The sequence below is a fragment of the Pseudomonas leptonychotis genome (genome assembly GCF_004920405.1).
GTDB classification, from domain to species: Bacteria; Pseudomonadota; Gammaproteobacteria; order Pseudomonadales; family Pseudomonadaceae; genus Aquipseudomonas; species Aquipseudomonas leptonychotis.
In genome coordinates, this window is the sequence record NZ_RFLV01000002.1 from 459,743 (window position 1) to 517,413 (window position 57,671).

The 57,671-nt window shown below is 57.8% G+C and carries 46 protein-coding genes (1 of these 46 cut by a window edge); 17 read left to right on the forward strand and 29 right to left on the reverse strand.

All coding sequences use genetic code 11. From position 1 onward, the window contains the following. Positions 1-116: 116 nt before the first annotated feature. A complete protein-coding gene (locus D8779_RS12720; protein ID WP_136664851.1) occupies positions 117-1,682 on the forward strand; it encodes a methyl-accepting chemotaxis protein in 1,566 nt (521 codons plus the stop codon). Between the two features lie 44 nt (positions 1,683-1,726). Here the strand turns inward: D8779_RS12720 and D8779_RS12725 are convergent, their stop codons facing one another. Further along, positions 1,727-4,006: a fatty acid cis/trans isomerase gene (locus tag D8779_RS12725; RefSeq protein WP_136664852.1), complete on the reverse strand. Its 2,280-nt coding sequence runs from the start codon at positions 4,004-4,006 to the stop codon at positions 1,727-1,729. Positions 4,007-4,169: 163 nt separating this feature from the next. On the opposite strand from D8779_RS12725, the gene metH reads away from it, so the two are divergent. Both metH and D8779_RS12735 read left to right on the forward strand, forming a co-directional pair. Beyond that, a complete protein-coding gene (metH, locus tag D8779_RS12730) occupies positions 4,170-7,880 on the forward strand; it encodes a methionine synthase (RefSeq protein WP_136664853.1) in 3,711 nt (1,236 codons plus the stop codon). Between the two features lie 123 nt (positions 7,881-8,003). Further along, positions 8,004-9,329, forward strand: a complete 1,326-nt coding sequence (locus tag D8779_RS12735; protein ID WP_136664854.1) for a leucine-rich repeat-containing protein kinase family protein — start codon at positions 8,004-8,006, stop codon at positions 9,327-9,329. Between the two features lie 69 nt (positions 9,330-9,398). Here D8779_RS12735 and D8779_RS20820 read toward each other — a convergent pair whose 3' ends face one another. From D8779_RS20820 to cysK, 5 genes are all read right to left on the reverse strand, one after another. Next, positions 9,399-18,062 carry a calcium-binding protein gene (locus D8779_RS20820; protein ID WP_136664855.1) on the reverse strand — a complete coding sequence of 2,888 codons (8,664 nt, stop codon included), beginning with the start codon at positions 18,060-18,062 and terminating at the stop codon, positions 9,399-9,401. Next, complete coding sequence (locus tag D8779_RS12745) at positions 18,059-18,373, reverse strand: hypothetical protein (RefSeq protein WP_136664856.1); 315 nt, start codon at positions 18,371-18,373, stop codon at positions 18,059-18,061. Before D8779_RS12745 ends, D8779_RS20820 begins: the two co-directional genes overlap by 4 nt. A gap of 398 nt (positions 18,374-18,771) precedes the next feature. Beyond that, entirely contained in the window at positions 18,772-20,187 is a 1,416-nt protein-coding gene (locus D8779_RS12750) for an HlyD family type I secretion periplasmic adaptor subunit (RefSeq protein WP_136664857.1), read from the reverse strand. Next, on the reverse strand, positions 20,184-22,334 hold the full coding sequence (locus tag D8779_RS12755) for a type I secretion system permease/ATPase (RefSeq protein ID WP_136664858.1): 2,151 nt from the start codon (positions 22,332-22,334) through the stop codon (positions 20,184-20,186). The genes D8779_RS12750 and D8779_RS12755 overlap by 4 nt, the downstream gene beginning before the upstream one ends. Before the next feature lie 298 nt (positions 22,335-22,632). Beyond that, on the reverse strand, positions 22,633-23,607 hold the full coding sequence (gene cysK / locus D8779_RS12760) for a cysteine synthase A (RefSeq protein WP_136664859.1): 975 nt from the start codon (positions 23,605-23,607) through the stop codon (positions 22,633-22,635). Positions 23,608-23,730: 123 nt separating this feature from the next. Between cysK and D8779_RS12765 the strand changes: the two genes are divergently transcribed. The 4 genes from D8779_RS12765 (at position 23,731) to D8779_RS12780 (ending at position 27,628) form a co-directional block, all read left to right on the forward strand. Then, on the forward strand, positions 23,731-24,795 hold the full coding sequence (locus tag D8779_RS12765; protein WP_136664860.1) for a DUF748 domain-containing protein: 1,065 nt from the start codon (positions 23,731-23,733) through the stop codon (positions 24,793-24,795). Between the two features lie 138 nt (positions 24,796-24,933). Further along, on the forward strand, positions 24,934-25,779 hold the full coding sequence (locus D8779_RS12770) for an AAA family ATPase (protein WP_136664861.1): 846 nt from the start codon (positions 24,934-24,936) through the stop codon (positions 25,777-25,779). A 67-nt stretch (positions 25,780-25,846) separates the two neighbouring features. Beyond that, a complete protein-coding gene (locus D8779_RS12775; protein WP_136664862.1) occupies positions 25,847-26,317 on the forward strand; it encodes a hypothetical protein in 471 nt (156 codons plus the stop codon). 132 nt (positions 26,318-26,449) lie between these two features. Then, the gene (locus tag D8779_RS12780) at positions 26,450-27,628 is read left to right on the forward strand and encodes a vWA domain-containing protein (RefSeq protein WP_136664863.1); all 1,179 of its coding nucleotides are present in this window, start codon (positions 26,450-26,452) and stop codon (positions 27,626-27,628) included. Positions 27,629-27,685: 57 nt separating this feature from the next. Here the strand turns inward: D8779_RS12780 and D8779_RS12785 are convergent, their stop codons facing one another. The 5 genes from D8779_RS12785 to D8779_RS12805 all read right to left on the reverse strand — a co-directional run bounded on the left by D8779_RS12785 (position 27,686) and on the right by D8779_RS12805 (position 31,137). After that, positions 27,686-28,705, reverse strand: a complete 1,020-nt coding sequence (locus D8779_RS12785) for a DUF2167 domain-containing protein (protein ID WP_136664864.1) — start codon at positions 28,703-28,705, stop codon at positions 27,686-27,688. A gap of 103 nt (positions 28,706-28,808) precedes the next feature. After that, positions 28,809-29,333 (reverse strand): DUF2937 family protein, encoded by a 525-nt coding sequence (locus D8779_RS12790; RefSeq protein ID WP_136664865.1) that lies wholly within the window; start codon positions 29,331-29,333, stop codon positions 28,809-28,811. Positions 29,334-29,364: 31 nt separating this feature from the next. Further along, the gene (locus tag D8779_RS12795; RefSeq protein ID WP_136664866.1) at positions 29,365-30,141 is read right to left on the reverse strand and encodes a class II glutamine amidotransferase; all 777 of its coding nucleotides are present in this window, start codon (positions 30,139-30,141) and stop codon (positions 29,365-29,367) included. Then, positions 30,134-30,577, reverse strand: coding sequence for an HIT family protein (locus D8779_RS12800; protein WP_136664867.1), 444 nt, complete (start codon positions 30,575-30,577; stop codon positions 30,134-30,136). Before D8779_RS12800 ends, D8779_RS12795 begins: the two co-directional genes overlap by 8 nt. An 86-nt stretch (positions 30,578-30,663) precedes the next feature. After that, complete coding sequence (locus tag D8779_RS12805) at positions 30,664-31,137, reverse strand: MFS transporter (RefSeq protein WP_136664868.1); 474 nt, start codon at positions 31,135-31,137, stop codon at positions 30,664-30,666. A 297-nt stretch (positions 31,138-31,434) separates the two neighbouring features. Between D8779_RS12805 and D8779_RS12810 the strand changes: the two genes are divergently transcribed. The 3 genes from D8779_RS12810 to D8779_RS12820 all read left to right on the forward strand — a co-directional run bounded on the left by D8779_RS12810 (position 31,435) and on the right by D8779_RS12820 (position 35,883). After that, a complete protein-coding gene (locus tag D8779_RS12810; protein ID WP_136664869.1) occupies positions 31,435-33,465 on the forward strand; it encodes a S9 family peptidase in 2,031 nt (676 codons plus the stop codon). A 218-nt stretch (positions 33,466-33,683) separates the two neighbouring features. After that, positions 33,684-35,309, forward strand: a complete 1,626-nt coding sequence (locus tag D8779_RS12815) for a methyl-accepting chemotaxis protein (protein ID WP_136664870.1) — start codon at positions 33,684-33,686, stop codon at positions 35,307-35,309. 100 nt (positions 35,310-35,409) lie between these two features. Then, positions 35,410-35,883 (forward strand): cyclic nucleotide-binding domain-containing protein, encoded by a 474-nt coding sequence (locus D8779_RS12820; RefSeq protein ID WP_136664871.1) that lies wholly within the window; start codon positions 35,410-35,412, stop codon positions 35,881-35,883. Between the two features lie 11 nt (positions 35,884-35,894). On the opposite strand, the gene D8779_RS12825 is transcribed toward D8779_RS12820, so the two are convergent. After that, positions 35,895-36,194: a hypothetical protein gene (locus D8779_RS12825; RefSeq protein WP_136664872.1), complete on the reverse strand. Its 300-nt coding sequence runs from the start codon at positions 36,192-36,194 to the stop codon at positions 35,895-35,897. 125 nt (positions 36,195-36,319) lie between these two features. Here D8779_RS12825 and D8779_RS12830 point away from each other — a divergent pair, with 125 nt between their 5' ends. Both D8779_RS12830 and D8779_RS12835 read left to right on the forward strand, forming a co-directional pair. Further along, positions 36,320-36,694 (forward strand): YajD family HNH nuclease, encoded by a 375-nt coding sequence (locus tag D8779_RS12830; RefSeq protein WP_136664873.1) that lies wholly within the window; start codon positions 36,320-36,322, stop codon positions 36,692-36,694. A gap of 75 nt (positions 36,695-36,769) precedes the next feature. Beyond that, on the forward strand, positions 36,770-37,240 hold the full coding sequence (locus D8779_RS12835) for an RNA methyltransferase (RefSeq protein ID WP_136664874.1): 471 nt from the start codon (positions 36,770-36,772) through the stop codon (positions 37,238-37,240). Between the two features lie 15 nt (positions 37,241-37,255). Here the strand turns inward: D8779_RS12835 and D8779_RS12840 are convergent, their stop codons facing one another. From D8779_RS12840 to rnd, 5 genes are all read right to left on the reverse strand, one after another. Continuing rightward, positions 37,256-38,485 (reverse strand): hypothetical protein, encoded by a 1,230-nt coding sequence (locus tag D8779_RS12840; protein WP_205895818.1) that lies wholly within the window; start codon positions 38,483-38,485, stop codon positions 37,256-37,258. Between the two features lie 64 nt (positions 38,486-38,549). Then, entirely contained in the window at positions 38,550-38,999 is a 450-nt protein-coding gene (locus D8779_RS12845; protein ID WP_136664875.1) for a YcgN family cysteine cluster protein, read from the reverse strand. Between the two features lie 91 nt (positions 39,000-39,090). Next, complete coding sequence (locus D8779_RS12850) at positions 39,091-40,023, reverse strand: D-2-hydroxyacid dehydrogenase (protein ID WP_136665159.1); 933 nt, start codon at positions 40,021-40,023, stop codon at positions 39,091-39,093. Between the two features lie 29 nt (positions 40,024-40,052). After that, on the reverse strand, positions 40,053-40,346 hold the full coding sequence (locus D8779_RS12855; RefSeq protein ID WP_136664876.1) for a YcgL domain-containing protein: 294 nt from the start codon (positions 40,344-40,346) through the stop codon (positions 40,053-40,055). Beyond that, on the reverse strand, positions 40,343-41,476 hold the full coding sequence (gene rnd / locus D8779_RS12860) for a ribonuclease D (RefSeq protein ID WP_136664877.1): 1,134 nt from the start codon (positions 41,474-41,476) through the stop codon (positions 40,343-40,345). Before rnd ends, D8779_RS12855 begins: the two co-directional genes overlap by 4 nt. Before the next feature lie 136 nt (positions 41,477-41,612). Here rnd and D8779_RS12865 point away from each other — a divergent pair, with 136 nt between their 5' ends. Continuing rightward, positions 41,613-42,674, forward strand: coding sequence for an SMP-30/gluconolactonase/LRE family protein (locus D8779_RS12865; RefSeq protein WP_136664878.1), 1,062 nt, complete (start codon positions 41,613-41,615; stop codon positions 42,672-42,674). A gap of 69 nt (positions 42,675-42,743) precedes the next feature. Here the strand turns inward: D8779_RS12865 and D8779_RS12870 are convergent, their stop codons facing one another. Beyond that, positions 42,744-43,427 carry a spermidine synthase gene (locus D8779_RS12870; protein WP_136664879.1) on the reverse strand — a complete coding sequence of 228 codons (684 nt, stop codon included), beginning with the start codon at positions 43,425-43,427 and terminating at the stop codon, positions 42,744-42,746. Positions 43,428-43,592: 165 nt separating this feature from the next. Between D8779_RS12870 and D8779_RS12875 the strand changes: the two genes are divergently transcribed. The 4 genes from D8779_RS12875 to D8779_RS12890 all read left to right on the forward strand — a co-directional run bounded on the left by D8779_RS12875 (position 43,593) and on the right by D8779_RS12890 (position 47,326). Next, complete coding sequence (locus tag D8779_RS12875) at positions 43,593-44,447, forward strand: sulfurtransferase (protein WP_136664880.1); 855 nt, start codon at positions 43,593-43,595, stop codon at positions 44,445-44,447. 236 nt (positions 44,448-44,683) lie between these two features. Then, a complete protein-coding gene (locus tag D8779_RS12880; protein ID WP_136664881.1) occupies positions 44,684-45,163 on the forward strand; it encodes a hypothetical protein in 480 nt (159 codons plus the stop codon). A 162-nt stretch (positions 45,164-45,325) separates the two neighbouring features. Continuing rightward, the gene (locus D8779_RS12885) at positions 45,326-46,570 is read left to right on the forward strand and encodes an OmpP1/FadL family transporter (RefSeq protein ID WP_136664882.1); all 1,245 of its coding nucleotides are present in this window, start codon (positions 45,326-45,328) and stop codon (positions 46,568-46,570) included. A 138-nt stretch (positions 46,571-46,708) separates the two neighbouring features. Next, a complete protein-coding gene (locus D8779_RS12890) occupies positions 46,709-47,326 on the forward strand; it encodes a response regulator transcription factor (RefSeq protein WP_136664883.1) in 618 nt (205 codons plus the stop codon). Here D8779_RS12890 and D8779_RS12895 read toward each other — a convergent pair. From D8779_RS12895 to D8779_RS12940, 11 genes are all read right to left on the reverse strand, one after another. After that, positions 47,295-49,073 carry a hybrid sensor histidine kinase/response regulator gene (locus tag D8779_RS12895; protein WP_136664884.1) on the reverse strand — a complete coding sequence of 593 codons (1,779 nt, stop codon included), beginning with the start codon at positions 49,071-49,073 and terminating at the stop codon, positions 47,295-47,297. The two genes, D8779_RS12890 and D8779_RS12895, sit on opposite strands and share 32 nt — an antisense overlap. Before the next feature lie 15 nt (positions 49,074-49,088). Further along, the gene (locus D8779_RS12900; RefSeq protein ID WP_136664885.1) at positions 49,089-50,159 is read right to left on the reverse strand and encodes a lipase secretion chaperone; all 1,071 of its coding nucleotides are present in this window, start codon (positions 50,157-50,159) and stop codon (positions 49,089-49,091) included. Between the two features lie 48 nt (positions 50,160-50,207). Continuing rightward, on the reverse strand, positions 50,208-51,137 hold the full coding sequence (locus D8779_RS12905) for an esterase/lipase family protein (protein ID WP_136664886.1): 930 nt from the start codon (positions 51,135-51,137) through the stop codon (positions 50,208-50,210). A 159-nt stretch (positions 51,138-51,296) separates the two neighbouring features. Next, positions 51,297-51,848 (reverse strand): glutathione peroxidase, encoded by a 552-nt coding sequence (locus tag D8779_RS12910; protein ID WP_420875602.1) that lies wholly within the window; start codon positions 51,846-51,848, stop codon positions 51,297-51,299. 40 nt (positions 51,849-51,888) lie between these two features. Then, the gene (locus tag D8779_RS20930; protein ID WP_276605884.1) at positions 51,889-52,014 is read right to left on the reverse strand and encodes a hypothetical protein; all 126 of its coding nucleotides are present in this window, start codon (positions 52,012-52,014) and stop codon (positions 51,889-51,891) included. After that, on the reverse strand, positions 52,011-53,216 hold the full coding sequence (locus tag D8779_RS12915; RefSeq protein WP_136664888.1) for an MFS transporter: 1,206 nt from the start codon (positions 53,214-53,216) through the stop codon (positions 52,011-52,013). Before D8779_RS12915 ends, D8779_RS20930 begins: the two co-directional genes overlap by 4 nt. 235 nt (positions 53,217-53,451) lie before the next feature. Next, entirely contained in the window at positions 53,452-54,177 is a 726-nt protein-coding gene (locus D8779_RS12920) for an adenosylcobinamide-GDP ribazoletransferase (RefSeq protein ID WP_136664889.1), read from the reverse strand. Beyond that, complete coding sequence (gene cobC, locus D8779_RS12925; RefSeq protein WP_136664890.1) at positions 54,174-54,749, reverse strand: alpha-ribazole phosphatase family protein; 576 nt, start codon at positions 54,747-54,749, stop codon at positions 54,174-54,176. Before cobC ends, D8779_RS12920 begins: the two co-directional genes overlap by 4 nt. Continuing rightward, positions 54,746-55,801: a nicotinate-nucleotide--dimethylbenzimidazole phosphoribosyltransferase gene (cobT, locus tag D8779_RS12930; RefSeq protein WP_136664891.1), complete on the reverse strand. Its 1,056-nt coding sequence runs from the start codon at positions 55,799-55,801 to the stop codon at positions 54,746-54,748. The genes cobC and cobT overlap by 4 nt, the downstream gene beginning before the upstream one ends. Next, positions 55,798-56,319, reverse strand: a complete 522-nt coding sequence (cobU, locus tag D8779_RS12935) for a bifunctional adenosylcobinamide kinase/adenosylcobinamide-phosphate guanylyltransferase (protein ID WP_136664892.1) — start codon at positions 56,317-56,319, stop codon at positions 55,798-55,800. The genes cobT and cobU overlap by 4 nt, the downstream gene beginning before the upstream one ends. 104 nt (positions 56,320-56,423) lie before the next feature. Next, on the reverse strand, positions 56,424-57,671 hold the 3' portion of the coding sequence (locus D8779_RS12940) for a cobyric acid synthase (RefSeq protein WP_136664893.1). 204 nt of this gene lie beyond the right edge of the window; the window shows 1,248 of its 1,452 coding nt (coding positions 205-1,452); its start codon lies off the right edge, out of view; it ends in the stop codon at positions 56,424-56,426.

Sequence of the window (57,671 nt, forward strand, 5' to 3'; positions counted from 1 at the left end):
GAGGGCCTCTCGATCAACCCGGACATAATGCCGCAGCTGATACCTGCGGCATTATTTATTCAACTTCTGACGGCAATGGCCGATCATGTGGCATCGATTAAAGGATTACTTCAGCCATGCGCAATAACCAGCCGATTACCCAACGCGAACGCAGCTTTCCTGGACAACAACGACTGATCTCCACCACCGACACCAAAGGTCAAATCACCTACTGCAACGACGCTTTTGTTGAGATCAGCGGGTTTACTCGCGATGAGCTGATTCGTGCGCCACACAACCTGGTGCGCCATCCGGATGTACCGGCGGCGGTGTTCCAACATATGTGGAACACGCTGAAGAAAGGCCGGCCATGGATGGGGATTGTTAAAAACCGCTGCAAAAGCGGTGACCACTACTGGGTCAACGCCTACGTCACCCCAGTGACGGAAAACAATCAGGTGATTGGCTACGAGTCCGTGCGGGTCAAACCCAGCGCCGAACAAGTACGCCGTGCCGAGGCGCTTTACCAGCGCATCAACAGCGGTAAAGCGGCCGTGCCGAGCAGCGATCACTGGTTGCCGATCCTGCAAAATTGGCTGCCGTTTATTCTGATCAGCCAAATTGGCTTTCTGCTTGGCGCCTGGCTCGACTCCAGCTGGGGCTTTGCCTTGGCCGCCGGTTTGTCTGTACCGCTTGGCCTGCTCGGCCTGAACTGGCAACAACGTGGCCTAAAACGCTTGCTGCGCCTGGCTGACCAAACCACCTCAGACCCGCTAATTGCACAGATGTACACCGACAGCCGCGGCGCTCAGGGCCGCCTGGAAATGTCCATTCTCAGCCAAGAAGCGCGTCTGAAAACCTGCCTAACCCGCCTGCAAGACACCGCTGAGCAACTCACCCAGCAAGCCAAACAGGCCAATACCCTGGCGCACAACAGCTCAGCCGGGCTTGAGCGCCAACGCAGCGAAACCGACCAGGTGGCCACCGCCATCAACGAAATGGCGGCCACCACCCTGGAAGTGGCGAGCAATGTGGCGCGTACCGCCATCGCCACCCAAGACGCCAACCGCCTGACCAGCGCCGGCCGCACGATTGCCAGTGAAACCCGCCTGGCCATCCAACGCCTGTCGCAATCGGTGGGTGATACCGGTGAAACAGTGACGCGCCTGGCCCACGACAGCAATGAGATTGGTGGCGTGGTCGATGTGATCAAAGGCATTGCCGACCAGACCAACCTGCTGGCACTCAACGCCGCCATCGAAGCCGCACGGGCAGGTGAAATGGGCCGTGGTTTTGCTGTCGTGGCTGATGAGGTGCGCTCATTGGCGCAGCGTACAGCCGAATCCACCGGGCAGATCCACCAACTGATTGCCAAGCTGCAGCGCACTGCCGAAGAGGCGGTCATGACCATGGAGATCGGCCGCAAACAGGCCGATGAAGGGGTTGAGCGTGTGCAGCAGGCGGACGACGCCCTGGCCGGTATCAGCGATGCGGTGGCCAATATCACCGACATGGCCAACCAGATCGCCGCCGCCGCCGAAGAGCAGAGTGCTGTGGCCGATGAGGTCAACCGCAGCATCACCACCATCGCCCAACTGGCCGACCAGACCGCCGGCGAAGCACACAACACCGCCTTACTCAGCGAGGCGCTAACGGCCACTGCTAATGGTCAGTACGCGCTGGTAGAACGCTTCAATCGCTAAACCTGCACCCGCGCACTGCTAGCAGTGCGCGGCTTGCTGCGCCCCTAGAGATTTTCGTAGCGGTTCATGTCCAGCACACCAGCCTCAAGCGGCTCGGTTTGCTGGATATACGCCGACATATCATGGAAATAACGCCAGAACTCGGGATGGGTGCGGCGAATGCCCCAACGCTCAACCAGTTGCGCGAACGCCGGCGCATCACGCGCCTGCTCCATGGCGGCAACAAACTCCGCAACCTGCTCAACCTGAACATTGAAGATAAAGTTGGGGTAACTGCTCAGCACGCCTGGGTAAATCGTCAAGGTATCCAGCGCCGGCTGATAGCGCCGCTCTTCGCCGAGTATAAAAGCCACATTGGTGTGCGCACGGTTGCGCAACAGGCTGTACACCTCGCGCTTGCCATCAGACGCTTCCACCCGCAGCAGCGTGGCCTCCGGTAATTGCTCGATCACCTTAAGCCCGCCTGCGGGTTTGCCCGTCAGACGGCTCAAGGATTGCTCCGCGCGCTGCAATTGAACATCCACCTCTGGGCGATAGCAGTGCGCGCCGCTGCAGCGGTTGATCGGGTCAGGTCGCGCATTGAGGCTGCCGTAGCGCGTCAGCAGGGCCTCAACAAAACTGCGCTTGGGATCTGCTGTGGGCAACTGCAAAGCCGTTGGCGTTTCTACATCGATGCCCTGATAGCTCATCCACATCTTCAGTTTGCCGCCACTTTGATACCAGTCATCCAAGTACCCCTGGCGCGATCCTGCCGGCATCAAGCGCAGGAAATTGACCTCTGCACCGTTGCGGATCAAGTCAAAATACAGCCGTGTTTGCGCCTGGTGAGACACGTTACCGAACACATCGAAGTTCACCACCAGCTGATAGTAAGAGCGCTCCAGCAGCGGGAAATCCAACCACCAGAGGGTTTGTGGCACCTCACCAATCAGGCCTTTACGCACCGACGCGCTGTCATGCTGACGAAACACCGACAGCAGCGCGTTGTCGTTACCGGCCCAGATATGCGACCAGCTCGGCGCGGGCGCCTCGGCATAACGTTGCATCCGCAACGCTTCGTACTCATTGCGTTTATCGCGGTAGGTGCGCCAGATACCGACCAAGTCACCAATGCTGTCGAGCTGTCCGGGCATGGCCAACAGCGCTTTCGCCTTGTCGCGGTATTCCGGATCAGTGACATAGAGGTCGTGTTTCGGGTCTTGGAACACCGCCCAGAAATTATCGCGAATCACATCCGTAGCAATCTGCCCACGGCACACCGGCCCACGAATAAAGGTGCGCACAAAGTATTCGCCGTCATCGAGCATAAATTGATAGCGCGCCTGCGCAGGAATCGCGGCAAAGGTTTCAAACGGATTGGCGCGGCGCAACAAGCCATAGCCCGGCACCTCATCGGTCTGCCAGTCTGTGGCGAAGAACAACTGTTTTATTCGTTCCAGCTTCGCCGCACTCAGCCCGTAGGTGATATGGGTCTTGTACACAATTACGCCCTGCACCGGCAGCAAGCGATAGTAAAACTCAGTGCCCGGGTCATCATTGGGCTGGCGCGTGGCGATGATATCTACCGGTTTACCGCTCGGCGTGCGCGAACGCACCATTTGAAAGAAATGCCCCGGTTCACCGCCGGTAAAATGCAGGTGAGCAAGAAACAGATGCTCATACAACCAGCGCGAAACCAGCGCCTCGCGGGCACCGGGGGCGTTCATAAAGGCCTCCCAGGTGGCAATCTGCTGGGTTTCCGCCGCACTGGCCTGCAACGCTTGCTGATCGACTGGCGCGCCCTGTTTCAGCCAGGTTTGCAGGGTTTGATAATCCTCCTCGTTCAGTCCGGTCACGGCGAACGGCATGCCGACCTGAGGGTTTTTACGGGCAAACTCGGCGAATTCCTGCGGCAACGGGCATTGGTTGGCCCGGCTAATACCGATAGCCAATTGCGCGGGTAATTTGCTGTTGGCGGCAAAAGGCTGCTGATGCCCCAGCTCTAGCATGCGCCCCAGCAAGGCTGCTTGACTGCCTTGCTGATCCAATACCGAGGTAAAGCCCTTGCGCTGCCACGCCGCCGCACCATGGGCATCAACAAACAGGCGCGTGGTGGCCTGTGCTTCGGTACGCCCGCCGTTGTACACCGTAGCTTTACTCGCCCCACGCTGCGCGCCCTCAGCGCTGCCTAGATTGAGCTGGCAGGCGGCGTCGTAGCAGGCATGGCAGGCCACACAGTGCTGGGTAAAAATGGGTTGGATATCACGGCTATAGGAAAGCGTTTCTGCAGCTTGCAATGAACCGATGAACAAAAAACACACGCCAAGCAATAAGCGGCAGAACATAGAGCCTTCCTTCAAATAGCTTAAGCGCCGATTTTAGCCGTCGCCGGCCAATCAAGGCGAGCGAACTTACATGAGCCAGATTCATGTTAATTCGCACCCCACTGCAAAAGCGCACAGCTTTGCTATCATCGCGCCTTTGTTTCCGCGCCTCAGGTAGTTCTCCATGTCCGATCGTAACGTCCGCCTCCAAGCTCTGCAGAAAGCGCTTTCTGAACGCATCCTGGTCCTCGACGGCGGTATGGGCACCATGATCCAGAGCTATAAACTGGAGGAAGAAGATTACCGCGGCGCGCGTTTCGCCGATTGGCCAAGCGACGTTAAGGGCAACAACGACCTGCTGATCCTCAGCCGCCCGGACGTGATCGGCGCCATCGAAAAGGCCTACCTGGATGCCGGCGCGGACATTCTGGAAACCAACACCTTCAACGCCACCCAGGTGTCTCAGGCCGATTACGGCATGCAGAGCCTGGCCTATGAGCTGAACGTCGTAGGCGCGCGCCTGGCCCGTAACGTGGCGGATGCCAAGACCCTGGAAACCCCGAACAAGCCACGCTTTGTCGCCGGCGTGCTGGGCCCAACCAGCCGTACCTGCTCTATCTCCCCGGACGTCAACGACCCCGGCTACCGCAACGTCACCTTCGACGAGCTGGTAGAAAACTACGTCGAGGCCACACGCGGCCTGATCGAGGGCGGCGCCGACCTGATCCTGATCGAAACCATTTTCGACACGCTTAACGCCAAGGCGGCGATCTTCGCTGTGCAGCAGGTGTTTGAAGACGACAATGTCGAACTGCCAATCATGATCTCCGGCACCATCACCGACGCCTCCGGCCGTACCCTCTCAGGGCAAACCACCGAAGCCTTCTGGAACTCGGTCAACCACGCCAAGCCGATCTCCGTGGGGCTGAACTGCGCCCTCGGTGCCAAAGACCTGCGCCCATACCTGGAGGAGCTGTCGGCCAAGGCCGGCACCCACGTCTCCGCGCACCCCAATGCCGGTTTGCCAAATGCCTTCGGTGAATACGATGAAACCCCGGCTGAAATGGCGGTGGTGGTGGAAGAGTTCGCCGCCTCGGGCTTTTTGAACATCATCGGCGGCTGCTGCGGCACTACGCCAGCCCACATCCAGGCGATTGCGGACGCGGTGAGTAAATATCCGCCGCGCGTCATCCCGGAAATCCCCAAGGCTTGCCGCCTGTCCGGCCTTGAGCCGTTCACCATCGACCGCAGCTCGCTGTTTATCAACGTCGGCGAGCGCACCAACATCACCGGTTCGGCGCGTTTCGCCCGGCTGATCCGCGAGGAGAACTACACCGAAGCCCTTGAAGTCGCCCTGCAGCAGGTGGAAGCCGGCGCTCAGGTAATCGACATCAACATGGACGAGGGCATGCTCGACTCCAAGGCGGCGATGGTCAAATTCCTCAACCTGATCGCAGGCGAACCGGACATCTCCCGCGTGCCAATCATGATCGACTCCTCCAAGTGGGAAGTGATCGAGGCCGGCCTCAAGTGCATCCAAGGCAAAGGCATCGTCAACTCGATTTCGATGAAGGAAGGCGTCGAGCAGTTCAAGTACCACGCCAAGCTGTGCAAGCGCTACGGCGCCGCCGTGGTAGTCATGGCCTTCGACGAAGCCGGCCAAGCCGACACCGCCGCGCGCAAACGCGAAATCTGCCAGCGCAGCTACGACATTTTGGTCAATGAAGTGGGCTTCCCGCCGGAAGACATCATCTTCGACCCAAACATCTTCGCCATCGCCACCGGCATCGAGGAGCACAACAACTACGCGGTCGACTTTATCGAGGCCTGCGCCTTTATCCGCGACCACCTGCCCTTTGCCCTGACCTCGGGCGGCGTGTCCAACGTGTCGTTCTCGTTCCGTGGCAACAACCCGGTTCGCGAAGCGATCCATTCGGTGTTCCTCTACCACGCGATCCAGAACGGCCTGACCATGGGCATCGTCAACGCCGGCCAGCTGGAAATTTACGACGAGATCCCCAAAGAACTGCGTGAGAAGGTCGAGGACGTTGTACTCAACCGCACTGCCGAAGGTACCGATGCACTGCTGGCGATTGCCGACAACTACAAGGGCGACGGCAGCGTCAAAGAAGTCGAAACCGAAGAGTGGCGTACCTGGAGCGTGGTTGACCGTCTCAAACATGCGCTCGTCAAGGGCATCACCAGCCACATTATCGAAGACACTGAAGAATGCCGTCAGCAGTGCGCACGCCCCATCGAGGTCATCGAAGGCCCGCTGATGAGCGGCATGAACGTGGTCGGCGACCTGTTCGGTGCGGGCAAAATGTTCCTGCCCCAGGTGGTGAAATCGGCGCGGGTAATGAAGCAGGCGGTCGGTCACTTGATCCCCTTTATCGAGCTGGAAAAAGGCGACAAACCAGAAGCCAAAGGCAAGATCCTGATGGCTACGGTGAAAGGCGATGTGCACGACATCGGTAAGAACATCGTCGGCGTGGTGCTCGGTTGTAATGGCTACGACATCGTCGATCTGGGCGTGATGGTACCTGCGGAGAAGATTCTGCAAACGGCGATTGCGGAAAAATGCGACATCATCGGTTTGTCCGGCCTGATCACCCCTTCGCTGGATGAAATGGTCCACGTTGCCCGTGAGATGCAGCGCCAGGGCTTTACCCTGCCCCTGATGATTGGCGGCGCAACCACCTCCAAAGCCCACACAGCCGTGAAAATCGAACCCAAGTACCAGAACGACGCGGTGATCTACGTCACCGACGCCTCGCGTGCGGTGGGCGTGGCCACTCAACTGCTGTCGAAAGAATTGAAAGCCGACTTCGTCGAGCGTACTCGCCTGGACTACATCGAAGTACGCGAACGTACCGCCAACCGTAGCGCCCGCACCGAACGCCTGAGCTACGCCAAATCGGTCGCCAATAAACCTAAGTTCGATTGGTCGACGTATCAGCCAACCGTGCCGAGTTTTACTGGCGTGAAAGTGCTGGACAACATCGACCTGAATGTTCTGGCCGAGTACATCGACTGGACACCGTTCTTTATCTCCTGGGACCTGGCCGGCAAGTTCCCGCGCATCCTCAGCGACGAAGTGGTCGGCGAAGCGGCCACCGCGCTGTATGCCGACGCCCAGGAGATGCTGAAGAAACTGATCGACGAGAAGCTGATCAGCGCCCGCGCCGTGCTCGGCTTCTGGCCTGCCAATCAGGTGCAGGACGATGACCTGCAGGTATACGGCAGCGATGGTCAACCGCTGGCCACTCTGCATCACCTGCGCCAGCAAACCATCAAGCCGGACGGTAAAGCGAACTTCTCCCTCGCTGATTTTGTTGCACCCAAGGACAGTGGCATCACCGATTACGTTGGTGGTTTTATCACCACCGCCGGCATCGGCGCCGAGGAAGTGGCCAAGGCTTACCAGGACGCCGGCGACGATTACAACTCGATCATGGTCAAAGCCCTGGCCGATCGCCTGGCCGAAGCCTGCGCCGAATGGCTGCACAAAGAGGTGCGCACCACGCATTGGGGCTACGAGCCAGACGAGCAGCTAAGCAACGACGAGCTAATCAAAGAAGCCTACAAAGGCATCCGCCCTGCTCCCGGCTATCCGGCCTGCCCGGATCACACTGAAAAAGGCACGCTGTTCAATCTGCTCGACCCGGCCGCCACCTATAACCAGGCCGGTTGCAGTGGTGTGTTCCTCACCGAGCACTACGCCATGTTCCCCGCGGCCTCGGTCAGCGGCTGGTACTTCGCCCACCCACAGGCGCAGTACTTCGCCGTCGGCAAAATCGACAAAGACCAGGTGGAAAGCTACACGGCGCGCAAACAGCAGGACCTCAACGTCAGCGAACGTTGGTTGGCGCCTAATCTGGGGTATGACAACTAAACACGCTGTTGCGGATAAACACACGGCAGCGGACTTTCTACTCAGCCCGCTGCCGCTGTAGTTACGCCCTTTCTCAGTCAAACACCGCTGGGCATCGCTCCAGTGCGCGAGCCCACTCTTCTTATGCACAGCCTTGAACAACTTCGCAGCGGTGAACTGGCCGGTATTACTCGGCTAGACCTTTGTTGCGACCTGTCCGACTTCCCAGAAGAGATTTTCGCTCTGGCCGACAGCCTCGAAGTCCTCAACCTTTCGGGCAACCGCCTCAGCGCACTCCCCGCCGACTTAGCGCGCCTGCATAAACTGCGTATTCTGTTTTGCTCAGACAACCTGTTCGCCTCAGTACCTGAGGTATTGGGCGAGTGTCCGCAGCTAGAAATGATCGGATTCAAGAGCAACCGCATTCAACACCTGCCTGCTGCGGCACTACCACCCAAGTTGCGCTGGCTGATCCTGACCGACAATCGACTGCAGCAGCTACCGGCTGAGTTAGGTGACTGTGCGCACTTACAAAAGCTGATGCTGGCAGGCAACCAGGTCCGCGCGCTACCCGCGAGCCTGGCCAACCTGCATCGCTTGGAGCTACTGCGCATCGCGGCTAACCACCTAGAGCATCTACCGGAATGGCTCACGGGATTACCGTCCTTGTGCTGGCTGGCCTTTGCCGGCAATCCATTCAGCGACGCCAGCGAAGCTGAAATTCTTCGGCAACACCCACTGCCGACCATCGCGCACGACACCCTTAAGCTGGGTGAAATACTTGGTCAGGGCGCCTCGGGGATTATCCACAGTGCGACCTGGCAGCAGCCAAACCAGCCGGCGCAGGCCATGGCGGTCAAACTGTTCAAAGGTGACATAACCAGCGACGGACTTGCCCACAGCGAGATGGCCGCCTGTATAGCAGCCGGTGAACATAACAACCTAATCAGCGTTGCCGGCCCACTGGAACCACTGCAGGACGGCCCGCCCGGCCTGTTACTGGAGCGTATTGCGCCAAGTTTCCAACCACTGGCCGGGCCGCCCTCACTCACCAGCTGCACGCGCGACTGTTACGCCGAGCAGCGTCGTTTCAGCGTGGCAGAAGCCTTACGCATTTTGCGCGACACAGCGGCGGCCGTCGTTCACCTGCATCAACGCGGCATCCTTCATGGCGATCTATATGCCCATAACTTGCTGGTCGACCCAGCCGGGCAAACGCTATTAGGCGATTTCGGCGCTGCTTCGTTTTTCCAACCCCAGAGCAGCAGCGGGATCGCCCTGCAACAGCTCGAGGCCCGTGCCTTTGCCTGCTTGCTAGAGGAGTTGTTAGTGCGTTGCAACAAAGAGGACCAGCCCCTTCAGCAAGCCCGCTTGTGGCATCTGCATGCACGATGCAGCCACCCGCAACCTGCCGAACGTCCGTTGTTCGCCGAGATTCAAGAGTGCCTGCAAGACTGCAACGCGGCCTGACCACACCAGTATCTAACTCCACAAACAAACAGCCCGCCATTAAGGCGGGCTGTTTATTAGCGCGTTGTACTACTGCCAGTTTGCTGCGATGACCGCATTGAGTTGGTCACGCTGCACCTGACTCAGGTTGATTTCCCCACCAGCTGGCGCGCCGAAGGCGGCCATGGCACTGACGAGATTGTCGACCTGGTTGGCGTACAAAGTCGAGCCGCCTGCCTGGACGGCATCCAGACGCTGGGCGGAGTTTGCATACCAATCCTGCACGGTAACGCTGTCTTCCGAGCCCCGGACGTCAATCACCAGGCTGTCACCTTGGCGAGACAACCAGAGGTTGTCACGGGTGATACCTTCGATGCTCAGGATGTCGTTATCAGCCGGAGTATTGGACAAGTTGTTGATGCTGTCCTGACCATCACCCGCAGCGAAGTAGTAGGTATCACTACCGTCGCCACCGAGCAGGTAGTCATTACCCTTGCCGCCGCGCAGCTTGTCGTTACCCGCACCACCGTCAATCAGGTCAGCATCGGACGAACCAATGATGTTCTGATCGCCGGCCTGCCCTGCCAGAATGGTTCCAAAGGAACGCTCATCCGGCACGCCCTGATAGTTCGGCGAGCCTGCGGCATCCGGATTTGTAAGACCGAACGCACCGAACAACTGAGCAGATGTCAGTTGGTCACCGGAAGCAAAGCTGATCACATCAACGACGTGGTCACCGCCCAAGAACCAGTTCTTCAGGGTGACCTGATCGCTGCCACCGCTAACTTTTAGTACCAGATCGTTACCGCTCTTCATCAAACCACTAGAGACTTGATTGAAGGCGATGCCGTCAAAGCGCAGCGTGTCGAAACCGCCACCGATGTTATCGATAACGTCCTGACCGCCACCTGCAGCGAACACATAGATGTCGTCGCCACGGCCGCCAACTAGAGTGTCATTACCGGCACCACCGTTGAGGGTATCGTTGCCATTGCCACCCTCAAGACGATCATTACCGGCAGCACCAGAAAGCTGATCATTGCCATTGAAGCCTTGCAGCAAATCACGCTGAGCAGTGCCATTCAGTGCAGCATCATTACCACTGGTACCCTGCACAGCGCTGTCAAAAGCTGCAGCAGGTGCTGTAGGTACAGCCAGCCCAAATGCGCCAAAGATCTGCGATGCAGTCAACTGCCCGCCCGTTTCGAAGCTGATGGTTTCAACCAGGTTATCGCCACCCAGGAAGAAGTCTTTCAGGGTCACTTGGTTGGCCGTGCTGCCATTCACCTTAAGGACTAGATCATTACCCGACTTGCCCAAGCCAGAAGCCACTTGGTTATAGGTAATGCCATTGGCGAAGCGCAGAGTGTCGATTCCACCCGACTCCTCAAGCACATCCTGGCCGGCTGTGTAGACATAGGTGTCGTCACCAACGCCACCCAGCAACCGGTCATTACCTGCGCCGCCATTGAGGGTGTCCTTACCGGCACCACCAATAAGCACCTCATGGGCTGCGGTCCCGGTGAGAACATCATCACCGCCAACACCCGCAACTGGAGGCTGGTCACCGCCACCTGGATTGGTACCGCCATCACCCGGTTCTTCACCATCACCATGATTGCCGCCATCGCCGGGCTCACCGGTGCCGCCATCAGGTAGCGCAGTCAGCAGACCGGCAATCTGAGCAGTAGTGATATAGCTGCCACCATCGGGCTGAACGTAATCGATCGCAAAATCGCCGCCTAGGAAGTGATTAGTCACTTTTACCTGCTGCGCAAGATCACCATCCACCAGAATCAGCAGATCATCACCTTCGCGATGGAAGCTCAACCGAGTGCGCGCGATACCGATAAAGAAGGCACCGTCGAAGCCACCACCCGTGTTGTCGATTACATCGACCCCACCATTGGCGTGGTACTGATACTTGTCGTCGCCAGCACCGCCTAGCATTAGGTCATCACCATCCTCACCATTGAGTTGGTCATTGCCGTTGCCGCCAATCAGGATGTCATCACCCGATCCGCTCTGCGAGCCGTTGCCGCCGGACAGGTAATCATTGCCGTCACCGCCTTCAATCTGGTCGTTACCGCCCATACCGAACAGGGTGTCGTTACCAGCCAAGCCGCGCACCAAATCGCGTTCTTGGCCACCGGCCAGTTGCTCGCCTGCAGCGGTACCCTCTACGAGGGTATCGAAGCCACCAGGCACGTTGCCAGCTGCAACGATCTGGGCGATACGTGTGGCGTTGATCAGGGAACCGCCATCGGGTTGCACATAGCTGATGGCCTTGTCGCCACCCAAGAAATGGCCCAGCACGCGCACAGATTGTTCTGCATCGCCGTCCACTAGAATCAACAGGTCATCGCCATCGCGGGTAAAGGTCAGACGCTCTTCATCAATACCACCGCTGAAGAACACGCCATCATTGCCGCCACCAGTGTTGTCGATGGTATCGGTGCCATCGCCCAGTTTGTAGACGTATTTGTCGTCGCCAGTGCCGCCGAATAGCTGGTCGTTGCCAACACCACCCATCAACTGGTCGTTTCCAGCGCCACCATAGACAGTGTCGTTACCCTCTTCGCCATCCAGGTAGTCGTTACCGCCCTCACCATGAATTTCATCATCGCCAGCGCGACCCCAGGCCTTATCGTCACCAGCGCCTAGGCGCATGGTGTCATTGAGGTCGCGGTAACCGATAAAGCTGTCTACAGAGTCGGTACCGTGCCAGATCACTTGCCCTTCGACATCCGCCTGACTCAACTCGCTGCCATCGGCAAACACGAAGTGCTCAAGCTTGAAGTGATCATTGGGCTCTTTGAACCAGTTCTGCACAGTGATCGAGTCAGTGCCATTGGCATGCTCAATAATCATGTCCAGACCACGACGGTGGAAGCTCAAATCGCTGGCGGCAATACCCTCACCGAAGCTCAGGGTATCCGCAGTCGGCTCAACGTTGCTGAAAGCTTCGCCTGCACGACGCTCGATCAGCAGGTCATTGCCATCGCCCAAGTTGAAGATGTAGGTGTCTTCACCGAACGAGCCGTAGATAGTGTCGTTGCCAGTACCACCCTCGATGGTATTGCTGCCCTGGTTCCAGGCATTGCTGTATGCCTCGATAAGATCGTCGCCAGCACCGCCCTGCAGGGTGTCGAAACCCTCGCCTTTGAGGGTGTCGACACCCTCGCCGCCAATCAGCAGGCCGCTGCCTTCCAGGTAATCGTTACCAGCGCCACCGTCGAGCACACCACCACCGTAAAGATGGTCATCGCCTGCATCACCGTAGAGATGGTCGTTACCACCACCGCCATTTAAGGTGTCGTTTCCGTCACCACCATGCAGTTGGTCATCGCCCCACTCACCGTTTAGCTGATCATCGCCAGCGTCGCCGTAAAGCGTATCGTCGCCATCGCCACCATTTAGGGTGTCGTTGCCGTCACCAGCGTGGATCTCATCACTGCCTTCCTGACCATGAACGATGTCGTCCCCACCACCAGCGTGAATAACATCGTCGTCAGGGTGACCAAAAATCTCATCCGCGGTATCAGTGCCTGCCAACGCCATTTGCTTGATCTGATCAATATCCCAAGACGTACCATCGGCGAAGAGCATTGCCTCGATTGGGGTTTTGCCGTGTGCGCCTGCCTGATAGGAGAACTGATCCTTGATCCGGATTTGGTCACCAGTGGCAGTGCGGCTAATCACCAAGTCAAACTCATCACGGCGCAAGACGACATCTGCAGGAACAGCATCAGTAAATTGCAGGCTGTCGTTACCGCTTTCGTCCTGAATCAGATCAATACCGCTACCAGCAGCGAATTGGTAAAGATCATCATCCTGACCGCCTTGTAATTGGTCATTACCGGCGCCGCCAATCAAGGTGTCATTGCCCAGGCCACCCTGAAGCAAATCATCACCAGTGCCACCATCAAGCAGGTCATCGCCAGCGAAGCCCTCTATGTGGTCAGCACCATCGCCAGCCGAGATCGTGTTATCCAGATCGTTCGCCTGAATATGATCGTCGTCTGTCGAGCCAACCAGCGTTCGAGCATTGAGTTCTTCAGGACTAAGCACTTCCAAATTGCCTAGCGCGTCCTTCAGAGTCAGCCCACGGCGAGGAGTGCTGCCGTCAAAGAAACCTTCGATCTTCAACGTATCCTGACTGTTCTCTAGGAACGAAACGATCAGATTGTCACCACTACGGCGCAGCAACAGTTGCTCAAGGTTGTAACCTTCAATCTGGATGGTAGCTTCAGCCGGCAAGCTACTTACCCGGTCGTGATCACTGCCCTGGCGCAAGACGTACGTATCAGTCTCTCCACCCCAATAGCGATCATTACCAGCACCACCATCCAGCAAGTTTTCACCACGGCCACCAGACAGGAAATCCTCGCCACTGCCTCCCAGCAATGTATCTTTCCCATCGTCGCCATACAGAGTGTCGTTGCCGTCACCACCAGATAAGTGATCATCCCCAGCATTGCCGTGGATCAGATCATTACCTGCCAGCCCCTGAAGTACGTCGTCTGTGGCATAGCCATACAGGTTATCAACCCCATCAGTACCGACTTGTACGAGCTGTTTGATCGCCTCGACATTCCAGGAAGTCCCATCGGCGAAAACAATTCGATCAACCTGATAACCGTCCGTAGCGTCACTTTCAAAAAAGTGCTCAACAGTCAGTGTGTCTTCACTACCTTGAATGCTCAGGGTGAGCTTGTTCTGCAGACGAGTCAGGCGAACATCGGCAGGTAGAACGTCAGCGGCAAGCTGGATAACGTCCTCGGAGCCAGGAGAACGATCAAAATTATTGACCACATCCTGCCCGTAACCGCGACCAAAGACGTAGGTATCCGAACCTTCCCCACCAGTCAGGTAGTCATTACCCGCACCGCCATCTAGAGTGTCATTACCCTCACCACCCTCCAGGCGATCATTGCCCTCGCCGCCAGACAAATGATCGTTGCCCTGATTGCCAATCAGGGTGTCATTACCAACACCACCATTGATCAGATCATTCGTCGCATAGCCGTATAAGGTGTCCGCCCCGTCTGTGGGCTGCAGGACTTGCTGCTTGATTTGCTCAAGGCCCCAAAAACTGCCGTCTGCGAATGCAATGCGGTCAATAAATTGCCCTGTGGTCGCATCCTTGGCAAAAAAGCTGAGTACCGAAACCGAATCACCCGTGTCGCGGATGGTCAGTACCAGATCGTTATTGCTACTGCGGGTCAAACGGATATCCGATTGCGCTATACCTTCGGCAAGTTGGATTACATCCACTCGTCCAGCGGTTAGATCGTAATTGGAAATGCGATCCTGGCCGTCACCACGTCCAAACAGATAGGTATCAGACCCCTCACCACCGTCTAGGTAGTCATTGCCACTACCACCGCGAATTACATCATGACCAGCGCCACCGCTTAGATTGTCGTTACCCAAACCACCGAGCAACGTGTCATCACCCGCCAGGCCTTCGATATGGTCATCGCCGATACCGCCGTCGATCACATCTCCTGACGCATACCCAGTTAGCTGGTCCGCACCATCCGTTGACTGCAAGGCCATATGCTTAACTGCAGCCACATCCCATTGCGTGCCGTCAGCAAAATCGATGCGGTCGATTTGACGGCCACCGGCGCCATCCTCATAAAAGAACGACTGCACACGTATTGAGTCTTGACCATTGCTCAGGCGTAACACGAGATCACTGCCCGAACGACGAACAGTCACATCTTGAGGCGTAACACCTGCAGCGAGCTGAATTCGGTCAAGTTTCCCAGTGGAGTTATCGTAATTGCTCACAACATCATGACCAGAACCTGGTCCGAACAGATAAGTATCTGAGCCCGCACCACCAGTCAGGTGATCGTTACCAGTGCCTCCATTCAGAACATCGTTACCCGCACCACCGTCGAGACGATCATCGCCACCGCCGCCAGCAAGCGTGTCATTGCCGCCATAGCCGTTGATGAACTCACCGATATCAGAGCCCTGAATCACATCGGCAGATTCATAGCCGTGCAACTGAGTCAACCCTTCGGCAGGCTGCATAACGATCTGTTTGATCTCTTCCAATGACCAGGACTGCCCACCAGCAAACTGGATCTGATCGATCTGATAACCACCAGCGGCATCCTGGTAGAAGAAAGTGTTGATCCGGAGCGTATCTTCATGCCCTTTCAGCTTGATCAGCAGGTCATTGCCCTGACGAGAAAGCTGAACATCCGCCCTACCCAAGCCATCGCTCAGCAGAACGATGTCAAAGCGGCCGGCCGAACGGTCGTAATTACTGATGGTGTCGTTTCCAGAACCGATTCCAAACAAGTAGGTGTCTGATCCCTCACCACCATCGAGGTGATCATTACCCGCGCCACCGCTAAGGATGTCTTTGCCGGCACCGCCATAAAGCTGATCATCCTCCCCACCTCCAAGCAGGATATCTGCGCCGTCACCACCGTACAGGTAGTCATTCCCCACACCGCCATCTAGGTAGTCATTACCCTGATTGCCCTGAAGGGTATCGTTGCCTTCTTTGCCAAAAACAAAGTCCGAAGCGCTGCCAGTTGAGAGAGAGTCCGCAGTAACACCACCCGAGACAATACTGCTCACGTCACCCAGTTGCTGTTTGAATGCCTGTTGCTGAGCAGCATTGAGTTGCGAAACCCAAGTACCCAAAGTAGCGGACCATTGATCTAGAGGGCCTTTAACTGCCTTGATCAACTCAAACAGATCGACACTGGCCTTAACCGGGTTGCTTTGGTGGGTCAACTCAAGTAACTGAGTGACATCGCTGTAATCCAACGTTATGCCATCTAGAGACAAACTCAGATCTATTTCTGTCAGATAAGGCTGTAGTCGCGTCTGCAACAGAAGTCCTTGGTACACCGACTCACGCAACGCCTCGTAAGCGCTGTTCAGGAACGGTGCTTGGATCGCGCTCACCCCAAGATGAGCTTCGGTAATGTAGTGAGTGGCCGTCCCCATGCCGATACCGCCGCCAAAACTACCACTACCGCCCTGCATTGCGCCGGCACCAATCAACACATCAATGGTTTTCTTACCACTGGCGTCAGTGCGTAGGGTCGAACTAAAGTTGAAGAAGTTCTGGCTGTTGAACACTTCAAGAATCCTGATCTTTTCAAGCAACACTCTCTGCTCTAACTGGGCAGCCGTTGGCCCCGAGCTATTACCGCTACCACCCGTTGAACCAGCCGCAAGATCAGTACCTTGCTGTTTTTCCCACGAATAGGAAAAAACAAAACGCACCGCATCACTGTTCAGCGCCGTAACACGCTGATCAAAGGTTCGATAGCCGGAGCTTTCAGCCCACTCGGCAAGAACGCGATCCAATAACCCCAGTTGCTCCTGGCGAGTCTGCGCCGAAGCATACTCAGCGAGCGCTCCCTTAAGTTCAGGGTTGAGCATGCTGGCTTCGCGCAGATCACGTACCGCCCCTGAGCCTTGCATATCCGGCAGCCCCTTGGCGACTGAGTCCAAGGCAATGCGATCAGTAAACTCGCGATAGAAAGGGTTAGATGCCAGATCCAGATTGGCGGCTTGACTTAAGTTGCCATTGACCGAACTCTCACTGCCATCACCACGAACAAACGTACCTATAGCACTTATTAAATTGCCATTTGAGTTCTGATTGGTGCGGGTCGAGTCAAGATTTATGGCGGTAATATTATGCGCGGATAAACTCTTCAGTTCATTGGACTGTGAAACACCATCCTGATTAAGGTCCTGCCAGATACGGACAGTTGTAAACTCGGTATCTTGTGAGTCGAATACACCGTCAGCATTGCTATCCAAATCACGTAGGGCATCGAAACCATCCTTGGCCTTTAAGCCATTTAACTTTACAGTGTCAACCCCGAAAAGTTCGCCTCCATTTTCGATGGCGCCATTGGCATTACGATCAAGAACCAGAAAACCATCATCTCCTTTTACCCAACCGGTGCCGGTTCTTAGCCCGTCACCGTCGAAGTCGAATGTGATACCGGAGTTTGCTGAAGTTGTTTCTACTCCATCACCATCAATATCCAATGCAAGGGGATCATACCGAGGAACCGCACTTAACCCTTGAGACAAGCGCTCATTCATCAGCGCATTAACTCTATCCACATCAGCATTAAAATCTCTTACAAAATCCTCCCATTTTTTATTCAAACCATCAATTGCCTCTCTTACATCGTCAAGCGCTCCCTCGTAAGCATCCTTGAGATCCTTGCCTGCTTCAACACCCTTCTCTATTCCGTCATTAATCTTATCTTTAATCTCACTCTTAAGATCATCCCAAGACTCTTTCCACTTATCTTTATTACCATCAACATATTCATTAGTATCTTTAGCAAGCTGCATTAAGCCTTCAATACCGTTAAATATTGAATCTTTAATCTTCCCACCAATAAAGCCATATGAATCTTCAAGATCTGCAGAATTCATAACCTCTGGCAAATTTTCCTGCCAATAATTTCTCTCTATTGGGGTTAGAGGCGCAAGACCTTCGGCAACCAGTTTTTTATCTATAATATTCCACGACTTTTCAAGGAAGATTCCGCCAACAACATCTTCAACTTGAAGCGCACGAACATCAGAAATAGAACTTTCCAATGGCCCTGGCTCCCCGGCGCCTTCCCCGCCAGTCATAAACTCTAGAATTGCCGCCCCTGACTTTTGCGAAGCATACACAACCCCATTATCAAGTTGCAGCGCATTTGTCAGCTCTGCATTAACAATCTCTTCTCTCCTGCTCATTTAAATCTCCTTTTAATGAAAGCCACACAAAGCAACATAACAATTAGCAACATGATAGAATACTTAGCTGCAGTCACCCAAAAGCTTATACCTCTAAGCATCCCATCACCCTTTAGAAAGACACCCCTTTCTTGATCGTTTAAATCCCCCAGCCTAAGTGAAGGCGAAACAAGTACTGCCCTATAGGCTGGAGTATCGGCAATATATTCGTACACCAAATACTCTTCGCACTTTCCCGCACCAAACTGCACAAACACCATACAAATAGCCAGAGAAAAAATCAGAGCAATATTAGTTATAATTTTTTTCAAGATTCACACCCAAATGAAGTAATAAAAACAATAATGGACAATGGCTGACCATCGACCGCCTGACGCATCAGCGCCATATCAAACACCCAACTATAAAACCACATCCAAGTTATTAATTTTATAATCAACACCTGCTCGCTTACGACAAAAGCATGACAGCACACACAGAAGCAACTACCAATTCACCCTCCTAATATTCAGACCATCTATACCACGCTTATTAAACTCTTGGGTGCCGACCACTCCACATCCCAAGAATAACAGCCACATGACAAACTTACAGATAACCCACCCTTTCATCAAAACAGCAAATGAACGCCAACTCAAAAACACTTACAACCAAACACAGTTCACCGCACTATAATCCAGCCTAACCAACCCAGACTACGAATCGACACTTAGCGCTCGCTTAAACTTTCAGCGGTGTGCTGTTTTAGTGGACTCAGGAAGTAATCAATAATTTTCCGCTTATCCGTCTTAACCTCCGCCCTAACCGCCATGCCCGGTGATAACGCGATTAGGTTCTCGCCCACCTGAATCGTGTTCTTCTTTAGCTGTATCCGCGCGCTGTACACCAGCCCCAAGCGTTCATCTTCGATGGCGTCGTTGGAGATGCTTTGTACGACGCCATCGATTACGCCGTACTTAGTGAAGCTGAATGTCTCGACTTTGATCTCTACGGTTTGACCTGGCCTCACAAAGCCGATGTCCTTGTTCTCTAACATGGCTTCCACTTCCACAGGCTGGTCACTGGGGACAATGACCATCAGTGGTTGGGCTTCAGTGACTACGCCGCCGTTGGTATGGATCGCCAGTTGCTGCACGGTGCCGTCTACGGGAGCGGTGAGACGCCTTAGGCTGTCGCGCTGCTGGGCCTTTTTCAGCTCTTGGGTCAGTGCAGCGGCGCGTTGCTCGGATTCATGTTGCAGATCAAGCATGGCGCGACGGGTTTGCGCGATCACGCTGTTCTGTTGGCTTTGTGCGGCTTTTTTCGCAGCACTGAGTTCGCGCACGCGGGATTGCTGGGTGCCCAGTTCGCGCTCCTGGTCGAGGAGGATCTGCTGCTTTTCTAGGTAGGCATGCTTGGCAACAAACTGTTTGTCGAGCAGACGCTTGTAGTCGGCGGCCAGTTCGCGGGTGATCGGCAAACTTTGCTGCAGCGAGGCCACGGTACTCTGCGCCGCCTGCATTTCGGCACTACGCTGCTCGATGGCCGCGGCGCTCTGCTCCAGGGTGCTTTGCAGCTCCAGGTACTGGCCTTGCAGCCAGCGTTGTGCGGCCAGTTGCTGTTCGGCACTGGCCTGGGGAATCAGTTGCGCCAGGCTGGCGGGCGCTGCGTTGGTTTGAATCGCCTCAAGCAGTGCGGTGGCGCGGGCGCTGTCGACGTGGGCCGCAAGCAGGTCGCTGTTCAGGCGCTCGACATCGGCGCCGGTCTGACTGGTGTCCAGCTCAATCAGTAGGTCACCGATTTTGACTTGCTGCCCGTCGTACACGTGAATGGCTTTGACTACGGCCACTTCACTGGGCTGGATGACTTTGCTTTTGCCGCTGGGCACGATCTTGCCACTGGCGGTGGCCACCACATCGATTTCGCCCACACAGGCCCACAGCAGGGTCAGGGCGGCAAAGGCCATGATGATCCATTGGGTATAGCGTGGTGCTGGATGCACCGGCTGTTCCTGCAAGGCCAACGCAGCCGGCAGAAATTGCACTTCGTGGTTTAGCCGCGCCGGCGTGTCCATGGCTTTGCGGTTTTGCCAGGAGTGCCGCCAGGCCTGACGGTAGCGATTCATCAAGTCACGTTTGGCACTCATGCGGCACCGCCGTGTTGCAGGCGGTGTAAGCGCGAGTAGTGCCCAGCTTGATGGCTCAGCAGTTCGCTATGGCTGCCTTGCTCGACGATCTGACCGCGATCCATAACCAAGATGCGGTTGGCGTCGCGTACGGCAGATAGACGGTGGGCGATGATGATTACCGTACGGCCTTTGCAGATGGCCTGCATGTTCTGCTGGATGATGCGTTCGGACTCGTAGTCCAAGGCACTGGTGGCTTCGTCGAAGATCAGGATGCGCGGGTTGCCGATCAGCGCGCGGGCGATGGCGATGCGCTGACGTTGCCCCCCGGAAAGTGAAGCACCGTGTTCACCGACTACGGTGTCGTAGCCTTCCGGCAGCTCAAGGATAAATTCGTGAGCACCGGCCATCTTGGCCGCCTGCATCACGGCTTCGATGGGGGTGCCCGGGTCAACCAGGGCAATGTTCTCGCGAATACTGCGAGCGAAGAGCATGTTGTCTTGCAGCACCACGCCGATCTGCCGGCGCAGTGAGGAGACATCAGCCAAGGCCAAGTCCATGCCGTCAACCAGCACGCGGCCGCGCTCGGGGGTGTAGAGGCGCTGCAGCAATCTTGTCAGGGTGCTTTTGCCGGAGCCGGAACGGCCGACCACGCCAATCACTTCGCCCGCTTGGATGGTCAGGCTGATGCCGCGTAGCACTTCCGAGCCATCGGGGCGATAGCGAAATTGCACTTGGTCAAATTCAACATCGCCGCGCAGTGGCGGCAAAGCGCTGCGCGAGTCCTGTGATAGCTCGGTACGGGTGTTAAGGATGTCGCCCAAGCGCTGCACGGAAACGCCAGTCTGCTGGAAGTTGGTCCACAGCTGAGCCAGGCGCATGATCGGCTGAGATACCCGGCCGGCAAGCATATTGAAGGCAATCAACTGACCGACACTGAGATCACCCTCAACCACCAAACGGGCGCCCAGCCACAGGGTCGTCACGGTCACCAGCTTACCGATGAAACCAACACTCTCATTGGCGATGGTCGAAAGGGTTTGAGTCTTGAAGCTGGCGGCCACATAACCCGCCAGTTGGTTGTCCCACTTGCGGTTGATCTGCGGCTCCACTGCCATCGACTTGAGGGTGTCGATGCCGTTAATGGTTTCCACCAGAAACGCCTGATTCTCCGCACCCCGGGTAAAACTCTCGTTTAGGCGCGCCCGCAATACCGGGGTGATCAGCAGGGACACAATGAAATACAACGGCAGCGAGAGAATCACCACCAGGGTCAGCCAGCCGCTGTACATAAACATCACGGCGATAAACACCACGGAGAACAGCACATCCAGAATCAGGGTGATGCTGTTGCCGGTGAGGAAGCTGCGGATGTTTTCCAGTTCGCGTACGCGTGCAACCGAATCACCCACCCGCCGCGCCTGAAAATAGGCCAGTGGCAAAGTCACCAGATGGCGAAACAAGCGTGAGCCCAACTCCACATCGATACGACTGGCTGTATGCGCGAATACATAACTGCGTAGGCCACTGAGCACGGTCTCGAAGATCATGATGCCGAGCAGGCCAATTGCGATCACGTCCAAGGTGGTCAGGCCGCGGTGCACCAACACCTTGTCCATCACCACCTGGAAGAACAGCGGTGTGAGCAGTGCGAAAATATTGAGCACGAACGACACCAGCAGCACTTCGCCGAGCAGCTTGCGGTACTTAACAATGGCGGGGATAAACCAGCTGAAGTCGAAGCGCGCCAGATCGCCAGCCAATGAGGCTTCGGAGCGGATCAGAATCAGTTCGCCAGTCCAACGTGCTTCAAGCTCTTCGAGACTCAGCACTTCAGGACGCTGGGCCTGTGGGTCATGGATCAGTGCCTTGCCATCATCCAGGCGAGCGATGATAAAGAAGCGTCCATCACTGTCACTGGCAATCGCTGGCAGCGGTGTATGGCTAAGACGGGAAAGAGAGCTGCGTGCAGACTTGGCTTTGAGGCCCAGCTTCTTGGCCGCCAAGAGCACCTCAGTGCGGCCAAACAGGCGGCCGTCTTCTGCGTATTCGTGGGTGAGTTGTTCGGGGGAAGCAGCAACGTTGTGGAAACGCGCGAGCATTACCAGACAGGCAAGGCCACTATCCACGGAGGGAGTCGCACCCATTCCCGGGTGTTCATCTGTCATTAGCAATCCTTGGCACAGATACCGTTAGGCAAACGGTTGTTTGAAACGAGAATCTACCGCATCTAAACCCTCACTACAATACGCGAAAGCACCGAGGTAGAGGCCTCCGCACCATTTGTGAATGCGTTCTCATCTGTAGTTAGATTGGGTTTCCTACTTGTCACATCAGTGATTGATCTACATCTACTTTCACCCAGCGTCTGTCTTTCGCTAATGCAAGCTTGGGACGTGAATTACCCAGTAAATTTACATAAAAAAACCGCCTGCAACAGGCGGTTTCTTATGAGGCCGCAGCCGTTTACTGCTGCAGTTCCTGCTCAGTAAACATGTCGGCAAACAACATGCTCGACAGGTAACGCTCACCGGAGTCTGGCAGGATCACCACGATGGTTTTGCCCTGCATGCCCGGCTCAGCCGCCAGTCGCAGCGCGGCAGCCATGGCCGCACCGCAGGAGATGCCGCAGAGAATCCCCTCCTCACGCATTAAACGCAAAGCCACCGCCTTGGCGTCGTCATCGCTGACCAGCTCGACCCGATCAACCATGGCCAAATCGAGGTTGCCCGGTACAAAACCGGCGCCGATACCCTGAATCTTGTGTGGGTTGGGTTTGACTTCATCACCAGCGATGGTCTGGGTGATTACCGGCGAGCCGATCGGCTCAACCGCCACCGAGAGAATCGCTTTGCCCTGGGTTTGTTTGATATAGCGCGAGATACCGGTGATGGTGCCGCCGGTGCCGACGCCAGACACCAACACATCAATAGCACCGTCCGTGTCATTCCAGATTTCCGGGCCGGTGGTTTTCTCGTGAATGGCCGGGTTGGCCGGGTTATTGAATTGCTGCGGCATAAAGTAGGTGTTGCTGTCAGAGGCAGCGATTTCTGCTGCCTTGTCGATAGCGCCCTTCATGCCTTTGGCCGGCTCGGTTAACACCAATTCAGCGCCCAATGCCTTGAGCACTTTACGCCGCTCCAGGCTCATCGAGGCCGGCATGGTCAGCAGCAGCTTGTAACCGCGCGCGGCCGCGACGAAGGCCAAACCAATACCAGTGTTGCCGGAGGTCGGCTCGACAATAGTCATACCCGGCTTAAGTACACCGCGTTCCTCGGCATCCCAGACCATGCTGGCGCCGATGCGGCACTTCACCGAATAGGCTGGGTTGCGACCTTCAATCTTGGCCAGGATGGTCACGCCAGCCGGGCCCAGGCGATTGATCCGAACCAGCGGGGTATTGCCGATTGCTTGTGCGTTGTCAGCGAAGATACGGCTCATGGCGGGGTCCTTTTTCATGCGTTGCCGAGTAAGCTCTCAAGCCTAAGGCCCGTTAAGGCAGCCGTCCAGCCATGTGCGTAGCCCAACTGGAAACCTATTGCGACAGGATCTGTCTGCTCTTATATGAAAAAGCGCTATTGTTTCCCTCTCTGGACCTTACTGAGTCTGGCCATTGTCTTGGTCGGCCTACATATCGCCCTGCCCTGGCTGCTGCGCGACTACCTGAATGATCGGCTGGCCAATATGGGCGACTACCGCGGTCATATCAGCGATATCGACCTGGCGCTGTGGCGCGGGGCTTATCAGATTAACGGCCTGAATATCGTCAAGTTCAATGGCAAGGTGCCGGTGCCGCTGCTCGAAGCACCGGTCATCGACCTATCCGTCAGCTGGCGGGCGTTATGGGAAACCCGCTCAGTGGTTGCCGAAGTTGCCTTCGAACGGCCGCAGCTGACGTTCGTCGATGGTGGTACCGCCGCCAGCTCGCAAACCGGTGAGGGGGTTGACTGGCGTGCCCAACTCAAAGGCTTGTTGCCGATTCACATCAACGAAATTCGTGTTCATGACGGCACTCTGGCTTTTCGCAACTTCAATGCCAAGCCGCCGATAGATTTACAGGCCAATGATATCGACGCCCGCTTGCTCAACCTAAGCAACGTCAACGTCTCCGATAACCCGCGTCCGGCCAACCTGCAAGCTACTGCCAAGGTACTCGAACAAGCGCTTCTGCAAGCCAATGCCAACTTCGATCCACTCGGCCAACTGGATGACTTCGACCTGCGCCTGCGCATCACCGACATCCAACTCAAGCAGCTCAACAGCTTTACCCGCGCCTATGCCGACTTCGATTTTGCTGCCGGCCATGGTGACTTCGTCATGGAGCTGGACGCTAGCCAAGGCAAACTCAAGGGCTATGCCAAGCCGCTGCTGCGCGATATGGAAGTCTTCGACTGGCAACAGGATGTCGCGGCCAAAGACAAGAACCTGCTCACCGGCGCCTGGGAGGCACTGGTTGGCGGTGGTAGCTGGCTGCTGAAAAACCAGCGTAAAGACCAGTTCGCCACCCGCGTGGACATCGACGGCGACCTCAACGCCTATGACGTTAGCCGCTGGCAAGCTTTCAAAGCCATTCTGCGCAACGCCTTTGTGCAAGCTTTTAACAGTCGCTTTGACAGCCAAGAGCCGTGACAAGGCGTAAGTGACCCGCCATTCAGTGACTGAATGGCCCGTCTACGTTCACAGTCACCAAGGCTGCGCGTTATAGTCTGCTTTTAAATACTGAACCCGCGGGTATGGCCCTGCGCGTTACCGTTCGAGGATTTACCGATGAAGTTCGAAGGCACCCAGTCCTACGTCGCCACCGACGACCTCAAGCTCGCGGTGAATGCCGCTATTACCTTGGAGCGTCCACTGCTGGTCAAGGGTGAGCCAGGTACCGGTAAAACCATGCTGGCCGAACAACTGGCGGAGTCCTTCGGGGCGCGCTTGATCACGTGGCACATCAAATCCACCACCAAGGCCCACCAAGGTCTGTACGAGTACGATGCGGTCAGCCGTCTACGTGACTCGCAGCTGGACAGCGACAAAGTTCACGATGTGCGCAACTACATCAAGAAGGGCAAACTGTGGGAAGCCTTCGAGGCCGAAGAACGGGTGATTCTGCTGATCGATGAAATCGACAAAGCTGATATCGAGTTCCCCAACGATTTGCTGCAAGAACTCGACAAGATGGAGTTCTACGTTTACGAGACCAACGAGACGATCAAAGCTACCAAACGCCCGATCATCATCATCACCTCGAACAACGAGAAAGAACTGCCGGACGCCTTCCTGCGTCGCTGCTTCTTCCACTACATCGCCTTCCCGGATCGCGCGACCTTGCAGAAGATCGTCGATGTGCACTACCCCAACATCAAGAAAGACCTGGTCGCTGAAGCGCTGGATGTGTTCTTCGATGTACGCAAAGTGCCGGGCCTGAAGAAGAAGCCATCCACCAGCGAACTGGTTGACTGGCTCAAGCTGCTGATGGCCGACAACATCGGCGAAGCCGTGCTGCGCGAGCGTGACCCCACCAAAGCGATTCCGCCACTGGCCGGCGCGCTGGTGAAGAACGAGCAGGATGTACAACTACTTGAGCGTTTGGCCTTTATGAGCCGCCGCGCGGGCCGTTAAATTATTGAAGGGCGATTCAATCGCCCTTCCCTGTAACGCTAAGCCGGCAAGCTGCCTTAGGCCTTTTATGATCACTGCACAGCACATTCTGCAACGGCATAACCTGCCCGCTAACTACCTCTACCTGTTGGAGCTGATTCCGCTCATTGAAATGGTTTGGGTGGACGGTAAAAACCAGCACCAAGAAATCCTCATCCTGCAGGAATTTACAGTTAAGCACTTGGCCATGCTTAGTCGGGATGCAGGTGGGCTGGAGGTCATTTCGGTTGCAGAAGCCAATCGGTTTGTTGATTTCTTTCTCACCCACCGACCTGATCCAAGTTTGCTGGCTGAGCTGAAAGAGCTGGCCTTCGAGCGCCTGCAAGCGCGGGCTGATAAACAGCATAATCAAACGATTATTGCCCACTGCATGGATATCGCGGCTGCCTGTGTATTGGAATACCCCTACCACGCCAGTGAGCGTATACGGGTCGAAGAGAAAGCTTTGCTGCAAGAAATTATCGCGGCCCTTGATCTACCCGAAAGCCAGGCGGATTAAGCCACCTGCAAGCTGGTCTTCGATACGACCAACACAGTGCGCCACTTTTGCGGCGCTAACCGTGAATACCTCAATCGGTTGCCTAGCGTTAAGCGCTGCACTCAGCCGATTAACAATTGTGAGGGCACAGCCATGTTGCTCAACCTGTTTAACGAAATGCGCGCCGCCAAGGTGCCGGTGTCGGTGCGTGAGTTGCTCGACCTGATCAACGCGTTGAAGCACAACGTAGTGTTCGCCGACATGGACGAGTTCTATTTCCTTTCGCGCACCATATTGGTCAAGGACGAGCGCCACTTCGACAAGTTCGACCGCGCGTTTGGGGCCTACTTCAAGGGCCTGGAAAACCTAAACCAGCACATCGAGGCACTGATCCCCGATGAGTGGCTGCGCAAGGAGTTCGAGCGTTCACTGACCGATGAAGAGCGCGCCAAGATCGAGTCCTTGGGCGGCCTGGACAAGCTGATTGAAGAGTTCAAGAAACGTCTCGAAGAGCAAAAAGAGCGCCACGAGGGCGGCAACAAATGGATCGGCACCGGCGGCACCAGCCCATTCGGCTCCGGCGGTTTCAACCCGGAAGGTATCCGCGTCGGCGATGCAGGTAAGCGCCAGGGCAAGGCAGTTAAAGTCTGGGACCAACGTGAGTACAAGAACCTCGACGATCAGGTCGAGCTGGGCACGCGCAATATCAAGGTGGCCCTGCGTCGCCTACGCAAATTCGCTCGCCAAGGCGCCGAGGACGAACTTGACCTCAGCGGCACCATCGACCACACCGCCAAAGACGGTGGTCTGCTGAATATCCAGATGCGCCCCGAACGGCGCAACGCGGTGAAGCTGCTGATTCTATTCGACATCGGCGGCTCGATGGACGCCCACGTTAAGGTCTGCGAAGAGTTGTTCAGCGCCTGCAAGACCGAGTTCAAGCACATGGAGTATTTCTACTTCCATAACTGCGTGTACGAATCGGTGTGGAAGAACAACCTGCGTCGCACCTCGGAGCGCTTCTCTACCCAGGATCTGCTGCACAAGTACGGCGCCGATTACAAAGTGGTCTTCGTCGGTGATGCCGCGATGGCGCCTTACGAAATCACCCAGGCCGGTGGCAGCGTCGAGCATTGGAACGAGGAGCCGGGCTACGTCTGGATCAAGCGTTTTATGGAGAAGTACAAGAAGCTTATCTGGATCAATCCCTACCCAAAGGACACCTGGAACTACACAGCATCGACCAACATCATGCGCGAGTTGCTGGATGATCAAATGCATCCACTGACCCTGCAAGGTCTGGAAGACGGCATGCGATTCTTGTCCAAATAACGCCCCGCAAAACAGAAAAGGCCCGAAAGGGCCTTTTCTGTTTAGGCAATACAAGCGCTAAGGTTTATCGCCATCAGTCTTGTTCATGTCCAGTACTGTCTGGGCAGGCGGTACTGCTGCAGGCTCAACCGGCTTTGTCGTTGGCGCATTCTGAACCTTAGCCTTGCGAGCACTGCTGATGCGACGGAACAACCAGCCAAATACCAGCACGGGCACAATCCATAATTTCTTCAGCAATAAGAGTGCTGCTGCCAGCAGCCCTGCCTTGGCGGCCAACTTGCCCGCAATCAGTGCGCCAATACCGTAAGCCGCTACCTCATCGATATCAGGGTCAAATTCTGCATAGCGTTGACCTTGGTTGAATTCGGTCATGGCCAGTACTACCGGCACCTGCTGCTCAATTTCGGCCAGTTGGTTCATCCCCGCGATAAAGTTCAGCACGAGCACGCCTTTGCGCCCCAGCACACGGATGTTGTAGTTGAGCACTTCATCGGTCTCGCCAAACTTCAGCTCTTTGGCCCAATGTAATTTTTTACCTTGGGCGTCATAACGTGGCGCCGCAGCCCAACCAACCAGTTGCACGGGCTCATAACCGTTTTCCGCACGCCAGGCGTTGCTCTCAAGCGTTTCCTGCTGCAAGTCTTGCAACATGGCTTGGTAATCAATGTCAGCGGCGTCTTCGTCGGATACATAACCATTGGCTTCATACTCAACGGTAACTGCCCACGACTCTTCGGCCAGTGGCGAGATGCCTGCTGGCAGGATCATGCCCAACGGAAGCTCGTTATCCGGTGGATTACCCCAGATATCGACCAGTACCCGCTCGGCATCCTCACCTTTCAAAAATACCAACGAATCAGGCAGATCAAGCGTGGCCAACTGATCACCGAGCACCACTTTGCCGGTTTGAAAGTTCAGACTGGCGATCAGTTCTTCGGCATTTATTTCGCCGGCTTCGTCTTCTGTGAGCACTTCAGTGACGTCGGCAGCGGTGTTCTGCTCATCAACAGCCTGGGCGGCTTGTGCAGGTAGGGTGGCCGCCAAGAGGGCAGCCAGGATCAGTTCCTTGATCAGCATGAAAACTCCATGAAACGCTATTTAATTGGCCGGCTAAGCTAGCACGCCAAGCCAATAAAATCGGCGCCATCATGAAATTTCTTGAAACACCTCACGCCAAAACCTAGCGCCAATGCCGTTGCTGCACCTTTTGACTGCGGCCCGCCCCCAAGAGCATGCCGACCAGCAATACCAGGCTCTCTAGCAGCCAAGCCAGCAGCAGCGCGCAGGCAATGCCCCAGGCGATGGCTTCGGGGGCCAGCAGTACCTGGTAACGGTAAGCGCTGAGGGTTTCTTCCAGCAGCTCATGGTCTGCCGCTGTCGCCAGATGCCAGACCTGACCGTACCAAGGGCCTTGCATGGCCTTGGCTTCACGCTCAAGGAATGCCGAACGCTCGACCAAGCTGCCGAGGCTCTGGGCATCACTGCGCATTACCGGGTCAGCGCTGGCTTGATAATGGCCAACCAGGGCGACCAGATCACCTTTGAAAAAACGTCGAGCCGTTTCGCGAAAGCCTTTGAGGCCCAGCTCTGCTTCGATGCGATGGGCGTCCACGCGCTTGCTGTAATCATCAATAAAGCCCGGCACCTGAACGCCAACCAGCAAGCCCAAGGCAAACAAGGCCAAACGCAGATAACTTCTAAACATTACTCCCCTCCCCCATGAATCATGTTCTGATTCAACCGCTCACACCATGCGCCACACATTCACCACCACGCCACAAACGCCACTCACCCGGCTGGTAAAGCGTCCAGCTCTCGTTCTCGGTCAGTGGTTCGGTGGCTATAACACTGACCACGTCATTGGGCGTGGTTTCGGCCTGAAAATCCACCTGCATGTCAGCATCTTTCAAATGCGCCGGGCCAAACGGCGCGCGTCGAGTGATATGCGCCAGCTTGCTGCTGCAAAAGCTGAACAGCCAGTCGCCATCGCTGAGCAGGCAGTTGAATACACCTTGCTGACGATAGCCGGTGCAGGCACTGACCAGAGTGGGCAACAACTGCTCCACCGCTACCGGTTCAGGAAAGGCCTGGCGCAGACGATTAAGCAGATCACAAAAAGCCGCTTCGCTGTCGGTATCACCAATGGGCCGGTAGTTATCCAACTGTGGAGCGAAATCTGCGAGCTGGCCGTTATGTGCAAAGCACCAGTTGCGCCCCCACATCTCGCGCACAAAAGGATGGGTATTGGCCAGGCAGACGCGACCAACATTGGCCTGACGGATATGCCCGATCACCACTTCGCTCTTGATCGGGTAGCGCTGCACCAACTGCGCCACCTCTGACTCGCTGCTGGCGCGCGGGTCCTGAAACACACGCAGGCCACGCCCTTCATAAAAGCCAATACCCCAGCCATCGCGGTGCGGGCCGGTACGCCCACCGCGCTGCATCAGGCCGGTAAAACTGAAAACGATATCGGTCGGCACATTGGCGCTCATTCCCAGCAATTCACACATCGCTCAAGGCCTCACGCAGTTGCTGCGCCTCAATTGCTAAGCGCGCCTCGATCCGGTTGCGCGCCAGGGGCAGAAAACGCGTCAGCGCGCGCCACAGCAACTGCATGACATCACCGCTGCGCCGTGGGATCAGGTGCAGATGCAGGTGCGGCACATGTTGATTGGAGGTCGGCCCATCGTTAATCAGAAAGTTGATGCCCTGCTCACCATAGCCAGCGGCGCGCAGGGCGGCGGCCATGCGTTGCGCCAGCGGCAACAGTTGATCGGCAGCCACAGCAGAGAGGTCTTTGAGGAACGGCGCATGTTCACGGCTGACAATCAGCACATGGGCTGGCCGCAGGGGGAAAATATCCAACAGGACGATGAAGTGCTCATCCTCAAAAATACGCTCGGCCGGCAATTGCTCAGCGGCAATAGCACAGAACACACACTCCATAACCCCCTCCTTAGTCGATAAGGGTCATGCTGACCGGGTGCGTGCGGCGGTGCAAGGGCAGCGGCGTCAGGCGCCGCTGTTTTGCGTTACAGACGGGGTTCGACACGCAGCCTACGATCACCGCGCGCATCGTAACGGGTATCGCCAAAATCCTGCTCGTCACGCGCCATCATCTCGCGCAAGGTCGGCTCATCATCGGCAATCGGAGCAGGCCCAGAACGCGCCCGCCACCAGCGCTCCACAGGCCAGCGCACGGCAACAAACAGCAGGTACAAGGCAAACATGATCAACCCATACATGCTCAGGTCCGCGACTGCACGCCAAACGTTGTTGCCCACACCCAGTAGCAGATCCATGGTAGTGATGGCGATCGCCGGAGCGAACTGTTCTTTGCCTGGGTCAACAATGGTCGGGCTGAACAGGAGCGCCAGTACCAGCACACGCAGCGGCTCACGCAGGTAACGCCACATCCAGCTGGTCAGGCGAAACCACACCAACAGACAACCAAGAGCAGCTACCAGATAGGCGCCCCAGGCAAGCAGGTAGTCGTTTTCAGTCATAAAACGCAAAGTCTCTGGCATTGAGAGCCGGTTAGCTACGCACGCGCATAAGCGCGCAGATTTCAGCAGCCGACGGGCGAAGTGGCGCTTATGATAACGGCTTTTGCCTGCTTTGAACCTGTTCAAAAGCTCGCGAGCTAGAGACATGCAAGGCAAAAACAGGCGAGGACGCGGAGTTTACAAGTTGTAAATGAGTAGTCCGAGCCTGTTTTTAACGCAGCAGGGCCGACGCACAGCAGGTTTTGAACAGGTTCTTCGGCGTCCCCGCTGTCGTCCGTCATCCACAGGAGTTGTTTCATGTCTCACGCCCCCATCGCCCGCGTCGATAACGCTGCCGACCCGTACCGCTGGCTGGAAAACCGCGACAGCGCTGAGGTGCTTGATTACCTCAAGGCGGAAAATGCCTACCTGGAGCAGCAGCTCAGTGAGCAACTGCCGCTGCGCGAAACCTTGTTTGAGGAGATCAAGGCGCGCATCCGCGAGACCGACCTGAGCTTGCCGTCGCCCTGGGGCCCTTATCTGTATTACCAGCGCACCACTGCTGGCGATGAATACCCACGGCATTATCGCTGCCGCAAACCTGCCGATGGCGCGCTGACTGTCGATGAGGCCAGCGAGCAACTGCTGCTGGATCCCAATGCCTTGGCCGATGGCGGCTTTATCTCGCTAGGAGCTTTCAGCATCAGCCCCGACCATCAGCGTCTGGCCTATAGCCTGGACACCAGCGGCGAGGAAACCTATCAGCTATTTGTCAAAGAGCTGGCCGACGACAGCCTGATCGAGCTGCCGTTCGAGGAGTGCGACGGCAGCATGACCTGGGCCAATGACAGCCAGACCCTGTTCTTCGGCGAGCTGGACGACACTCATAGGCCACACAAACTGTATCGCCACCTCCTCGGCACAGATGCTGCCGAACTGGTGTTCCACGAGGAGGATGGACGCTTCTTCCTCAGCTGCTATCGCAGCAGCTCCGAACGTCAGTTGATTGTGCACCTGGGCAGCAAGACCACCAGCGAAGCCTGGGTACTGGATGCTGCAACCCCGCAAGCCGCTTTCAGCTGCGTGGCCCCACGCGAAGAAGGCCATGAATATGACGTGGACCACGGCACCCTGAATGGCGAGTGGAGTTGGCTGATCCGCAGCAACCAGCATGGCATCAACTTCGCCCTGTTCAGTGCCACTGAACAGGCACCGAATCGCCCGCACTGGCAGCTGCTGCGCGCCCATGACCCGCACGTGATGCTCGATGGCTTCAGCCTCAATCAACAGGCGCTGGTGCTGAGTTTGCGTGAGGGCGGTCTGCCAATCATCGAAGTACAACCACAAGGCCAGACAACCTATCGTGTGCAATTGCCGGACGCCGCCTACAGCCTGTATGTGCAAGACAGTCTGGAGTTCGACAGCCCCGCGATTCGCCTGCGCTATGAGGCGCTCAATCGCCCGGCGCAGGTACGTCAGCTGGAGCTGGCCACGGGCGCGCAGTTGGTGCTCAAACAAACCCCGGTGCTCGGGCCGTTCGATGCCGACAGCTATGTTAGCCAGCGCCTGTGGGCCACTGCCGCCGATGGCAGCCTGGTGCCGATCAGCCTGGTGGCTAAACGCGAGGTGCTCGGCACATCTGCCCCACTCTACTTGTATGGCTATGGCGCCTACGGCGAATGCCTCGACCCTTGGTTCTCCCACGCCCGCCTGTCGTTGCTTGAGCGCGGCTTTGTCTTCGCCATCGCTCACGTACGTGGCGGCGGTGAACTGGGCGAAGCCTGGTACCGCGCCGGTAAACTGGAGCACAAACAGAACTCGTTCAGCGACTTTATCGCCTGCGCTGAACACCTGATCGCCACCGGTTACACCCGCGCGCAGCAGTTAGTTATCAGCGGCGGTAGCGCGGGCGGCTTGCTGATGGGCGCGGTGCTCAACCAACGTCCTGATCTGTTCGCCGCCGCCATTGCTGAGGTGCCGTTTGTCGATGTACTCAACACCATGCAGAACCCCGATCTGCCACTGACCATTACCGAGTACGACGAATGGGGCGACCCCAATCAGTCCGAGGTATTTGAGCGGATTAAAAACTACGCGCCCTACGAAAACGTTCAGGCCCAGGCCTACCCGGCGATTCTCGCGGTGGCCGGCTACAACGACAGTCGCGTGCAGTACTGGGAAGCAGCCAAGTGGGTGGCCAAGCTGCGCGTGCAGAAAACCGATAACAATTTATTGCTGCTGAAAACCGAGCTGGACGCCGGCCACGGCGGCATGAGCGGCCGCTACCAAGCTCTCAAGGATGCCGCCCTGGAATACGCCTTTATTCTCAAGGTACTCGGCCTGATTTGAGTCCACACCGCCGTTCTTCCGCCCGCTCGTATGCGGGCTAACAGAGCGACGGCAACTCAGAGTAATTCGCGCTAAACAACGGACGTTTAGCGCGAAAATTACTTGACCGCTCATGCAGATTTAACCTGGCTGACGTGCAAGTTCAGCTAGCCTGAATGGCACGCTGGCGTACTGCCATCTCACCCATTCAACTGCCTGCTCACCATGGACGGCCTGTGATGAAAAACTGGAAGATCAGAACTCACCTTTTCCTACTTGCCGGTTGCCTGCTGCTCGGTTTGCTCTGTGTCGGCGGCCTGGGTCTATATGGATTGCAGACCACCGTTAAAGGGCTGCAAACGGTTTACCTGGACCGTGTAGTACCGCTGCGTGACCTCAAACTGATTGCCGACCTGTATGCCGTCAACATCGTCGACGCCACCCACAAGGCGCGTAGTGGCGAGCTGGATGAAAAAACCGCACAACAGCTGATCGAGCAGGCCCAAGGGCGTATCGAGGAAACCTGGCAGGCTTACCTGACCACCGAGCTTATCCATGAAGAAAGCCAGCTGATCGAGCAGATCAACCCGCTTATGCAACAAGCCCAGCAACCACTGGATGAGCTGCAAAGCCTACTCAACCGTGGCGATAAAGCTGACATCGAAGCCTTTGCCAGCCAGCGGCTCTACCCATTGATCGACCCACTGTCAGAGAAATTTGCTGAGCTTATTGACGTGCAGTTGCTCGAAGCCAAGCGCCAGTACCAACTGGGTGAAGCCGCTTATGCCAGCAATCTCAACCTGAGCATCAGCGTGTTGTTAATTGCCCTGATGATTGGCCTGGTGCAGGTGTTCTATTTCATTCGTCTGATGAGCCAGCAATTGGGGGCCGAGCCTGGCGAGCTGGAAGAAATCAGCGCACGCATTGCCGAGGGCCGCCTGGGCGGCGGTAAAAGCCTGGGTAACCAGGTAATGACCGGCGTGATGAAATCCGTGCAAAGCATGCGCCGCGGCCTGCAAGACATGATCGGTAATATTGGCGAAGCCTCCGAGCAGATCGAATGCGCCACCCTGCAACTGGCCGCCTCTTCCGAACAGGTGCTGACCAGCGCCAACGTACAGAGCGACACGGCTTCCGCCATGGCCGCCACCGTCGAGCAACTGGCGGTGAGCATCAACCACATCGCCGATAACGCCCAACAAACCTACGACATGGCGAAGAAAGCCGGCGACATGACCGATGTAGGCATTCAGGTCATGGCCCGCGCCACCACAGAAATGCACAAGATCGCCGAGCTGGTGGCCGAGAGCTCGCAGGATGTGGAAACCCTGGCCGCGCAATCGCGCAATATCAGCGCGATTGTCGATGTGATTCGTGGCATCGCCGAGCAAACCAACCTGCTCGCCCTCAACGCCGCCATCGAGGCCGCACGCGCCGGCGAGCAAGGCCGTGGCTTTGCTGTGGTGGCCGATGAAGTGCGCAGCCTGGCCGGGCGCACGGCCCACTCCACCACTGAAATTATCGCCCTGGTAGAGGCTATTCACAGCGGCATGAACAAGGCGAAAAGCAGCATGGCAGCGGGCTGTGAACGGGTCAGCATTGGCACCCAGCTGGTTGATCAGGCGGGCAGTTCGATGACGGAGATTCGCCTGGCGCTGAATGAATCACTGCAAGCCGTCAGCGGGATTTCGCTTTCGCTGCAAGAGCAGCGGGCCGCCAGTGAGCAGGTGGCCATGAGCGTGGAGCGCGTGGCGCAAATCGTCGAAGAGAACTCCGCCGCACAAGGCGGCATTGTGCAGGCCATCCAGTCGCTGCAGGCCATGTCGGGGCGCTTGCAGGGCGTGATGCGACGCTTCAGCTTCTAGAACGCTCAGGCTTGCCAGCGGCACTAGCAAGCCTAATAGTGGGCGACTAAGGTCAACCTATATGACTGACCTCGCCCTACGTTCACTCAGGCTGCCGTCCATGCCCGCTCCCTCCCAGTTGATTGATGACATACGCGACATGCTGCTCGATTGCGGCCTGCTCGATAGCCTGACACCCAATGAGCTGCTCAGCGCGGCGGGGTATTTCAATGTCAGCACATACACTCCAGACCAGAACATCTGCCTCGAAGGCGATGCAGGCACCTTTATGTGCATCATTCATGCGGGGGCCGTTTCGGTGCGTAAGATCAACTCTGCTGGCGAAACCGTCGAGTTGGCCAAACTGCGCAAAGGTCGTGCCTTTGGCGAAATGGCGGTACTCGATGGCGAGCGCCGCTCGGCTAGCTGCATTGCCGTCAGCGATTGCAGCGTGTTGATACTGGCCAAGGACTCACTGGACAAGATGCTCAGCGATGCGCCCAAAACTGCCGCCAAGGTGATTCGCGCCATAGCTATCGCTATGTCGCGGCGCTTACGTATGGCCGATGGGCAATTGGTCGAGCAGCAACTTTAGCTGTCGTTAACTCACTCGCCCGACTGCTTCAACGGCTGCGCATTGCGTTCGCGCTGCTCTTGCAGCAACCGTACATCCTGATCGCTGCGCGGCTTGCTGGACTGAGGCAGTGGAGCCTGTTTGAGTAACGGCGGATTGCTGATGGTCGTGCTGGGCAAGTGCTGGGGGGCAACCGGCGCATAGGGTTGTGGTGTCGCGGTGCCTGGCGCCCCTGGTGTGGGCGTCGCAGCTGGCATTTTCGGTGGCTGTTGGGCAAGTAACGCAGTGCTGAATACTGCGCTCAGCACAAGTAACAGGATCGTCAGGCGCATGGGGGCATCTCCAATTCAGTTACTCACTTGGGCATCAGCTGCGCAGTTAAGTGCCGCAATGGCGGTTCTCACTGACCGCCTGCAAGGCTAGACTGACAGCATAGGCCAACCCCATGAGACCCAAGATGAGCAGCGATAAATCCCCCTCCGCCACCAGCAAGCTTGACCGTATCCTCGCGGACAACCAGCGCTCGCGTGAAGAAGGCTACCGTGACAAGGCATTGAAGATGTACCCGCACGTCTGCGGCCGTTGCACCCGAGAGTTCTCCGGTAAACGCCTGAGTGAGCTGACCGTGCACCATCGCGATCACAACCATGACAACAATCCGCAGGACGGCTCCAACTGGGAGCTGCTGTGCCTGTTCTGCCATGACAACGAGCATTCGCGCTACACCGACCAGCAATACTTCAGCGAAGGCTCGCTCAGCACACCTAAGACGGCTCAAGCTACGCACAACCCCTTCGCAGACCTTGCTGCACGGCTGAAAAGCAAAGAATAGGCCCCAGCCTGCCCGCCCCGTATAATCCCCGGCTTTTAATCTTGGTTGCCGTAAGGCAAAGAAAAGGCCGGATACGTGGCAAACAAACGATACAGCTGCATCGGGTTATTCAACCCAAAATCCCCGGCGAACGTCGGTTCTGTCATGCGTGCGGCAGGCTGTTACAGCGCCGCGTCGGTGTTTTACAGTGGCAAGCGCTACGCCCGCGCCCGCGACTTCATCACTGACACCCAGCGCATCTATATGGATATTCCACTGATTGGTGTGGAAGACCTGCAACAGATCATTCCTCTGGGCTGCACGCCGGTGGCCGTGGAGCTGGTTGAGGGCGCACGCCCCCTGCCGCAATACACCCACCCGGACCGTGCCATGTATATCTTTGGCCCCGAAGACGGCTCACTGAGTAAGGAAGTGCTGGACTGGTGTGAGGACGTGATCTACATCCCCACCCAGGGCTGCATGAACCTGGCAGCCACGGTCAATGTGGTGCTCTACGACCGCATGGCCAAGGGCATCAACACCAAGTCCGGGCCAGGACTCAAGTAGGCGGCGGCACCAAGGTCAACGCAACAGCTTGTTGTCCAGCACCTCGGAGGCGCTGCCCATGACGTTCTCGCTGATCTCGATAAAGTCTTTGGTGCTGGCTTTGTCGAGACGCATCAGGCCACGGGTCACGTCATCCAATGAGCGCGGCTGGGTAGTGCCTTTGGTGGCCTGACGAATTTCTCGGTCCAGCTCCTGCAACAACAATACGGCACGCGCGGTAACCGGACCTGATGAGTTATTGGTGCGCAGGCTTTTCACCGGCTTACTCCAACCGATCAGCTGCTCGCGAATCTTCTGATAACGCTCTTCGCTGAGGCCGCCGGCGCGGCGCATCAGCTCGATGGCGTAATACTCGGCCAGGCCTTCAGTGATCCAGTCGCTGCGATCGCGGGCGCGAATGCGGCTGAACACATGCACCAGCTCATGCACCAGGGAACTGGTGCCGTTTTCACTGACCAACGGACGATCGCTGTGCATATAGTAGGAGTTGGCTGCCGACAAACCGCCACGCCACATTGGGTTACCGGCACCAACGATAAGAAGCTTGTCCGGATCGCGCGGGAACACTTCCTGAGCATGCGGCCAAACAAACGTCAGCAGGGTCATCACGTCCATACGGCGCATGCCCTCGCCCACTGGCGCGGCTACGGCCACATCTGTTTCACCCAGTTTGGCGCGGCGCGTGCCGATCTTGCCGGCGACTATCCAGCCGGTCGGCCGATCAAATTTACGCTGTGGGTTATCGATACGGAAGGTGTTCTTAGCCACACGTGGCCAGCCCGTTTCAACGCTTTTCCAGCCTTTTGGCAAATCGAACTTCAGGCGTGAAACCAGTTTAACTTTATCTTTCTGCCGTAACTTTACGGGCGGCACCAGGTCGTCACCACGCAGCAGCGCCCAGTCTTCAGTGATCCGCGCATCGAAGCGACCATCGCTGCGTTCGTGGTTAATTAGCACACGATAGCTCAAGGTCGACTTGCCTTTAGCAGGCGTCCAGGTGCCAAGCTCTGAGCTGTTCTGCGTCCATTCGCCATCATCCGTCTTGAAGTCGCTGTACATTTCATCGTCGCCTAGGTTGAAGGCCAGACTGATGACCGCATCACCTTCTTCCAGGGTCAGGCTAACTTCCGCCTGTTCGGTGTCTGGCAGGAATCGCACGCGATAATCCAGGTCGACATTCTTTGCCCACAGCGGCGTGCTCAAACCGAGCAGAACAGCGGACAGCAACAGACGGCGAATCAGCATGGCAACGCTCCACAGTGCAAATGAGTGACTCAGGCGATTTTAGGCTGGCATTACCGAACAAGGTTCAACCCGCGCGGAAGATCATATGGTCTTCCCAGTCATCTTCGGCCACGCTGTCTTCACTGAGCATGCGCCCAGCCTGGGAAATACGTTGTTTATGCACCTGCTCAGGGTCGCCACAGACCAAGTGATGCCAAAGCAGCAAATCCTTGCCCTCACTGACCAGCCGATAGGCACAGGTCGGCGGCAGCCATTGGAACTGGTCCGCCTGGGCCGGGGTGAGCTGGATGCAGTCGGCGACAAATTTGCGCCGGTTGCTGTAGTCAGTGCAGCGACAGGTTTGCAGGTCCAGCAGTTTGCAGGCGATGCGCGTGTAATAAACGCTGCCATCGTCCTCATCCTCAAGTTTCTGCAGGCAGCACAAACCGCAGCCATCGCAGAGTGATTCCCACTCGTCCTGATCCAACTGCTCGAGGGTTTTACGTTTCCAGAAGGGTTCGACTTTAGCGGCCATGGCGAGGGTACGGTGCGGTGTGAAAAGGCCGGCAGTCTAGCCGCTAGGCCTGCAGCGGCCAAGGACCGCAAGGCGAATGGTTAGGCGCGGCTCAATAACCGCGAGAGAATTCCACCCAACCACGCAGCTCAGCACCGGCACGCCAGCGCGTCAGGTTGTCGATAAACAGCTGTACCAGCAGGCGCGGATCGGTCGGTGCCGAGCTATGCCCGGTGAGCAGCAGACGCGGTGCATTCCAGAACGGATGCCCGGCAAGCAGCGGCTCCTGGCGACAGACATCGATCACCGCACCGGCCAAGTGGCCCTGTTCCAGCGCTGCGACCAGATCGGCATCAACCACCGCCACGCCGCGCCCAGCATTGATAAATAGCGCGCTGGGTTTGCACACCGCGAACAACGGCGCATCAAAGAGGTCGCGAGTCAGCACAGTGTCCGGCAACAGGTTGATCAGGTAGTCGGCCTCGGCTGCCAGGCTCGGCAAAGTCTCCAGCCCAAACACCTGACTAAACGGCGGCTGCTGGCGCCGGCTGCTGGCAATGCCCACCAACTTGACGCCGAAGGGCGCCAGAAATCGCGCCAGGCTCAGGCCGATATCACCGGTGCCGACGATCAACACGTTGCGCCCAGCCAAACTATGCGGCCGGCGGTTGTCCCAGCGCTGCTCGACCTGAGCGGCCAGCGCGGCGAACAGTTGCCGCTCATGGGCCAGCAAATGGCACAGCACATATTCGGCCATCACTTGACCGAAGATACCCACGGCGCGAGTCAGCGGGTAATCCCTGGGTAGCTCAGGGGCCAATAACGGAGTGATTCCGGCCCAGGTTGATTGCAGCCACCCAGGCTTGAGGCCTTGACGCAGTAGCGGTGCAAGCAGATCTGGCTGACCTAACCAGACAGAACAGCCCGCCGCCAGCGCCGCCAACTCGGTAGGCTGATCGCCGCCACACAGTTCAAGCTCGGGAGCCTGTTCGCGCAGCAAGTGGGCGTACAACGCGTGCTCGGCTTCAGCAATCAAAACACGCAGCGGGACCTTCGCAGTGGCGGGCATGGCGTTTACATCGGGTCGTTACGGCGCAGTAATTCATCGGGCAGGTGCTCGATGTACTCATCTTCCGGTGGCGGCATTTGCAGGTGATAGCCCTGCTCATCGAGGTTGGCCAGCACCTTGTGAATGTCCTCACGCGCCAGAACACGCTCTGGGGTCAGCACCATTTCAAAGGCCAGGGTCGGCGTACCAAAAGCTACCAGCAGGTTTTCCGGCACGCGCTTGAGCGCATCACTGCGCAGCACATACAGGTACATTTCGTTCTTGCGCGGGCTTTTATAGATCGAACAAATACGTTTCACGCGGACTCTCCAGTATCAGCCAGGCAATCAAGCAAGGCCTGGCCCATCAATTCACGCCGCCAGCCGCGCAGCGACTCCGGCAGCTGGTAAGGCCCTTTGGGGTAGCCGGTTTTCAGCAAGGCTTCGAGGGTTTTCTTGCGCAGCATCAGTTCCGGCACGATGTTCAAGCGTTCACCTTCGCGCTGGCCAATGCCACGCAGCGTTTTCAGCAGCGCCGACGCTTCCAGCGGCAAGGGCTCAGGCAGCGTTTGCGGCCAGCTTTCGGCTGGGCTGGCCGCCGCTTGCTTGATCAGTTGCAGAATAAACTCGCCGTCCTGGCGCACGGTTTTCGGGTGCATGTCTTCGATACGCGCTAACGCCACCAGGTTATCCGGCTGAGTGCGGGCCAACGGCCACAGTGAATGCTCGCGGATAATCCGGTTACGCGGCTGGTTACGTTTACGCGCCTGATCTTCGCGCCAGGTACACAGCGCCTTGAGCACGGCCAATTGCTGGCGTGAGAGCTTCCAGGCCAACTTAGCATCACGGTAAACCAGCTCGGGGTCGACTTCGCGGCAGAGGTTAGTCACCAGTTCAGCGCCGTCCTCCAGCACCCAGGCATATTTATCGTCCGACAGCTGCGCCTTTAACTGCGCATACACCTCAGCCAGGTGCAGCACGTCTTCGGCTGCATAGCTGACTTGGGTAGCCGACAACGGCCGCTGCAACCAATCAGAGCGAGTCTCGCCCTTGGGCAATTCGATATTCAGCACAGCCTGTACCAAGCGCGAATAGCCCATGGAAAAGCCGAGATTGAGGTAACCCGCCGCCAGCTGTGTGTCGAACAATGGCGCGGGCAGGCTGCCGGTGAGACGCAGAAAAACTTCCAAATCTTCGCTGCAGGCATGCAGCACCTTGACCACTGCTGGGTCTTGCAGCAAGTCGGTAAAGGGCGCCCAGTTACTGATCAGCAGCGGATCGATGAGATAGGCCCGTTCGCCTTCGCTGACCTGCAGCAGACCGGCAATTGGGTAGAAGGTGTCGACCCGCATAAATTCGGTATCGACCGCCACAAACGGCAGGTTGCGCCAGGTTGCACAATGCTGCGCTAGGCTGGCGTCATCGCCAATCCACTGAATATCAATCGCCACACGGCTCTCCCCTGAAGAATGCCGCGCAGTATATACGCCACACTCCATAGCCGGGCATTCGCGATGCGCGACATGGCGCAGAAGCGTTATTCTGCGCGCCTGCATCTGACCACCTTTATCACAGGGAATAACAACAATGAAGAAACTGCTTGGCCTGCTCCTGGCCCTAGTCGCGGCTGTCGCGATTTACCTGGCGGTCACCCCCAGCCCCATCGACCCGCTGGCTTGGCAAGCGCCGGCTATTGCACCGATGACCGGCGTGCTGGAGCCCAATGACACGTTGATGAAAGCCCAATTGCTCGGCCGCGGCCAGGTGCACGGCCCGGAAGATACCGCTGTGGACGCCCAAGGCCAGGTATACAGCGGCTTGCATGACGGCAAGATCGTGCGGATCAAGAGCGACGGCAGCATGGAAACCTTTGTCGACACTAAAGGCCGCCCGCTGGGCATGGACTTTGACGCCGCAGGCAACCTGATCGTCGCCGACGCCTACAAGGGCCTGCTCAGCATCAACACCCAAGGGCAGATCAAGGTGTTGACCACCGAAGCCGAAGGCGTGCCGTTCAAGTTCACCGATGACCTGGATATTGCCCGCGACGGCACCATTTACTTCAGCGATGCCAGCCAGCGTTTCGAACAGCCCGACTACCTGCTTGACCTGCTCGAAGCCCGCCCGTGGGGTCGTCTGCTCAGCTACAACCCGAGCAGCGGCGAAACCAAAGTGCTGCTCAAAGACCTGTACTTTGCCAATGGCGTAGCGCTGTCAGCGAATGAAGACTTCGTACTGGTCAACGAAACCTACCGTTACCGCATCACCCGTTACTGGCTGAGCGGCGACAAGGCCGGCACACACGACATCTTTATCGACAACCTGCCAGGGCTGCCAGACAACCTGCAGGGCGACCGCAACGGTACCTTCTGGGTGGCCCTGCCGAGCCCACGCAAGGCCGACGCTGACTTCCTGCACCGTTATCCATGGCTAAAAACGCAGATGGCCAAGCTGCCGCGCGCTTTTTGGCCCAAGGCCGTGCCCTATGGTTTTGCCATTGCACTTAACGAACAAGGCGAAATCACCCAGAGCCTTCACGACACCAGCGGCACCCACCTGCGCATGATCACCTCGGTCAAACCAGTGGGTGACTACCTGTACTTCGGCAGCCTGGACAACGATCGAATCGGTAAGCTGAAAATCCGCTAGGTTCTACGCTCGCAAAAAAAGCCCGCGCAACTGCTTAGCTGCGCGGGCTTTTTAATGGTTGGCATGCGCCTATCTGAGCTTTTCGGCAATCCAGATGGTGTGCCGGGTGCCCTTGTTGCCATGGGCATACACCTGCACTTCCTCAACCTTGAAGCCGGCCTTACGTATTTTGTCGCTGAACAGCCGGTCGGCGCTGGCTGACCACACCGCCAACACGCCCTTGTTGCGCAACGCCTGATGGCAGCGCTGCAAGCCCTGAGCCGAATACAACCAGCCGTTGCGCTTCTGGGTCAGACCTTCAGGGCCGTTGTCCACGTCGAGCATAATCGCGTCATAACGCTGATCAGCGCTCTTCAAGCAATTGGCCACATCGTCCTGAATTACCCGCGTGCGCGGATCAAGAATGGGGTAACCGGCCTTGGCGCCTAATGGGCCACGGTTCCACTCCACCACCCCTGGCACCAGTTCAGCCACTTCCACTTCGGCGGTTTTACCTAGGTTTTGCAGCGCAGCCGCCAGGGTAAAGCCCATGCCCAAACCACCGATCAGCACCCGTGAGTCAGGCCGCCCGGCGACTTTTTTGCACGGAATAGCCGCCAGGGCATCTTCGGAGCCATGCATACGCGTGTTCATCAACTGACCACCGTCACCACCGGCAATCTTGATGACGAAATCCTCGCCGTACTCGAACAGGCACAATGCGCCCGAGCCATCGGGAATCGGAGCAGTATCGAGCAGTACAAAACGCTTCATGGGTCGCAGCAGCCTGAGTCTTGGAAAAACGGGCAGGCAGCATGCACACAAACGCGCAAAGATGCAGCGTCCTGTCGGCAGAAAAATCTATGCGCCGGCACTTTCCGTCAGCCGCGGCACAGGGTTTATGATGCCCGCTGTCTCTTTGCCCACAGGATGACCGGCATGCCCATCGCTCAATTGATCAGCGCCGCGCAACTGCAGCAGCGCCTCGCGCAATCCAACCTGCTTCTGCTCGATTGCCGCTTCGCCCTGGATGACCCGACCTACGGCGAGCGCAGCTATAGCGAAGGGCACATTCCCGGCGCACAGTTTGCCGACCTGGAACGCGACCTTTCCGGCCCCATCATTAAGGGTGTTAGCGGCCGTCATCCGTTACCCGCTCCCGCATTGCTGTTGCAGCGCCTGCGTGAGTGGGGCCTGGAAAGTGACAGTGACGTGGTGTTGTATGACGACGGTCCCGGCGCTTTTGCCGCCCGCGCGTGGTGGTTACTGGCTTGGCTGGGCAAGCGCGATAACGTTTACCTACTCGACGGTGGCCTCAAGGCCTGGCGTGAAGCCAGCGGGGCGTTGACCCACGACCTACCAACCGTGGCGCCCGGCACCTTTACCGGCAGTGCCGATGCCAGCCTGCTGGTCAGCGCGGCGCAGCTGCAACAGCGCTTGGGTGATAGCCAGCTAACCCTGCTGGATGCCCGCGGCCTGCCACGCTTCAAGGGTGAAGTGGAGCCGATCGACCCGGTGGCCGGACATATTCCCGGCGCGCAATGCGCAGCGTTCACCGACAACCTGGACAGCGACGGTCACTTCCTCAGCCCCCAGCAGTTGCGTCAGCGCTTTGCCGCGCAACTCGGTGAGCGCCCGGCCAATGAGCTGGTCGCTTACTGCGGCTCAGGCGTAACCGCCTGCCATAACCTGTTCGCCCTTTGCCTGGCCGGCTACCCGTTGGCGCCGTTGTATGCCGGTTCCTGGAGCGAGTGGATCACTGACCCAGCCCGGCCTGTGGCCACGGGCGACTGATTTCAGCTCATGCTGGCTGGCCGTGCGGGTATCGCCAGCCGGCCATGGTTAAGTACTAACTGGAATATAGACAATAACCGAAAGCCGAAAACAATTTAAAAACAGTCCTTTACAGTACAAAGGTCGCACTACACTTCAACATAAGCGGCTAACCCCGCTTCCGGTGGGGCCTTTATCAGAATAAGTCACAGCTGCCAGCGCCCCGGCCCCATCGGTCACCTGCTGCCGAGGGCTTTATGGGAATCGCCGCCTGCGAGTTAAGCCAGTACGTCATCCGCCCTACCCTGCTCTACCTGGGCCGCCATTCCGACGCCGCAGAAGCCTTGTTGCTCGGAGCCGCTGCCAGCCAATCCGGGCTCGGCTCGGCCCTCGATGACAAACACGGGCACGGCCTTTACCGCATTGCTGCACAGCGTCATCAGCAGCTCTGGGATCAGCACCTGGCGCTTAATCCGGACCTCGCCAGCCAAGTGCGCGGCCTCGCCAGCCAGCATGCCTTTCTCGCTGCGCCGCATGTCGAACTGACCGTCAACCTGCGCTATGCCACAGCGATTGCCTGGATGCTGATTGAAACCGAACACCGCGAATTACCGGCCGCCGATGACCTGCTTGGCATGGCACAGGTGTGGCGCCGCGTGTTCAGGCCCCACGGCCGAACGAAGGACTTTATCGCCGCCTGGCAACGCTGCGTCGGCAGCCTCAGCCAAGTGGCGTAAAGCGGTGACAGTCGCGTCACATCGTCCGACAATCTCAAGCCAGTTAGCAGAACATCGCTGCAATTAAACGCATAAACCGCTCTATCTCGGGAACCTTGAGGACTAGCAAGGGTCATGGAAAGTTGTTAATTTCCGCCCCCCGCTAAAACCTAGGAGTTCCCCGTGAGCAAAAGAGTCGTCAAGACCTGCCTATCTCTTGCCCTTGTATCTGCCACCAGCCAAGGCTTTGCCAGTGGTTTCGCGATCAACGAACAAAGCGTCAGCAACATGGGAACCGCTTTCGCTGGCCGCTCCTCCTCTGCCGATGACGCCAGCACTGTTTTCGGCAACCCTGCTGGCATGTCGCGCATCAAACGCGAACAAATCAGCGGCGGCATATCACTGATCCACGCCAAAACCGACATCGACAACGCCAGCGGTTCAGCCTCCGGCAGCAATGACGGCGATATGGTGCCGTTTATCGGGGCGCCTATGGGCTATTACGTCAAGCCGCTGGACGATAGCTGGAGCGTGGGGCTAGGCCTTTATGTGCCATTCGGTTTGGTGACCGACTACGAGCGGAATTTTCAGGGGCGCTATCACGGCGACCGCAGTGAAGTGCAGGTGATTACCCTGCAGCCGACCGTGAGCTATAGGTTTAACGAGCAGTTGTCGATCGGCTTCGGCCCTACCATCAACCGCATCAATGGCGAGCTGACCTCGGCTGCCAACGACCCACTCACCGGCAATGATGGCAAGGTCGAAATCAAAGGTGATGACACAGCGCTTGGCTACAACCTCGGGGTGTTGTTTGAAGTTACCCCACAAACCCGCTTCGGCCTGACTTATCACTCCAAGGTGGATTACCGCCTGAAAGGCGATACCAAGATTTCCGGCCCCGGTTTCATTGCCACATCAGCGGGCACCTACGACGCTTCACTGGAGCTGACTACGCCGGAGTCGGTGGATTTCTCGGTAACCCACGAACTGGATGCCGACTGGACTCTCTATGCTGGCAGCACCTGGACACGCTGGAGCCGCCTGGAAGAAATCCGCGTTGATAACAAAGGTGTTCAGGGTTTGCTCACAAGCCGAGCAAGCAGCATCAGCGAGCCGCAGAATTGGCACGACACCTGGGCACACGCCATAGGTGCCGCCTACAAGCTGAACCCGCAGTGGACCCTACGCGCCGGCATGGCCGTGGACCAGTCGCCGACCAATAACACCGACCGTTCACCACGCATCCCAACAGGTGACCGCACCATCTTCAGTCTAGGCACGGCCTGGAGCCCGAATGCGGATGTAACCCTCGACCTGGCATACTCCTACCTGATGGAAGACGACACCCACATCGAGAAAGATGACTATCAATCCACGTATAAAAACAGCGCCCATGGCCTGGGTGCACAAATGACGTACCGCTTCTAATTCAACCGGTGGTTTGGGTTACACTCGCGCGGCGCCTACAACAATAAAGAATTGTCTGGAACAATTTTAACGTCGCGCAGCGACCGCCCGCGGGTGGCCGCCATGGATGGCAGGCTCATACCGTCTGAGACAGCCCTTATGACTGCACTGTGCACAGCCTTGCCCGAACAGCTCAGCCTGTTGTTGGTGGATGACCACCGTATCTTTCTCGATGGCCTTAGCCTGGCCCTCGCACCGCTCTGCGCCGACCTGCAGGTGCGCACCGCCGAATCGGCTGCCGCCGCTGAAGTCTGCCTGCAAAACGCCACGTTCGATCTGATTCTGCTTGATCTGCGCCTGCCCGACATGCCGGGCCTGGAGTTGCTGCAACGCTGGCAACAACAAGGCCGCATGACCCCCGTGGCAATCCTTAGCGCCAGCGATTCAAATTTGGATGCCCAAGCCGCGCTGGCGGCCGGCGCGCTGGGGTTTATCCCGAAAAGTGCCAATAGCGATGAACTGCGCCAAGCGGTCACCCGCGTACTGCTGGGGGAAACCCTACCGGCACCGCAGACTGGCGATAAACCGCAACTCACCCCGCGGCAGATGGAAATTCTCCAGTTACTCGCCGAAGGCTTGCCGAACAAGTCCATCAGCAGACAATTGGGCGTGTCCGAAGACACGGTGAAAACCCATCTCAAATCACTGTTTCAGGAATTCTCAGTGCATACCCGCACGGCCTGCGTCAGTGCGGCGCGGCAACGGGGTTGGCTTTGACCTGCACCGGCAGGAGCACCGCAAGAGCCTGACGCAAACGGGCCGGCAACAGGGGCTTACCGAGCAAGGTGACATGGGCACGGGTGCAGCGCTCGTGCAAATCTGCGCTGACATCGGCAGTAATCAGCAATGCCGGAAGCATGCGCCCAGCCTCTTCACGCAAACGTTCGATGGCGCGCAACCCATCCTCGGTGGCCGCCAGGCGATAGTCGCTGATCAACACCTGTGGCTGGACCTGTGCAACATACTCAAGGGCCTGGGCAGGATCAGCACAGGCCCACACCTCACAGCCCCAACGCTGCAACAAACCGGTCAGGGCTTCACGCCCGGCCTCGTCGTCTTCCAGTAACAGCACCCGCCCGCTCAAGGCATTTACTGGTGCCGCAGGCGCTTGCCATTCCCCGGCTTCAGCCGGTGGCAATTGCAGAACAAATCGTGCACCCGCCCCCAGGCTTGAGTGCAGTTGCAGGCCGTGCCCCATCAACTGAGCCAGTTGTTGCACGATGGCCAAACCAAGCCCCAGACCGCGCTCGGCATTGCGCCCAGGGTTATCCAACTGGCGGAACTCCTCGAAGACCTGGCCTTGTTCTTCTTCGCTCAAACCCTGGCCATCATCGCCAACCTCAAGCTGCACCATGCCCTGCTCCATCCGAGCGCTTAGCCAAACATGCCGTGCCTGGGCATGGCGCAAGGCATTACTGAGCAAGTTGCGCAACACCCGCTCAAGCAACAGCGGATCACTGCGTACCCAGAGTTCCTCGCATTGCAGTTGTAATTCGACACCTTGAGCATCGGCCTCAGCGCGACTTTCACCCGTCAGGCGTGCCAGTAAAGGGCGCAAAGCGAACACTTCTGGCTTGACCTGAACCCCCCCAGGTAACGTCATACGGGTGTAATCGAACATGGATTGCAACAGCCGGCTAAGTTGCTCTACGGCAACCGCCAAACGGCTGCTGATGCGATGCACACCGGGATCCTGGTTTTGCTCCAACAGGTGTTGTGCATACAGCCCCATGGCATTCAGAGGTTGGCGCAGGTCATGGCTGGCGGCCGCCAGCAAACGCAGCTTGCGCGCGTCATCTGCCTCAGCGCGTTGGCGCGCCAGGTCCAGCAAGCGCAGATTGAGCCAGGCTCCGCGCTGACCGTGCTCTTGCAGAAACGCACCCACGCTGCCAATCAGATTGGCGCAAAACAGAAACATTCCCTGGTAGCCCAACGCCGCACTTCCCCCGGTGGCTGCATAACCCAGCAGCAGGAACAGACCGCACAACCCCCATGAGGCCAGGCTTACGGCGCGGAACGACACCCCTAACAATACATAGCCAAACAGCAGGACCAGAAACAGCCCGTCATAGGGCATGGCAACGCCTTGGCTCCAGCACAGGTGGATGATCACGGCAACGCAGGCGCCGTTCAGTCCGTAAGCCATTACATACGCCAGCAGCGTACGTTGCGGCGGGCTTTGCGGACGGCGGCAATAGAAAAAGGCCAGCAGCGCGACGGCTATGCCAAACAAACGCACAGTCAGCAAGGTAAGACTGATAGCCGGATCGAGCAGCAACAGGTCGAGGGTGGTGTACACCAGCTGAAAGATTACTGCCGTGCTGATGATCAGCAGCAGTCGACGGCGAATTCGCTGTACGCGGTGCTCAACAAACTCATCTTCCAGTACGTCGCTAAAGCGCATACCGCGATACCCACGGCGCTGTTGCGCCAACAGCAGAGCCTCCTCACGCTCAAGGCTCATCGCCAGCCTCCAGCGCTATAACTCGGAAGGCTGGCTGTCCTGTTCTTTGGCGGCAATGGCGTCATAGGTTTCCACCCGATGCTGATCTTCAGCGCTGAATAAACGCTGGCGCAAACGTTGCTGCTCACGCTGCTGATCGGCAGTGCTGAGGCCATTGCCCTGCAAGCCGGCAAGTTCCTGCTGGTAAGTGGCATAACGTTGTTGCCAGGCGCGCTCGTTACGCTGCTCGCTGAGCAGACGTTCGACCGTGGGCGGATCATAGGTCAAGGCAAGGACCTGGCGCACCTGCTCTTCGCTGGCCCCTTCCTGCCAGAGTTTCTCACTCTGTATGTTGAGCGCCTGCGCTTGAGCTTGACGCTCTTCACTGGCCCGCATGGCCTCGGGCAACTGAGCGCGCAAGCGTTCCTGAGCCAGGGCTTTACCTTGCTCACTGAGGTCGGCGCGGGCCATCAACGCTAGATTATCCAGGGTGTAACGGCCATAGGCCTCCTCAGCCCCGAACAAGGCTTCAGTTGCCGCATTGGAGAAATGCACTCGCCGTAACTGTGACAACTGCTCGAAAGCACGCTGCAGAACGATCAGCTGGCTTTGCGGGGTGCTCTGCTGAGCGGCGCTCAGTGGTTGCTGCAGTAACGCCAGGCTGGCGCGCTTGTAGTCCATGTAGTCGCCCAGCAAACCAATGAACTGGCCCAATGCTGGCTCCGGCAACCGCCCGCGAGCATCGACCAGCATGGCCTCAACCGAGGCTTCCAGCCCAGCCTGATCGGCAGCGCTGAGGAAATAATCCAGATAATCACGCAAGGCCAGGTTCAGTTGCAGATTGCCCGCACTGTCCGCCTTGAGGTCACCATCGACTTCGGTGCCTTGTAAGCCCGGCAGGCTCACAGGTTCATTGATAGTTGTTTGGTTGGGTTTTATGGCGTGCAGCAGAGGGCTGGGGGCAGCAGAGACAGCCGGCGCGATGGCACCCGGCGCAACCGCTACGACGGGTAAGGCAGCGGCGGGCCATTGCCAATAAAGCGTAAGGCCGACAACGCTGCCGGCCAGTACTAAAAGAGGAACAGTGGTGCGCAACGACAGAGCCATATGACCTCCAGAATGCGGGCTGCATTACGCAGCCCGCCGGTGTGACGGTCAGACGCCTTTGTTTTTCAGGCGATTGGCATGCTGGCGGTACAGGGATACAGGCTCGGTCCAGCCACGAATACCGAACAGATGGTTGATCGCATCCACATGGTTCATGTTGTAGCTGTCACCGATAACCTGACCCAGGTAGGTGGAGCAAACACCCACCAGGCCGTCATTTTTCTCGCTGCCAAAGGCCAGCCCGGTGATTGCCAGGAACGGATCGACCGCATCGAAGACGTTGGTGTAAGACGCGTTACCCGTCCAGGAAAAATAACGAATATTGTGCCCGCGCACGTTGTGCACTTCGGTGGACTTGGCGCAATAGCTGCTGTTGTTCACACCCCACGGATGGCGGCTGTTCAGCGCCGCAGTGCCGGCGGTGGTCAGGGTTTTCAGTGCGGCCAGACCATTTTGCGGGTTGTTGTTGCCCGACAGCAGGTTGATCACTCCACCAATAGCATTGGCCAGACCGTTAGCACCGCCTTCGATGGCGCTGTTTGGCGGGATCACACCGCGCAACACGTCGGCGACTTTCGAACCTTTGTTGACGCCGTTAATCGAGGTGACCGAGGCCACCAGATCAGGTCGCAAAGACGCAGCAACTCGCGAGGTTGGCGAACCCTGGCTGTGGCCGATCAGATTGACTTTGCCGCCATTGGCGCCGGCCCACGGCACAATCTGCTGCGCCAATGCGGCGCCGCGCTGCTCGCTGTCATTGAGCGCCGAAACGCTGGCCACATAAACCTTGGCGCCATCGCGCTCGAGGTTCCAGGGAATGGTATGGAAGTAGTTGATCAGACCGCCGATGGTGTCAAAGCCGGTCACCCCGTGCACCAGCACGATCGGGTATTTGGTCTGGGTGTATCCAGCGGCTTGGGCCTCGACCGCGCCGACCAGAGCAGCGGCAGCTAGAGCAGTAGTAATAACGCGACGCATGGGTGCCTCCTTATTTTTCTTGTTGGCACGCCGGGAAAACTGCGTCCGGCGTACCCACAACTTTAAGGAGGTCCTGAGGGGTGGGCTATCGCCCAGATGGGTGAGGCAGTTGAACGTACTCGCGTCCTGTGCGCGTCGCGTTAAACGCTAGTAAAAATGCTAACGCTGCGAAGCAATCGCCCGCTCGACAGCAGCTAGCAATGCAGGATCATCCGGGGTGGTACTGCTGGGGAAACTGGCCACGACCTTACCCTGGGCATCGATCACATACTTGGAGAAATTCCAACGCGGCGTCTGACTCTGCGCGGCCAGTTCCTTAAACAGTGGCACCGCATCATGCCCCGTAACGCTTTGGGTTTCGCTCATGACAAAGGTCACGCCGTAATTGACGTAGCAGACCTTGGCCGTCTCTTCGTTGCTGTCGGCTTCCTGACGAAAATCATCCGACGGCACACCCAGCACCTGCAAACCTTGATCCTTGTAACGTTGATAAAGCGCCTCGAGACCTTTGAATTGTGGGGTGAAGCCACAGAAGCTCGCGGTATTGACCACCACCAGCGGCTTGCCGGCGAACGCCGCACACAGGTCGATACGTTCCTCGCTGCGCAGCTTCTGCAACTCACCCTGCAGCAACGCCGGGCATTCAGCAGCCTGCGCTTGCGCAACACAGGCGCTTAGCAGGACGACTAGCAGGCGCAAGAAACGCCACATACGCATCACCTTAAATAAACGCACATACAGCGTAGCTGCCTCAACACACACCCAAACCCAGCTGTAGAAAGGCCAGGCCACTTTGCAGCCAGCCCCACCAGGCGAGGCCCAAGGCCAACATGCCGCCCATCACCAGCGCGGTACTCCAGCCATAGTCGGTATTCATGCATTCGCCTCCTGTTGTAAGCGCGCCACAGGCAGCTCGCGTACTGGCCAATTCAACGCGGCAGCCAGCAAGCTGAGCAGCACGGCAAGCTGCCAGACCAGATCATAACTGCCGGTATGGTCATACAGGTAGCCGCCCATCCAGCCGCCGAGAAAAGCGCCTAGTTGGTGGAACAGAAACACAATGCCGCCGAGCATCGATAAATTGCGCACACCGAACATCGTCGCCACCGTGCCATTGGTCAGCGGCACCGTCGACAGCCACAACAGGCCCATGGCCACGCCAAAGGCGTAAGCGCTCCATACCGTCAACGGGGTCATAATGAACGCCATAATGACCACTGCGCGGGCCAGATACAGGGCACTAAGCAGGCGCGGCTTGGACATGCGTCCGCCCAACCAGCCGGCGATATAAGTGCCGAAGATATTGAACAGGCCAACCAAGGCCAACACCGTGGTACCCACCAGTGCAGGTAGATGCTGGTCAACCAGATAAGCCGGCAGGTGCACGCCAATAAACACCACCTGAAAGCCACAAACGAAAAAGCCCAATCCCAACAGCCAGAAACCCGAGTGGCTGCAAGCTTCGCGCAAGGCTTCGCTCAGGGTCTGCTCCTGACCGGTGAGCGGTAAGGGTGTGTCTTTAAGCATCGCCGCTAACGGTATGATCAGCGCCACCAGCAGGCCCAGCGCCATCAGCGCCACCGACCAACCGAGCCAGCTAAGCAGCCCCAGGGTGCCAGGCAACATGGCGAACTGGCCGAAGGAACCCGCTGCTGCCGCGATGCCCATGGCCATGCTGCGTTTTTCCATCGGCACAGCGCGCCCCACAGCACCGAGGATCACCGAGAACGAGGTGCCGGACAAACCGATGCCGATCAGCAGCCCAGCACTCAACGACAGACTCAGGGGCGAATCGGCCAGGCCCATGCAGCCCAAGCCAATGGCATACAAAACCCCGCCGACAATCACCGTACGTTTGGCACCGAAACGGTCAGCCAGAGCACCGGTAAAGGGTTGAGTCAGGCCCCAGATCAGATTCTGCAGGGCAATAGCGAAGGCAAAAACCTCGCGGCCCCAGCCAAATTCGGCACTCATTGGCGGCAGGAACAGGCCAAAACCATGGCGAATTCCCAGCGACAGCGCCAGAACCAGGGATGCACCCAGCAATACCCAACCACTGGTGCGCCATACTGAAGTCATACGTTGTCCTTAAGGGTAACGGCCCGCTTAGCGAAAGATCGGCAAATAGAGCGCAGGTATATACCCCCACCCAATGAAGTGACAGCTACAGCTACCTGGCAATCCAGCACTACAGATTGCACCTTGAGCTGGGCGTGCGCGCAAGCCGACCTTCGGTTAATCAAACAACAACAGTTGCACACTGGCCGCAGGGCTAGATACGCGGATACGTCATCTAGATACGTAGGAGTCGCGTTTAGCAGGCCAACGCAACCAGCACCGCACACTCGACTATTTCCAGCAGTGCTCCGGCGGTATCACCGGTGGCGCCACCCAGACGATTGAGCATCAACATGCGCAACCAGATAAACACCCCGCCGGCTACCAGCAAGGCGAGCAGCGCCGGCCAGCCAAACAGCAGCATTAGCCCGACATGCACGGCCAGCAGCCAAGGCAGCTGCTGGCGCGGCAGATGTTTGGCCAGCGCCTGGCCCAAACCGCCCTGACGCACATAGAGCGTGGTGAGGAACAGCAAGGGCAAAACGCCTCGACCAATCCAGGGCAGCAACACCAGCAACGCCCCTGCGCCGTTTTCCAGCAGGCTGACCAGCGCAGCAAACTTGAGCAGCAGCAGCAACATCAGCACCACCACCGCAATCGGCCCGCTGCGTGGGTCTTTCATGATTTCCAGGGTGCGCTCGCGGTCACCGTAACCGCCGACCCAGGCGTCGGCGCTATCGGCCAGGCCGTCTAGGTGCAAGCCGCCGCTAACGCCGACCCAGACCGTCAACAACAGCGCCGCCTGCAGCATTAGCGAGAGACCGCCAAGTAACTGTTGCAGCGCAAACAACAGCAGTCCGATCAGCAAGCCCACCAGCGGGTACCACAGCAGCGAGCGACCGATCTGCTGTGGCGACGGCATCCCGACCAGCCGCACCGGCAAGCGGGTGAGAAATTGCAGCGCAATCCACCAAGGCGTCATACCAACTCCTGGAGCTGGCCCTGTGCATCCAGGCACAGCCGAAAACGCTCAGCATGCCCCACCGCCACCTGCAACAGATCGTTACGCGGCAAGCCACGCGCCCGCGCGAGCAGCAAACGGATTACCCCTCCATGGGTGACCAGCAGTAAACGCTCACCGGCATGGCGCGCCTGCAAGCGCTGCAAGGCACTCAATATCCGCGCCTCAAAGGCCAGCAACGGCTCGCCTTCTGGCGGGGTAAAGCCATAGGGATCGCTCCAGAAGCGGCCGAGCTCGGCTGCGCTGGTCTGCATCAAGTCGGCCGTGTGACAGCCTTCCCAGGCACCGAAGTGCAATTCCTGCAGATCCGGTTCCAGGCTCAGCGGCAGGCCGTGCTGCGTCGCCAGCTCTTCGGCAAAGCGCGCGCAGCGCTGCAAGGGGGAGCTGATCAGCCGATCCCAGCGGCTACCGTCAGCCACCGCTGCGCGCAGCTGTGCCCAACCGGTTTCGGTCAAGGCATCGTCGAGGCTGCCACGCAGGCCACCACCCAGCTCGGTTTCACCGTGGCGCAACAACTCTAGATACAGCGTCATGCTGGGCGCTCGGCCACCGCCGCCTCGGCAAAGGTGGCCATATCGTTGTGCAGGCTGCAGGCCAGCTGCAGCAGCGGCACGGCCAACGCGGCACCACTGCCCTCACCTAAACGCAGGCCTAGATCGAGCAAAGGCTCAGCCTGCAGCGCCTTGAGCACCCGTTGATGGCCGGGCTCGGCACCCGTGTGGGCAAACAGCAGCCAGTCACGGCACGCTGGGTTCAGTTGTACCGCCAGCAAAGCGGCAACACTGCAGATATAACCGTCCACCAGGGCGGTGATGCCCTGTTGGGCGCAGGCTAGATAGGCGCCACTGAGGGCTGCGATCTCAAAACCGCCCAGGCGCTGAAGGATCTCGATGGGTTCACTGATCGCCGGGCGATGCAACTCCAGTGCAGCCTCAATCACCTCGGCTTTATGCGCCACGCCGGCGCTGTCCAGACCGGTACCAGGGCCGACCAGCTCCTGCGCCGGACACTCCAGCAGCATGCAGGCCATGGCCGTGGCAGCGGTGGTATTGCCGATGCCCATTTCGCCACCGATAAACAACTGGCTGCCGGCTTCACGGGCGCGCTGCACGCTGGCCTGGCCCGCTTCCAGGGCAATCAACAGTTGCGCCACTGTCATTGCTGGGCCCTGCAGGAAGTTCTGCGTACCCGCCCCAACATGCAGGTGATGCACGCCACGCAAAGGCTGCAACGGTACGGCGGTGCCCAGGTCGATCACCTCAAGCGTTGCCCCCAGCTGTTTGGCCAACACGCTGATCGCCGCACCGCCACCGACAAAATTACGCAGCATCTGCCCCGTGACCGCCTGCGGAAAGGCCGATACACCCTCGGCGACCACACCATGGTCGCCGGCGAAAATGCTGATCCACAGCTGTTCGATACGCGGACGCTGGCTACCCTGCATGGCCGCCAGGCGAATGGCTAATTGCTCCAACTGACCGAGCGAACCGGCCGGTTTGGTCAGTTCGAGCTGACGTGCCTGCGCCTTTTTACGCGCCACCAGATCAAGCGGCTGACAAGCTTGTTGCCACCATTGCAGACTCATAACGCCTCTCCTTTGAGCACCAACGGTAAACCCGCCACGGTAAACACCACGCGCTGACAACGCTCAGCCAGGGCCTGATGCAGCCAACCCGCCTCATCAACATAGCACCGCGTCAGCTCGCCCAGCGGCACCACACCCAGGCCGGTTTCATTGCTGACCAGAATAATCCGCCCCGGCAAGTCGCTCAGGCAGTCCAGCAGCGCATCGCGCTCGGTACTCAAGCGCGCTGGATCATCGAGCATCAGCAAATTGGTCAACCACAAAGTCAGGCAATCGATGAGCAAGCACTTATCCACGCCAGCTTGCTCACGCAGGACACGGGCCAGAGTCAGTGGCTCTTCCACCAGCCCCCAATGCACCGGACGACGCTCACGATGATGTTGAATGCGCTCACTCATCTCACCATCCAGCGCCTGGCTGGTGGCGATATAGGTCACCGCCAGAGCGGACTCACTGGCCAGCTTTTCGGCCAAGCGGCTCTTGCCGGAACGGGCACCGCCGAGAATCAGTTCAAGCATGGTTCACCTTTGTTCGAATAGAGCGCCACAGACCGTGGGAGGGGCTTTAGCCGCGACAGTTCTGGGCCGGCCGGCGCGGCTAAAGCCCCTCCCACAAAAGCGCGTCACAGGCCACATAAAAGCCGCAGTTTTGCCGTATCCAAATGCTGCTCAATCAGATCAGCCAAGCGTTCGATATCGCGCTCACGCAGGGCGTGGTAATCCACCGTTTGCACCTCACGCAAGCCAGCCCAGCGCAGCAGTGCGCTACAGGCTTCGCTGCTCTCAAATAAGCCATGCAGATAGGTGCCCAGCACCTGACCATCGGCGCTTAGCGCACCGTCGCGGCGACCATCGTCGAGTTGCACGGCAGCCGTCGCCAGGGCTTCACCACTGCTGACCCCAGCATGAATTTCGTAACCGCTGACCGGCGCACTCTCCAAACACAGTTGGCCGCGCACATTGCGCAACTGCTTTTCCGGCTCCAGCACAGTCGCGAATGCCAGCAGGTGCAATCCATCACTGGATCCAGCCGCGCCTTCAAGCCCATGGGGATCGTCGATCTGCGTGCCGAGCATCTGCAAGCCACCGCAGATACCGAGCAGCTTGCCGCCATAGCGCAGGTGTTTGTCGATGGCCGCCGGCCAGCCTTGCTTTCGCAGAAAGGCCAGATCGGCGCGCACACTTTTCGAGCCGGGCAGAATGATCAGGTCAGCGGCCGGAATTGCCTGACCGGGGCCGACAAAGCACAACTCAACCTGCGGGTGCAGGCGCAGCGGGTCGAAATCGGTGTGGTTGCTGATGCGTGGTAACACCGGCACCACCACCTTGATCCGCTCGGCCGCCTTGGCACTCTGGCGAACGTCGATGGCATCTTCGGCTTCCAGGTGAAAATCCATCAGGTAGGGCAACACGCCCAGCACCGGCTTGCCGGTGCGCTGCTCCAACCAATCCAGCCCCGGCTGCAACAGGGCGATGTCGCCGCGAAAGCGGTTGATCACGAAGCCCTGCACCCGCGCCTGCTCGCTCTCCGAGAGCAGGGCCAGAGTGCCGACCAGATGGGCGAACACCCCACCCTTGTCGATATCGGCAATCAGAATCACCGGGCAGTCCACCGCCTCGGCAAAGCCCATATTGGCAATATCGCCGGCGCGCAGATTGATCTCGGCGGGCGAACCCGCGCCCTCAACCATCACCACCGGATAGGCCGCACTCAAGCGTTGGTGCGACTGCAGCACCGCTTGCATCGCGACCTTTTTGTAATCGTGATAGGCCACCGCATCCATGCAAGTGAGCGCACGACCGTGGATGATCACCTGCGCACCGGTGTCGCTGTTGGGCTTGAGCAACACCGGGTTCATGTCGGTGTGCGG

Bases quoted from the DNA above. Each gene is read 5' to 3' on its own strand.
- D8779_RS12920 (WP_136664889.1), bottom strand. From the start codon at position 54,177: ATGACGCCTTGGTGGATTGCGCTGCAATTTCTCACCCGCTTGCCGGTG.
- D8779_RS12725 (WP_136664852.1), bottom strand. From the start codon at position 4,006: ATGTTCTGCCGCTTATTGCTTGGCGTGTGTTTTTTGTTCATCGGTTCA.
- D8779_RS12790 (WP_136664865.1), bottom strand. From the start codon at position 29,333: ATGTTTAGAAGTTATCTGCGTTTGGCCTTGTTTGCCTTGGGCTTGCTG.
- D8779_RS12795 (WP_136664866.1), bottom strand. From the start codon at position 30,141: ATGTGTGAATTGCTGGGAATGAGCGCCAATGTGCCGACCGATATCGTT.
- D8779_RS12840 (WP_205895818.1), bottom strand. From the start codon at position 38,485: ATGCTGATTCGCCGTCTGTTGCTGTCCGCTGTTCTGCTCGGTTTGAGC.
- D8779_RS12880 (WP_136664881.1), top strand. From the start codon at position 44,684: ATGGGAATCGCCGCCTGCGAGTTAAGCCAGTACGTCATCCGCCCTACC.
- D8779_RS12770 (WP_136664861.1), top strand. From the start codon at position 24,934: ATGAAGTTCGAAGGCACCCAGTCCTACGTCGCCACCGACGACCTCAAG.
- cobU (WP_136664892.1), bottom strand. From the start codon at position 56,319: ATGCTTGAACTGATTCTCGGCGGTGCCCGTTCCGGCAAGAGCCGCTTG.
- D8779_RS12870 (WP_136664879.1), bottom strand. From the start codon at position 43,427: ATGAAGCGTTTTGTACTGCTCGATACTGCTCCGATTCCCGATGGCTCG.
- D8779_RS12845 (WP_136664875.1), bottom strand. From the start codon at position 38,999: ATGGCCGCTAAAGTCGAACCCTTCTGGAAACGTAAAACCCTCGAGCAG.
- cobT (WP_136664891.1), bottom strand. From the start codon at position 55,801: ATGAGTCTGCAATGGTGGCAACAAGCTTGTCAGCCGCTTGATCTGGTG.
- D8779_RS12895 (WP_136664884.1), bottom strand. From the start codon at position 49,073: ATGAGCCTTGAGCGTGAGGAGGCTCTGCTGTTGGCGCAACAGCGCCGT.
- cobC (WP_136664890.1), bottom strand. From the start codon at position 54,749: ATGACGCTGTATCTAGAGTTGTTGCGCCACGGTGAAACCGAGCTGGGT.
- D8779_RS12875 (WP_136664880.1), top strand. From the start codon at position 43,593: ATGCCCATCGCTCAATTGATCAGCGCCGCGCAACTGCAGCAGCGCCTC.
- D8779_RS12830 (WP_136664873.1), top strand. From the start codon at position 36,320: ATGAGCAGCGATAAATCCCCCTCCGCCACCAGCAAGCTTGACCGTATC.
- D8779_RS12750 (WP_136664857.1), bottom strand. From the start codon at position 20,187: ATGAGTGCCAAACGTGACTTGATGAATCGCTACCGTCAGGCCTGGCGG.
- D8779_RS20820 (WP_136664855.1), bottom strand. From the start codon at position 18,062: ATGAGCAGGAGAGAAGAGATTGTTAATGCAGAGCTGACAAATGCGCTG.
- D8779_RS12735 (WP_136664854.1), top strand. From the start codon at position 8,004: ATGCACAGCCTTGAACAACTTCGCAGCGGTGAACTGGCCGGTATTACT.
- D8779_RS12905 (WP_136664886.1), bottom strand. From the start codon at position 51,137: ATGCGTCGCGTTATTACTACTGCTCTAGCTGCCGCTGCTCTGGTCGGC.
- D8779_RS12910 (WP_420875602.1), bottom strand. From the start codon at position 51,848: ATGTGGCGTTTCTTGCGCCTGCTAGTCGTCCTGCTAAGCGCCTGTGTT.
- D8779_RS12865 (WP_136664878.1), top strand. From the start codon at position 41,613: ATGAAGAAACTGCTTGGCCTGCTCCTGGCCCTAGTCGCGGCTGTCGCG.
- D8779_RS12900 (WP_136664885.1), bottom strand. From the start codon at position 50,159: ATGGCTCTGTCGTTGCGCACCACTGTTCCTCTTTTAGTACTGGCCGGC.
- cysK (WP_136664859.1), bottom strand. From the start codon at position 23,607: ATGAGCCGTATCTTCGCTGACAACGCACAAGCAATCGGCAATACCCCG.
- D8779_RS12765 (WP_136664860.1), top strand. From the start codon at position 23,731: ATGAAAAAGCGCTATTGTTTCCCTCTCTGGACCTTACTGAGTCTGGCC.
- D8779_RS12915 (WP_136664888.1), bottom strand. From the start codon at position 53,216: ATGACTTCAGTATGGCGCACCAGTGGTTGGGTATTGCTGGGTGCATCC.
- metH (WP_136664853.1), top strand. From the start codon at position 4,170: ATGTCCGATCGTAACGTCCGCCTCCAAGCTCTGCAGAAAGCGCTTTCT.
- D8779_RS12805 (WP_136664868.1), bottom strand. From the start codon at position 31,137: ATGACTGAAAACGACTACCTGCTTGCCTGGGGCGCCTATCTGGTAGCT.
- D8779_RS12755 (WP_136664858.1), bottom strand. From the start codon at position 22,334: ATGACAGATGAACACCCGGGAATGGGTGCGACTCCCTCCGTGGATAGT.
- D8779_RS12800 (WP_136664867.1), bottom strand. From the start codon at position 30,577: ATGGAGTGTGTGTTCTGTGCTATTGCCGCTGAGCAATTGCCGGCCGAG.
- D8779_RS12720 (WP_136664851.1), top strand. From the start codon at position 117: ATGCGCAATAACCAGCCGATTACCCAACGCGAACGCAGCTTTCCTGGA.
- D8779_RS12820 (WP_136664871.1), top strand. From the start codon at position 35,410: ATGCCCGCTCCCTCCCAGTTGATTGATGACATACGCGACATGCTGCTC.
- D8779_RS12775 (WP_136664862.1), top strand. From the start codon at position 25,847: ATGATCACTGCACAGCACATTCTGCAACGGCATAACCTGCCCGCTAAC.
- D8779_RS12815 (WP_136664870.1), top strand. From the start codon at position 33,684: ATGAAAAACTGGAAGATCAGAACTCACCTTTTCCTACTTGCCGGTTGC.
- D8779_RS12825 (WP_136664872.1), bottom strand. From the start codon at position 36,194: ATGCGCCTGACGATCCTGTTACTTGTGCTGAGCGCAGTATTCAGCACT.
- D8779_RS12890 (WP_136664883.1), top strand. From the start codon at position 46,709: ATGACTGCACTGTGCACAGCCTTGCCCGAACAGCTCAGCCTGTTGTTG.
- D8779_RS20930 (WP_276605884.1), bottom strand. From the start codon at position 52,014: ATGAATACCGACTATGGCTGGAGTACCGCGCTGGTGATGGGCGGCATG.
- D8779_RS12810 (WP_136664869.1), top strand. From the start codon at position 31,435: ATGTCTCACGCCCCCATCGCCCGCGTCGATAACGCTGCCGACCCGTAC.
- D8779_RS12780 (WP_136664863.1), top strand. From the start codon at position 26,450: ATGTTGCTCAACCTGTTTAACGAAATGCGCGCCGCCAAGGTGCCGGTG.
- D8779_RS12785 (WP_136664864.1), bottom strand. From the start codon at position 28,705: ATGCTGATCAAGGAACTGATCCTGGCTGCCCTCTTGGCGGCCACCCTA.